50 protein-coding genes, 6 tRNA genes and 3 rRNA genes (2 of these 59 only partly in view) are annotated in these 57,671 nt (G+C 38.3%); 5 read left to right on the top strand and 54 right to left on the bottom strand.

Annotated elements, in window-relative coordinates; all coding sequences use genetic code 11:
- The 3 genes in view from AC3B5D_RS01150 to AC3B5D_RS01140 are tightly spaced (at most 33 nt apart) and all read right to left on the bottom strand, a layout consistent with a single transcriptional unit that may run on beyond the window.
- Window positions 1-226 carry the 5' end (the start) of an aspartate kinase gene (locus AC3B5D_RS01150; protein ID WP_489840598.1) on the bottom strand. It extends 1,133 nt beyond the left edge of the window, so 226 of the gene's 1,359 nt are visible here — the first part of the coding sequence; its start codon is at window positions 224-226; its stop codon lies beyond the left edge, outside the window.
- Between the two features lie 33 nt (window positions 227-259).
- Window positions 260-1,138 (bottom strand): homoserine kinase, encoded by an 879-nt coding sequence (gene thrB, locus AC3B5D_RS01145; protein WP_489839928.1) that lies wholly within the window; start codon window positions 1,136-1,138, stop codon window positions 260-262.
- Window positions 1,135-2,412, bottom strand: a complete 1,278-nt coding sequence (locus AC3B5D_RS01140; protein ID WP_489839929.1) for a homoserine dehydrogenase — start codon at window positions 2,410-2,412, stop codon at window positions 1,135-1,137. Before AC3B5D_RS01140 ends, thrB begins: the two co-directional genes overlap by 4 nt.
- A 136-nt stretch (window positions 2,413-2,548) precedes the next feature.
- Here AC3B5D_RS01140 and thrC point away from each other — a divergent pair, with 136 nt between their 5' ends.
- Together thrC and AC3B5D_RS01130 are read left to right on the top strand one after the other, a co-directional pair.
- The gene (thrC, locus tag AC3B5D_RS01135; protein WP_489839930.1) at window positions 2,549-4,018 is read left to right on the top strand and encodes a threonine synthase; all 1,470 of its coding nucleotides are present in this window, start codon (window positions 2,549-2,551) and stop codon (window positions 4,016-4,018) included.
- Between the two features lie 377 nt (window positions 4,019-4,395).
- Window positions 4,396-5,001, top strand: a complete 606-nt coding sequence (locus AC3B5D_RS01130; protein ID WP_489839931.1) for an NAD(P)H-binding protein — start codon at window positions 4,396-4,398, stop codon at window positions 4,999-5,001.
- Between the two features lie 189 nt (window positions 5,002-5,190).
- Here the strand turns inward: AC3B5D_RS01130 and AC3B5D_RS01125 are convergent, their stop codons facing one another.
- The 7 genes from AC3B5D_RS01125 to AC3B5D_RS01095 all read right to left on the bottom strand — a co-directional run bounded on the left by AC3B5D_RS01125 (window position 5,191) and on the right by AC3B5D_RS01095 (window position 11,466).
- Window positions 5,191-6,426 (bottom strand): ArgE/DapE family deacylase, encoded by a 1,236-nt coding sequence (locus tag AC3B5D_RS01125; protein ID WP_489839932.1) that lies wholly within the window; start codon window positions 6,424-6,426, stop codon window positions 5,191-5,193.
- A gap of 90 nt (window positions 6,427-6,516) precedes the next feature.
- Window positions 6,517-7,386 (bottom strand): DNA/RNA non-specific endonuclease, encoded by an 870-nt coding sequence (locus AC3B5D_RS01120; RefSeq protein ID WP_489839933.1) that lies wholly within the window; start codon window positions 7,384-7,386, stop codon window positions 6,517-6,519.
- A gap of 149 nt (window positions 7,387-7,535) precedes the next feature.
- On the bottom strand, window positions 7,536-8,207 hold the full coding sequence (locus tag AC3B5D_RS01115) for a histidine phosphatase family protein (RefSeq protein ID WP_489839934.1): 672 nt from the start codon (window positions 8,205-8,207) through the stop codon (window positions 7,536-7,538).
- Between the two features lie 35 nt (window positions 8,208-8,242).
- Window positions 8,243-8,590 (bottom strand): DUF956 family protein, encoded by a 348-nt coding sequence (locus AC3B5D_RS01110; protein ID WP_489839935.1) that lies wholly within the window; start codon window positions 8,588-8,590, stop codon window positions 8,243-8,245.
- An 86-nt stretch (window positions 8,591-8,676) separates the two neighbouring features.
- Window positions 8,677-9,624 carry a PTS system mannose/fructose/sorbose family transporter subunit IID gene (locus AC3B5D_RS01105; RefSeq protein WP_489839936.1) on the bottom strand — a complete coding sequence of 316 codons (948 nt, stop codon included), beginning with the start codon at window positions 9,622-9,624 and terminating at the stop codon, window positions 8,677-8,679.
- Between the two features lie 19 nt (window positions 9,625-9,643).
- Window positions 9,644-10,444 (bottom strand): PTS mannose/fructose/sorbose transporter subunit IIC, encoded by an 801-nt coding sequence (locus tag AC3B5D_RS01100; RefSeq protein WP_489839937.1) that lies wholly within the window; start codon window positions 10,442-10,444, stop codon window positions 9,644-9,646.
- A 44-nt stretch (window positions 10,445-10,488) separates the two neighbouring features.
- Window positions 10,489-11,466, bottom strand: coding sequence for a mannose/fructose/sorbose PTS transporter subunit IIB (locus AC3B5D_RS01095; protein WP_489839938.1), 978 nt, complete (start codon window positions 11,464-11,466; stop codon window positions 10,489-10,491).
- Window positions 11,467-11,692: 226 nt separating this feature from the next.
- On the opposite strand from AC3B5D_RS01095, the gene AC3B5D_RS01090 reads away from it, so the two are divergent.
- Complete coding sequence (locus AC3B5D_RS01090; RefSeq protein WP_489839939.1) at window positions 11,693-14,506, top strand: YfhO family protein; 2,814 nt, start codon at window positions 11,693-11,695, stop codon at window positions 14,504-14,506.
- A 143-nt stretch (window positions 14,507-14,649) separates the two neighbouring features.
- On the opposite strand, the gene AC3B5D_RS01085 is transcribed toward AC3B5D_RS01090, so the two are convergent.
- The 27 genes from AC3B5D_RS01085 to AC3B5D_RS00955 form a co-directional block, all read right to left on the bottom strand.
- The gene (locus AC3B5D_RS01085) at window positions 14,650-14,952 is read right to left on the bottom strand and encodes a hypothetical protein (protein ID WP_489839940.1); all 303 of its coding nucleotides are present in this window, start codon (window positions 14,950-14,952) and stop codon (window positions 14,650-14,652) included.
- Window positions 14,953-15,157: 205 nt separating this feature from the next.
- A tRNA-Leu gene (locus tag AC3B5D_RS01080) sits at window positions 15,158-15,241 on the bottom strand.
- Between the two features lie 27 nt (window positions 15,242-15,268).
- Window positions 15,269-15,341, bottom strand: a tRNA-His gene (locus tag AC3B5D_RS01075).
- A gap of 2 nt (window positions 15,342-15,343) precedes the next feature.
- A tRNA-Trp gene (locus AC3B5D_RS01070) sits at window positions 15,344-15,417 on the bottom strand.
- A gap of 27 nt (window positions 15,418-15,444) precedes the next feature.
- Window positions 15,445-15,518: transfer RNA gene (locus AC3B5D_RS01065), tRNA-Asp, on the bottom strand.
- Between the two features lie 2 nt (window positions 15,519-15,520).
- Window positions 15,521-15,593: transfer RNA gene (locus tag AC3B5D_RS01060), tRNA-Val, on the bottom strand.
- Window positions 15,594-15,597: 4 nt separating this feature from the next.
- A 5S ribosomal RNA gene (gene rrf, locus AC3B5D_RS01055) occupies window positions 15,598-15,714 on the bottom strand.
- Window positions 15,715-15,788: 74 nt separating this feature from the next.
- Window positions 15,789-18,704, bottom strand: a 23S ribosomal RNA gene (locus AC3B5D_RS01050).
- A gap of 202 nt (window positions 18,705-18,906) precedes the next feature.
- Window positions 18,907-18,979 (bottom strand) — tRNA-Ala (locus AC3B5D_RS01045).
- Between the two features lie 70 nt (window positions 18,980-19,049).
- Window positions 19,050-20,624: ribosomal RNA gene (locus tag AC3B5D_RS01040) — 16S ribosomal RNA — on the bottom strand.
- The 16S, 23S and 5S rRNA genes sit together here with 6 tRNA genes alongside, the layout of an rRNA operon.
- A 445-nt stretch (window positions 20,625-21,069) precedes the next feature.
- Window positions 21,070-23,247 (bottom strand): LTA synthase family protein, encoded by a 2,178-nt coding sequence (locus AC3B5D_RS01035; protein WP_489839941.1) that lies wholly within the window; start codon window positions 23,245-23,247, stop codon window positions 21,070-21,072.
- Window positions 23,248-23,364: 117 nt separating this feature from the next.
- Window positions 23,365-23,619, bottom strand: a complete 255-nt coding sequence (locus tag AC3B5D_RS01030) for a DUF1797 family protein (protein WP_489839942.1) — start codon at window positions 23,617-23,619, stop codon at window positions 23,365-23,367.
- A 9-nt stretch (window positions 23,620-23,628) separates the two neighbouring features.
- Entirely contained in the window at window positions 23,629-24,630 is a 1,002-nt protein-coding gene (locus tag AC3B5D_RS01025; RefSeq protein ID WP_489839943.1) for a lysylphosphatidylglycerol synthase transmembrane domain-containing protein, read from the bottom strand.
- A complete protein-coding gene (locus AC3B5D_RS01020) occupies window positions 24,630-25,667 on the bottom strand; it encodes a glycosyltransferase family 4 protein (RefSeq protein WP_489839944.1) in 1,038 nt (345 codons plus the stop codon). The genes AC3B5D_RS01025 and AC3B5D_RS01020 overlap by 1 nt, the downstream gene beginning before the upstream one ends.
- Entirely contained in the window at window positions 25,664-26,911 is a 1,248-nt protein-coding gene (locus tag AC3B5D_RS01015) for a glycosyltransferase family 4 protein (protein WP_489839945.1), read from the bottom strand. The genes AC3B5D_RS01020 and AC3B5D_RS01015 overlap by 4 nt, the downstream gene beginning before the upstream one ends.
- Window positions 26,912-27,062: 151 nt before the next feature.
- Window positions 27,063-27,377: a hypothetical protein gene (locus tag AC3B5D_RS01010; protein WP_489839946.1), complete on the bottom strand. Its 315-nt coding sequence runs from the start codon at window positions 27,375-27,377 to the stop codon at window positions 27,063-27,065.
- Window positions 27,377-28,735 carry a phosphoglucosamine mutase gene (gene glmM / locus AC3B5D_RS01005; protein WP_489839947.1) on the bottom strand — a complete coding sequence of 453 codons (1,359 nt, stop codon included), beginning with the start codon at window positions 28,733-28,735 and terminating at the stop codon, window positions 27,377-27,379. Before glmM ends, AC3B5D_RS01010 begins: the two co-directional genes overlap by 1 nt.
- 10 nt (window positions 28,736-28,745) lie before the next feature.
- The gene (locus tag AC3B5D_RS01000) at window positions 28,746-29,714 is read right to left on the bottom strand and encodes a CdaR family protein (RefSeq protein ID WP_489839948.1); all 969 of its coding nucleotides are present in this window, start codon (window positions 29,712-29,714) and stop codon (window positions 28,746-28,748) included.
- A gap of 1 nt (window position 29,715) precedes the next feature.
- Window positions 29,716-30,549 carry a diadenylate cyclase CdaA gene (cdaA, locus tag AC3B5D_RS00995; RefSeq protein ID WP_489839949.1) on the bottom strand — a complete coding sequence of 278 codons (834 nt, stop codon included), beginning with the start codon at window positions 30,547-30,549 and terminating at the stop codon, window positions 29,716-29,718.
- A gap of 8 nt (window positions 30,550-30,557) precedes the next feature.
- On the bottom strand, window positions 30,558-32,615 hold the full coding sequence (locus AC3B5D_RS00990; RefSeq protein WP_489839950.1) for a Na+/H+ antiporter: 2,058 nt from the start codon (window positions 32,613-32,615) through the stop codon (window positions 30,558-30,560).
- Between the two features lie 21 nt (window positions 32,616-32,636).
- Window positions 32,637-33,530 (bottom strand): UDP-N-acetylmuramate dehydrogenase, encoded by an 894-nt coding sequence (gene murB / locus AC3B5D_RS00985; RefSeq protein WP_489839951.1) that lies wholly within the window; start codon window positions 33,528-33,530, stop codon window positions 32,637-32,639.
- A 15-nt stretch (window positions 33,531-33,545) separates the two neighbouring features.
- Window positions 33,546-34,079, bottom strand: a complete 534-nt coding sequence (locus AC3B5D_RS00980; protein WP_489839952.1) for a 3'-5' exonuclease — start codon at window positions 34,077-34,079, stop codon at window positions 33,546-33,548.
- A gap of 9 nt (window positions 34,080-34,088) precedes the next feature.
- Window positions 34,089-34,601 carry a GNAT family N-acetyltransferase gene (locus tag AC3B5D_RS00975; protein WP_489839953.1) on the bottom strand — a complete coding sequence of 171 codons (513 nt, stop codon included), beginning with the start codon at window positions 34,599-34,601 and terminating at the stop codon, window positions 34,089-34,091.
- Complete coding sequence (tsaE, locus tag AC3B5D_RS00970; protein WP_489839954.1) at window positions 34,601-35,062, bottom strand: tRNA (adenosine(37)-N6)-threonylcarbamoyltransferase complex ATPase subunit type 1 TsaE; 462 nt, start codon at window positions 35,060-35,062, stop codon at window positions 34,601-34,603. Before tsaE ends, AC3B5D_RS00975 begins: the two co-directional genes overlap by 1 nt.
- A gap of 137 nt (window positions 35,063-35,199) precedes the next feature.
- The gene (locus AC3B5D_RS00965) at window positions 35,200-36,177 is read right to left on the bottom strand and encodes a linear amide C-N hydrolase (RefSeq protein ID WP_489839955.1); all 978 of its coding nucleotides are present in this window, start codon (window positions 36,175-36,177) and stop codon (window positions 35,200-35,202) included.
- A gap of 116 nt (window positions 36,178-36,293) precedes the next feature.
- Window positions 36,294-37,274, bottom strand: coding sequence for a phosphate acetyltransferase (gene pta, locus AC3B5D_RS00960; RefSeq protein WP_489839956.1), 981 nt, complete (start codon window positions 37,272-37,274; stop codon window positions 36,294-36,296).
- A 155-nt stretch (window positions 37,275-37,429) separates the two neighbouring features.
- Window positions 37,430-38,095: a uracil-DNA glycosylase gene (locus AC3B5D_RS00955; RefSeq protein ID WP_489839957.1), complete on the bottom strand. Its 666-nt coding sequence runs from the start codon at window positions 38,093-38,095 to the stop codon at window positions 37,430-37,432.
- 129 nt (window positions 38,096-38,224) lie between these two features.
- Here AC3B5D_RS00955 and AC3B5D_RS00950 point away from each other — a divergent pair, with 129 nt between their 5' ends.
- On the top strand, window positions 38,225-38,782 hold the full coding sequence (locus AC3B5D_RS00950) for an LURP-one-related/scramblase family protein (RefSeq protein WP_489878286.1): 558 nt from the start codon (window positions 38,225-38,227) through the stop codon (window positions 38,780-38,782).
- A gap of 70 nt (window positions 38,783-38,852) precedes the next feature.
- On the opposite strand, the gene AC3B5D_RS00945 is transcribed toward AC3B5D_RS00950, so the two are convergent.
- From AC3B5D_RS00945 to eno, 6 genes are all read right to left on the bottom strand, one after another.
- Window positions 38,853-39,590 (bottom strand): amino acid ABC transporter ATP-binding protein, encoded by a 738-nt coding sequence (locus AC3B5D_RS00945; protein ID WP_489839959.1) that lies wholly within the window; start codon window positions 39,588-39,590, stop codon window positions 38,853-38,855.
- A complete protein-coding gene (locus tag AC3B5D_RS00940) occupies window positions 39,590-41,035 on the bottom strand; it encodes an amino acid ABC transporter substrate-binding protein/permease (protein ID WP_489839960.1) in 1,446 nt (481 codons plus the stop codon). Before AC3B5D_RS00940 ends, AC3B5D_RS00945 begins: the two co-directional genes overlap by 1 nt.
- A gap of 210 nt (window positions 41,036-41,245) precedes the next feature.
- Window positions 41,246-41,716, bottom strand: a complete 471-nt coding sequence (gene smpB / locus AC3B5D_RS00935) for an SsrA-binding protein SmpB (protein ID WP_489839961.1) — start codon at window positions 41,714-41,716, stop codon at window positions 41,246-41,248.
- 18 nt (window positions 41,717-41,734) lie between these two features.
- Window positions 41,735-44,089: a ribonuclease R gene (rnr, locus tag AC3B5D_RS00930; protein WP_489839962.1), complete on the bottom strand. Its 2,355-nt coding sequence runs from the start codon at window positions 44,087-44,089 to the stop codon at window positions 41,735-41,737.
- 75 nt (window positions 44,090-44,164) lie between these two features.
- Window positions 44,165-44,404, bottom strand: coding sequence for a preprotein translocase subunit SecG (gene secG, locus AC3B5D_RS00925; RefSeq protein WP_092462720.1), 240 nt, complete (start codon window positions 44,402-44,404; stop codon window positions 44,165-44,167).
- Window positions 44,405-44,537: 133 nt separating this feature from the next.
- Window positions 44,538-45,896 (bottom strand): phosphopyruvate hydratase, encoded by a 1,359-nt coding sequence (gene eno, locus AC3B5D_RS00920; RefSeq protein WP_489839963.1) that lies wholly within the window; start codon window positions 45,894-45,896, stop codon window positions 44,538-44,540.
- Between the two features lie 300 nt (window positions 45,897-46,196).
- Here eno and AC3B5D_RS00915 point away from each other — a divergent pair, with 300 nt between their 5' ends.
- Window positions 46,197-46,886 carry a hypothetical protein gene (locus tag AC3B5D_RS00915; protein WP_489839964.1) on the top strand — a complete coding sequence of 230 codons (690 nt, stop codon included), beginning with the start codon at window positions 46,197-46,199 and terminating at the stop codon, window positions 46,884-46,886.
- A 186-nt stretch (window positions 46,887-47,072) separates the two neighbouring features.
- Here AC3B5D_RS00915 and tpiA read toward each other — a convergent pair whose 3' ends face one another.
- The 11 genes from tpiA to hprK form a co-directional block, all read right to left on the bottom strand.
- Window positions 47,073-47,852 carry a triose-phosphate isomerase gene (tpiA, locus tag AC3B5D_RS00910; RefSeq protein WP_489839965.1) on the bottom strand — a complete coding sequence of 260 codons (780 nt, stop codon included), beginning with the start codon at window positions 47,850-47,852 and terminating at the stop codon, window positions 47,073-47,075.
- A gap of 207 nt (window positions 47,853-48,059) precedes the next feature.
- Complete coding sequence (locus AC3B5D_RS00905) at window positions 48,060-49,739, bottom strand: alpha-glucosidase (protein ID WP_489839966.1); 1,680 nt, start codon at window positions 49,737-49,739, stop codon at window positions 48,060-48,062.
- Between the two features lie 380 nt (window positions 49,740-50,119).
- Window positions 50,120-51,847, bottom strand: coding sequence for a phosphoenolpyruvate--protein phosphotransferase (gene ptsP / locus AC3B5D_RS00900; RefSeq protein ID WP_489839967.1), 1,728 nt, complete (start codon window positions 51,845-51,847; stop codon window positions 50,120-50,122).
- Between the two features lie 39 nt (window positions 51,848-51,886).
- Window positions 51,887-52,153: a phosphocarrier protein HPr gene (locus tag AC3B5D_RS00895; RefSeq protein ID WP_489839968.1), complete on the bottom strand. Its 267-nt coding sequence runs from the start codon at window positions 52,151-52,153 to the stop codon at window positions 51,887-51,889.
- Window positions 52,154-52,338: 185 nt separating this feature from the next.
- Window positions 52,339-52,524, bottom strand: coding sequence for a hypothetical protein (locus tag AC3B5D_RS00890; protein WP_489839969.1), 186 nt, complete (start codon window positions 52,522-52,524; stop codon window positions 52,339-52,341).
- Between the two features lie 33 nt (window positions 52,525-52,557).
- Window positions 52,558-53,529, bottom strand: coding sequence for a beta-ketoacyl-ACP synthase III (locus tag AC3B5D_RS00885; RefSeq protein ID WP_489839970.1), 972 nt, complete (start codon window positions 53,527-53,529; stop codon window positions 52,558-52,560).
- A gap of 92 nt (window positions 53,530-53,621) precedes the next feature.
- Window positions 53,622-54,236 carry a histidine phosphatase family protein gene (locus tag AC3B5D_RS00880; protein ID WP_489839971.1) on the bottom strand — a complete coding sequence of 205 codons (615 nt, stop codon included), beginning with the start codon at window positions 54,234-54,236 and terminating at the stop codon, window positions 53,622-53,624.
- A 108-nt stretch (window positions 54,237-54,344) separates the two neighbouring features.
- Window positions 54,345-55,301: a thioredoxin-disulfide reductase gene (gene trxB / locus AC3B5D_RS00875; protein ID WP_489839972.1), complete on the bottom strand. Its 957-nt coding sequence runs from the start codon at window positions 55,299-55,301 to the stop codon at window positions 54,345-54,347.
- 240 nt (window positions 55,302-55,541) lie between these two features.
- Window positions 55,542-56,417 carry a UTP--glucose-1-phosphate uridylyltransferase GalU gene (gene galU, locus AC3B5D_RS00870; protein WP_489839973.1) on the bottom strand — a complete coding sequence of 292 codons (876 nt, stop codon included), beginning with the start codon at window positions 56,415-56,417 and terminating at the stop codon, window positions 55,542-55,544.
- A 7-nt stretch (window positions 56,418-56,424) separates the two neighbouring features.
- The gene (locus AC3B5D_RS00865) at window positions 56,425-57,444 is read right to left on the bottom strand and encodes an NAD(P)H-dependent glycerol-3-phosphate dehydrogenase (protein WP_489839974.1); all 1,020 of its coding nucleotides are present in this window, start codon (window positions 57,442-57,444) and stop codon (window positions 56,425-56,427) included.
- 108 nt (window positions 57,445-57,552) lie between these two features.
- Window positions 57,553-57,671: the 3' end of an HPr(Ser) kinase/phosphatase gene (hprK, locus tag AC3B5D_RS00860; protein ID WP_489839975.1), read on the bottom strand. It continues 811 nt past the right edge of the window; the window shows 119 of its 930 coding nt (coding positions 812-930); its start codon lies beyond the right edge, outside the window; it ends in the stop codon at window positions 57,553-57,555.

Raw genomic sequence — 57,671 nt, 5'->3', positions numbered from 1 at the left:
AACGTTTTTTGATAGATTCAATTATGTCAGTTGCGTCTGTGTCTTCAATTGTTGCTTTAGCGTAACTGAGAAGCAAATCAGTCACCTTCGTATCATCTTTAAACCGTTTCCCAGGCGCAGATACCACAACTACTTTACGTTCTGAATCATCTCGGATAATATCAAAAACTCTTTTTAGTTGTTGACCATCAGCTAAAGATGATCCACCAAATTTTGAAACTTTCATAATGAAATAGCGCACTAATTGACACGCATCCTCCTAATCCTTTATTTGAACTATCCTACCGGTTAAATCAGTATGTAAATGATATGTTTTCCCAGGCAACTTAGCCAAATTAATGGCCGTTATTAACTGATTAGCCTCCGTTTCGTCAACAACAGAAATGACAGTTGGACCAGCACCTGACAAATAAGTACCAATTATGTTTTGCTGATGGGCAATATGACGAATAATTGTCAGTTCTGGCACAAGATATGCTCGCGCCTCTTCATGAAATTGATCTTGTTCAATTAAGTGTCGTGCAGTGCTAATATCATTACCAGCTAATGCAGCAACCAGGGTATTGCTAATTGCACTTGCAGCAACAGCCTGTTTAAAGGATAAAGTCTCTGGTAAGGCCGCACGTGCTTTTTTTGTTAATAGTTGATAATCTGGTATGAAAGTGACAAAACTTAGTGACTTTGGAAAATGCAATGGTGTGTGAAAGACAGATGTACCATCATAATAAGCGGCGACAGCACCACCAAATATAGCCGGCGCAACGTTATCCGGATGTCCTTCTAATTTGGTGGCAATTTGAAGTAAATCTTCTTTAGTATATTGCTTATTGTCTAGGATACTAACCATTGTTAAAGCTGCAATCAAAGCTGATGAGGAAGATCCAAGACCACGAGCTAGTGGAATATCTGATTTTACAACTAAGCGATGTGGTTTTAGCAAAGGCGCAATCCGTAATGCCGTTGAGACAATAAAATTATTTTGATCAGTGGGCATGCTATCGCCATAATCATGAAAAACTTCCCAAGTGGCTGTCTGTTCGTGAATTTCAAGTGTTAAATATAGGTTTAAAGCCACGCCCAAAGAATCGAATCCCGGACCAATATTGGCACTAGTGGCTGGTACTTTTATCGTAATCATGAAAAAATTTTGTACTCCGAAACTAAATTGATACCATCTGCATTGCGGATAGTTGTTTTAATAACATTTAATTGTGCATCCGATGCAGGATATGTGAGCGCAACAAGTCGGGCATAGCCATTTTGGGCAGGTGTTTGTTTTAAATCAGTGAAACTAATTTTTGCTGAAGTGAACATACCTGTTACGGAATACATTGCACCAGGTGTATCAGCCACATCAATGATTATAAATCGGCGTGCCACACGTTGAGATGGCTTAGCTAAATCAAGATTTTGATTAAATGTGTTAAATGGTTTCCCTGGCATGTAGTTTGTGGCAATATTTGTCAAATCACTTAAAACCGAGTTAGCTGTTGGCATTTCACCGGCACCTGGCCCATAAAGCATGACTTCACCTACGGATTCACCATTAACCAAAACGGCATTGTTTTCATTATTAACGGTTGCTAATGGATGATCAAAAGGCACTAGGTAAGGTGCAACTTCAATACTAATAGCGTCATTTGAGTCGCCAACGCGTTGCGCAACACCAAGCAATTTGATGCCATAACCAAAGCTCTTAGCATCTTCAATATCTAAATCTGTTAAGTTTGTGATGCCACTGATACTGACATCCCCCAGAACTGGTTGAATACCAAATGCAAAATTTGAAAGAATAATCAGCTTATAAGCGGCATCAAAACCAGCGACATCGTTAGTAGGATCAGCTTCAGCAAATCCTTTTTCTTGTGCCAAAGTCAGAGCATCCTCGTATGTCAAACCATTTGATGCCATTTGTGTCAAAATAAAATTACTTGTGCCATTAATAATACCAGCGACACGAGTAATCTCATCAGCAGTAAAACTCGTTGCAAGTGTTCGCAAAATTGGAATGCCGCCAGCCACAGCCGCTTCATAATAGAGGTCTACACCATTTTCATTCGCTAAATTAGCAAGCTCTTGACCATGACTAGCAATAAGGTCTTTGTTAGCAGTCACAACATGCTTTTTAGCAGTAATCGCCTGCTTGATAATATCATAGGCTTCTGTGATACCACCCATGACTTCTACAACGATATGAATATCAGGATTATTTAAAACGTCGGATGGCTGATCAGTAATTGGAAAATCTTGAGCAAAGCCGGTTCGCTGTTTATTTAAATTGTGCACAACAGCATGACGAACGACCAATTTCGCACCAGTTCGTTCAGTAATTTGTTGTGCATTTTGTTGTAAAATTTTAACGACACCTGTGCCGACTGTACCGAGTCCAAAGAGGCCAATTCCAATTTCCATATTTCTTCCCTTTTATAATTAATGTTCGATAAATTAATGTATTGTAATTAACGTCTTATAATTTTATCATTTTTAAAGTCACAAATAAATGGATTTGTTATAATAAACTAAACTAATGATAAAGGAACTAAATGAAATGCAGTATATATCGACACGTGGTGAAGCACCCGCAGTTTCTGCTAGTCAAGCTATATTGAATGGTATTGCGCCAGATGGTGGTCTTTATATACCCGAATCATGGCCTGAAATATCAGTCGATTGGGACACACTTAGTCATCAAACGTATGCGGAAATTGCAACGCAAATTTTTGATGCCTTTTTTGACGACTTCAGCGCATCAGAAATAGATTATATTATTTGTCAAGCTTATGGTGATCAATGGGATAATGAGAAAATTATCACTTTACATCGGGAAAAGAACCTGCACTATATCGAATTGTTTCACGGACCGACATTAGCTTTTAAAGATGTGGCACTTCAAGCGTTGCCTTATTTGCTAACAACTTCAGCGAAAAAGCAAGCAAGCACTGACAAGGTGGTTATTTTGACTGCAACTTCTGGTGACACTGGAACAGCTGCTATGAGTGGCTTTGCAGATGTACCAAATACAGAAATTGTGGTGTTTTATCCAGAAATTGGTGTCAGTGATATTCAACGTCAACAAATGATCAGTGAAACGGGTAAAAATGCTCATGTCACAGCAATCACTGGCAATTTTGATGACGCACAAAAAGCAGTTAAAACCCTTTTGAGTGATCAAAAACTCATTCAAGAACTAGCTGATCATCACATGCGTTTTTCGTCAGCAAATTCAATTAACATTGGTCGACTGGTGCCACAAATCGTTTACTATTTTTACAGCTATGCACAACTAATTAAACAAAATGACATCAAAGTTGGGGATAAAATCAATATCGTCGTGCCAACCGGTAATTTTGGCAATGTTTTAGCAGCCTATTATGCGAGTCAGATAGGCTTGCCTGTCAATGATTTTGTGGTTGCTTCAAATGAAAACAATGTTTTAACAGATTTTTTTAATACTGGTGTTTATGACAGCAGGCGCCCTTTTAAAGTCACCAATGCGCCAGCGATGGACATTTTAGTGTCAAGTAATTTGGAGCGCTTACTATATTTTGCTAGTAACCGTAACACTTCAGAAGTTAAATCATATATGAAAGCATTGGCCGATGATGGTCAATATCGATTGTTCGAAGACACACGTCGTAACTTACAGCAGTTCAAATCTCATTTCGCAACACAAGAGCAAGTACGTGATACAATCTCGTCAGTATTTGATCAAACCAATTATTTGATTGATCCTCATACTGCTGTTGGACGCTATGTGTATCAGTCGATTAGTGATCAAGAAACTCCTACTCTATTAGCCGCTACTGCAAGCCCATATAAATTTCCACAAACTATTTTATCAGCGCTTGGTGAAAAGGTAGTTGAAGGTGCCGATGCATTAACGCACTTGTCGAGTAAAACAAATACAGACATTCCCAATCAGGTGTTGACTTTATTTGATAAGCCAATTTTGCATCAAAAAGTCATTACTCCAAATGATATTTTAAAATCTTTGAAAACTGAACTCTTTGATAAATAAGGCACAATCTTTCGTACCGAAAACGATTTTTAGGGGTACTCTAAAACTTTAACTTTCAGAGTACCCCTCATTTTCAAATTTGTCGTCGTACTTTTTGTTTTTAACCATTTTATTTATAACACAAAGCGATTAGCTATACTTAAGAAGCCTTGTTTTAACAATTATCTATGACAACCAATCAGAATATTAGTAACACTAACCTACCTTATATTTTGGTATTAATAATTCACGTGCATAGACATGACCAAAATACAAATAATACGCATGTTTCTTGAATAAAATTTTCAATTAAATTAACTTGTGTTGGCGTTCACTCTAAGGTGTATATTAAGCATATTCTTTATGCAAACAAATAACTAGAAAGAAAGGTTTATGTTATGAAAAATGTTCTGATTATCGGCGCCACGGGCACTATCGGTCAAGCTACTCGTCAACAATTATTAACAAAAACAAATGATCATCTCACTTTATTTGCTAGAACCGCTAACCAACTAACAATTAATAGTGATAGAGAAACCAAAATTAGTGGTGATGTTAGCCATAAAGAATCACTACTAAAAGCCATGCAAAACCAAGACATCGTTTTTATCGCATTAAGTGGTGATTTACCAACATATCTTAAAAACATTATATCCGTCATGAAAGAAGCACAAGTTTCACGCATTATTTTTATTGCATCAATGGGTATTTATAATGAAATACCTGCTAATATTGGCAAAAGTGGCAATCTTGATCAGAATCCGTTTTTAAAAAAATATCGTCAAGCTGCCGACCTCATTGAAAATTCATCACTAAACTACACCATTATTCGCCCGGGATGGTTTGATCATGGTTCGGAAATATATGAATTGACAACTAAGGGTGAGCCTTTTGGCGGTCATGACATTGCCATTAATAGTATTGCTGACTTTGTTGTAAAATTAATGACAAATGACGACTTAGGTATTAATCAGAATTACGGTATCAATCGTCCAAATTCCTAGAAAAAGTTCAAATACAATCGCTAGATATTAAACAAAAAAAATGCCAACGTTTTAAACGCTGACATTTCACATTATAACTGTTAGTCAATTATCGTCTGTAAGATTTTTCAAATCTTGCGGACTTTTTTATATTTTAATGATATGAAGAAATTACTATTTTACAGATTTCTACGTCCAATTTTATTTTGATTACGAACGAGCCCCATACTCTTTAAATAGTTGCTTATAAATTTCAATAAAATCAAAATACTGAGATTCAGGGACAAACTCGTTATCCTGATGTGGCGTATTATTACCCGGACCATACATAACGTAATCAAAACCAACAGGTTGGTCAACTAAAAATTGGCTAGCATCTGTTCCCCCAGGAACACCTAATGTCATTATTTTTCCAACTTGATAATCATCGATACCAATACTCTTAGCATCTGACATCATTTGTAACATTTCTTCTTTGGACATCTTATCTTCAGAAATAAATGGTTCTGCAATTCGTTGAATATCAGAAATTAATTTAGAAGTTGCATTACCTACGATTGGCACCACATCCATATCAGCACTCACTGAAATTTGTCCTGTACTCTCTGTATTATACTTTGTGACAATTTGCTGAATTTTTCCCCAAATTTTTTTATTGTCAAACTCAGGAATTGTACGAATATTAATTTCTGCCGTAGCCAATGCAGGAATTGCATTAACCTGATCGCCACCATGAATTGTATCAATGTTGATAACAGTATCACCTAAGACATCATTCTTAATATTGGCTATCTGGTCAGCTAATTTTGTCTTAATTATTTGCAATACATCAATCAAATGCTCAACAGCATTATTTCCTAAATAAGGCATAGAACTATGAGCTGCTTTACCGACAGATTTCACAGTCACATTTAGTTCACCTTTATTAGCAAATATGGCGCGATATTCACTTGATGGTTCAGCAATTAGTAAGGCATCAACATCATCCATATAATGTTGTGCTTTTAGTGCTGTGGCACCGGGCATGCCAACTTCTTCTCCGGCCGTTGCTAACAAACGAATCGTCCCAGGAATTTTGTCACCACTTTGCTTTAATTCAATCATTGCAATAACTAAAGCTGCCAACCCAGCTTTCATATCCGTTGTGCCGCGCCCATAAATATTACCATCCTTAATAGTCATCTCAAATGGATCAGTTGCCCAATTATCTGGATCAACGGATACAACATCCATATGCCCTGAAACAGCTAATACTGGTTTCCCCGAACCAATTTCTGCAACCAAATTTGCTCGCGATTGAGAATTTTCAAGCGGTAAAACAGTACTAGTAATCCCCACAGAATCAAATAATTGTTTCAGATAATCAGCAACCTGTCGCTCATTATTATTGACTGATGTAATCGCAACTAGATCTTTTAAAATTGATAATTGTTGTTCTTTTTCCATAACTATACCCTCCAAATATATTAGTTACACATCATCTTTTACAATATAAATATTAAAGTAACCATAATCTATATGAAAATTTACATCTCTCTAATTTATCGTTGTGCTAGCCCCAGTCGCATAATTAATTTCAACTCCTGGTTGTACATTAGGAATAAAGACATTGAATTGTAGCTTCCCATCACTTGACTTTGCTTCCAAATGATTACCAGAAGGTACTAAGTTGTTATCACTATAAAGTGGCGTCACTCGATAACGAACATTTTGATGACGATCTAATGCTCTACGTATAAGTGTTTCATAATAATTTTGACCTGTATTTTTTGAATTCCCATTTGAAGATTGATTGGCCCATGCTGTTTGCGTCGCAATATTTTGTTTATTCGCTTCAGAAGAATCGAATGAGCGAATATTACCAGCTAATGCATAACCAATTAAATGCCCACGATTATACAATGTGTGGTATCGTCCACCAATTGTTACTTGTTGCCAGCCCACTGGATTAACGGTTTGTGAATTACCTGTTTCTGAACGAGATTGGTATTGACGTGAACTTTTACTTAAAAATGCATTGGCCATACCTGGACGTTCATGACTATCCAATTGTGATAATTGCACATAAGGTGCGACCTTAACTAACGCATCTAAATTTGTCTGATTGTTATTAACAATAAACGCACCTGATTGATTATATGAAACTTGACTACTTTTTAGTTGTTTCTTAATTTCTGGTGTTAAAACTGTTTTTGCTAATGATTCACTTGGATGTTCATCAGCTACTGTCCCATAATTAACGCCATCTTTACTATGTATCTTTGTTGTAACGCTGGATGACGGTGCTGACTGACTTTGTTGCGAACTTGATAAATCATCAAATTTAATGAAGCCGGTCTGTTGTAAAATTAATAACCCTGCAACAACGATTGCAGTCCCTATTGGTAATTTTTTCTTACGGGTCACAATGCTGCCCTCCTTTTATAAACGTGAATAAGTATAGCACGTCATAAAAAGATATGCCGAATTGCATAACAAATACAATAATGCAGGACACCATATTTCAAATAGTGTCCTGCATTATGTTAATAAAATCAAAAACAATTATCACTAATTTAGTCCTGTACAGGTTGGTTATTATAGGATAGGATCGTTAACCCTGCCTTATTTAACGCCATTTGTGAAATTGATCCATTAGCTGGCCGTTCATGTACCTGGATTTTCCCCTCACCAAAACGATCTGCTAATGAAATTAATGTATTACCATGACTAACTAATAAAACATTGTCACCATCATCTAACACTGGATTGATCAAAATACGCTTTAATCCTGCCATAACGCGTTCCCAATATTCATCACTATTCTCTGCATCGTGCCATGGATCAGCATCTTTTAATAAATCTTTCGTCTTATCAACACCATAATGATCAACAATTTCTGAATACGTTCTTAAACCCACTGGTGCACCTGCATTTGTCCAAGCGACGTCCATATTTGAACCTTCAAAACTACCATAAAATTCTTCTCGAAATTTTGCATCTGTAATTAATCGAATATCACGACTATTTTTATTTTCGTCTAAAATAATTTTAGCTGTATCCATTGCCCTAGTTGTATCCGAACTATAAGCTGCTTTAAATTTTACCTGCGCTAATTTTTGACCTGCAGTATGGGCATCTTGAATCCCCGAATCAACCAATGGTGAATTACCCCAACCTTGTAACTTGTTATAACGATTAAAATACGTCTTCCCATGGCGTACAACATACAAATTCAATGTTTTCATTAACCAATCCCCCTATTTGCTCATTTTAACACAAATCATTTGCGTTTTCGTTCCAAAACACCCTTACGTCGTAAAACTTGCTCAGGTTTTAAATATTCTCTAAAAATCTCAAGTGCTTGTTTTGCTTTACCACCAACAAATTCAAAAGTTTTACCATTTGTTGTTTTGATGAAATAACCACGGTAATAAAATTTCATCATAATTTCAATACTGATACTTTCAACATTTTGCCATGGAATTTGAATAAAACCACCACCTATGTTTGCTCGAAATTCTATCCCACGATCACCATAATATATTTTGCCTTGTTGAATATTAACTGGTGACATCAATGCATTTGCATTACCTGATAAGTTTATTTTTGTATTTAATGCCTGAACCATTTTTTTCTCCTAGATTATATAAAAAAGATGGGGCAGTTATGATAACGACCTCATCTTTTATTTTAGCAAATTTATTGAAAATTGGTTTATGACATAATGCCAAAGGCGTATGCCAAGATACCAACAATGAACAATCCGAAGATAATTGTAATTGCTGATACACGCTTACGTAGTAACCAAAGTACAATAAACATCAACAATAATGGTGCCAAACCTGGCAACAATTGATCCAATGTATCTTGTAATGTCGTCACTTTGTAAGCTGTTAATGATTGACCACCTTGAATCTTTGTTACAACATCAGCAATTTGTGAAGCTGAAACATCACCATTGTTGATTGCCTTAGCCAATCCTGGTACACCAGCTGTCGCATCACTTTGGACCTTAACCTTAGACATCACCATTGGGAAGTTCATAGTTGTCCAACGAGGAACCAACACACCCATGATAAACATACCTAAGATTGAAGCACCCGTGGTGATCTTTTGCATAGCACCACCAGCCAAATCTTGTGTAATATTTGTTCCTTCTTTGTAACCCAATTGTTGGGTATACCATAGGAACAACATACGAATCAAATTCCATACCACAAAGAAGATAATTGGTCCCAAAATTGACCCTGTTTGGGCCATACCAGCAGCGAAAGCGCCTAAGACAGGACGCATCGTTCCCCAGAAAATAGGATCTCCAACACCAGCCAAAGGCCCCATCATTCCAACCTTAACACCGTTGATACCTTCATCATTGATTTCGGCACCATTTGCACGTTGCTCTTCCATGGCAAGCTCAACACCTAAAATAGGTGAGGCGACATATGGATGCGTATTAAAGAATTCCAAGTGACGCTTCAATGCTGCTGCACGATCTTCTTTTGATTTGTACAAACGACGGATACCGGGAATCATTGAAAATGCCCAACCGACGTTTTGCATACGTTCATAATTCCAAGAAGCTTGCAAGAAAGTTGAACGCCACCAAGTATTAACTAGATCACCTTTAGTCAAGTGAACTTCATTTTTTTCATTTTCACTCATGATGTACTATCCTCCAAGCCTAATAGTTATTTAAAATGGTATCAATTGGATCACCATTTGAACTGTTTGAACCACCCTTGCCTGAACCGCCACCATTAAACTTTGGTGATAGTTGTAGATAGATCAAGGCCAGTACAAGACCAATCATACCCATTGCAATCAAATTCAATTCTGTAACTGCTGACAATGCAAATCCTAAGAAGAAGAATGGCCATAGTTCAGCAGTTGCCATCATGTTGATAACCATGGCATATCCAACAACCACGATAAAGCCACCAGCAACAGCCAATCCCTTTGTGATAACATCAGGAATTGCGTTCAAAGCAGTATTAACAGGACCAGCACCCACGGCCATCACGATAATAACAGGAATTGCAATACGCAAACCTTGTAATGCTAAGGCTGACCAGTGAACAGTTTCAACACCGCGTAAACTACCCTTTTCAGCCTGCTTATCAGCAATATGAGCTAAAGCAACTGTAATTGTACGAACACCAATTGTCAAAACTTGTCCAGCAACAGCCAATGGAATAGCAATCGCCATACCAGTATCAACACTAACTTGTGCTGGACCAGTAACAAGGTAAGCTGATACAGCCGATGCTAATGCCGCATCTGGTGCAACAGCTGCTCCAATGTTCATCCATCCTAAGGCAAGCATTTGTAATGTTCCACCAAGAATAATACCCTCAGTTACATGACCATTTGCCAACCCAATCAATGTGGCGGCAACTAGTGGTTGATGAAACTGGAATTGATCTAGAATTCCATCCATTCCAGCAAGGAATGCAAATAGAACTACGAAAAACGCTGAAATCATGCGTTATCCTCCCGAATAATTTCTCTAATAAATTAAAAAACAAATTATGACTTCTTCAACAAGTCAAAGACATCTTTACCTTGATCAGCTGGTACTTTACGAACATCGAAAGTCACACCATTATCGCGTAGGTATTCCAATGTCTTAATATCCTCATCATCAACAGCAACAGCATTTGTTAGCATCCGCTTGCCTTCTGAATGAGACATTGATCCAATGTTAACTTCATTTAACTTTACGCCACCTTCAACCGCTTTTGCGACATCTTGTGGTGTTTCAAATAATAATAGTGCCTTAACAGATGCAAAACGTGGATCATCCCAAACATCAACCAACTTTTGAATGGGCACAACGTTTACTTTGACACCAACCGGTGCCGCTTGCGTCAACAAAGTCTTACGTAATTCATCTTTTGCAACACTATCTGAAACAACAATGATTCGGTTTGGTGCTACCGTCTTAGTCCATGCCGTTGCAACTTGTCCGTGCAACAAACGTGAATCAATACGTGCCAAACGAACATCCATCGTTGCCGTGCCCGTGTGAATGACTTCGTTCACATCACCAGCCTCAACAACAGGTTGTGCATCTTCTGAAGTATTTTCAGTCGTTGCTGTTGTTTCCTCCGTCTCAGGCAGGGTTTTAACACCATCTCTTGCAACTGGCATCAAGTAACTTGCTATCTCAGCAGCCGTTTCCATTGTAAAACGTGCCCCATAAGCTTCTACTAACATTGGCAAGTTCAAGCCTGTAATAATCGCCATACGATCTTCATGCAAAGCTTGAATACGAGATGCAGCGTTAAATGGTGATCCACCCCACAAATCAACGAGGAACAAGACCTGTCCCTCAGGTTCAAATGTTGCAAGTGCATCCTCAAACTTTTTCATCAAATCTTCTGGACCTTCGTTGGGCATAAATGTTACAACTTGCACATTTTCTTGCTCCCCAAAAATCATTTGACCTGACTGTCGGATACCCGCAGCAAATTCACCATGACTAGCAATAATGAAATTTACCATAATTGCCACGCTCCTTATTTATATAATAGTGACACAAGTACGATCCATACTTGTACTTGTGTCATTATAGACTAAGTTATGCAATCTGTAAACGGTTACACACTTACTCTTAATTATTTATTATATTTTTTAAAAACTACTTTGTCTCTTATTTTTGTGTATTTTTTTCATAAGCTATTCTTGGAAATGATATAATATTTTGGATAGTCTTTTGGAGGTATCAAACATGCAATTGCATCTTAAATGGTCTTATCGATCACTTATTACCTATACAATTTATTTTTTTATTATCGCATTATTTATTTTTATGCCCTATTATTTGACTGATACTTCATTAGTTTGGCAATCTGATGGTATTGCCCAACATGTGCCAGCCTTAGTACACTGGCAAAATGATTTAAAAGATATTATTCATAACCATTATTTACCGACAAGTTGGCAATGGCAACTCGGTTTAGGGGCAGATTATTATCAAACTTTTTCCTACTATACGCTAGGTGATATTTTTAGCTATGGCGTTGCCTTTATTTCTAAATCACATCTATTAAACTATTACAACTTCATGATTATTGTCAGGTTATATCTTGCTGGTGTGGCCTTCTTAGTAGCTGCCCATCATTGGTTCAAAAAAAGACCTATTTGGCAGTATCAATTAGCCGCTTTTAGTTATGTGTTCTCTGGTTATACAGCCTTTGCCGTTTTTGAACATCCCTTTTTCATTAATCCATTAATCATTTTCCCATTGCTTATTTTAGCAATGGATTATGCACTATCAAAACAAAATTATATTTTCTTAATTGTCATGATTTTTTGGACACTTTGGAACAATTTTTATTTCGCATTTATGATGGTCATTGGCTTAGGGATATTCTGGGTCGGCTATCAATTTTATCATCATACATGGACGAAGTGGACAACACATTTTAAGGTATTACTCGCTAGCATAATCGGTAGTTTACTAGCAAGTCCATTGTTCATTCCTAGTGTGAATGCAGTCTTTAGTTCTGCACGTTCAAATAATGAACTGGCTAATGGTCTCACCCTTTATCCCTTATACTATTATTTTGCGTTACCGGGAAATTTAATTGCTAACCTGACAACACCATCATTTTGGTTAACTGGTGGTTTTAGCGCACTAAGTATCATGGCAATTATTTTTAGTTTACGTCGTTGGCATCAATATCGTTATTTTAATTATCTATGGCTTATTTGTTCAATAGGTGTCTGTCTACCAGCTTTTGCTGCTATTTTAAATGGTGGTTCTTCACCTTCTAATCGCTGGTTATTCCTAATTTTATTACCAGCAAGCTTTATATTGTTGCAAATGCTTAATGATTTAGCCAATCTTTCAAAGCGTGACTATCTCTACTTTTTCATTGTTGGTTTAATTGCTAGTTTTTCATTACTTATTATTAGTAATTTTAATTTAAATAATCGCTATGGCGTCATGATTGCTATTTATTTTGTGACGATCATTGTTTTATGGTTAACCCAGTCAACACCACATTTTAAACCAATTTGGTTAGTTGTACTCGTTCTGTCAAATGTTTTCTTGTTAACTATTCGTAATCACACAAATAATACTAATCCAGATACGACTGATTCACTGTCTAATCAAGTTGTTCAAACACTAATCAAACAACAACATCAATATTTAAAACCACAAACAAAAGCGCTCACAAGAGCTTATGTTGACAATCAATTAAATAATGCAACCGGTATTGCACCGGCAACCAACTTACCTATTATTGGACCGTTGAATAATATCGAAAGTTATTGGTCCTTGCAAAATGGTGCTGTAGGTTCCGGACTCGCAAAACTTGCGATTAATACTGCCAATCCTAATGATATTACTGGTAATCTTGACTCTCGTGATGTTCTTAGTAATGTATTGGGCGTTTCGGATCGCTATGAGAATCCAAATTCTCTGACCCCTTATTCATATCAGGTCGTGGCAAATCAAGTTGTTAATGGTCAATCACTTGTACATTCTAAAAATGCTTACCCATTATTATATTTTCCAAAGTATAAAATCAGTCAAACTGACTATGATAAGCTATCACCAACAACTAAGGAGGCTAGTTTAGCAGACAGTATTGTCGTCAAGAATAGTCGCACCAAACAACATTCACGATTTGCAAAATCAGTTAAAACAGCACCAATTCGGACAAATCTAACTAAGTCACCGACTAAAAAATTACATATGACTTATAAAACGAATTCCGATTGGTTACCAGCTGGTTTTTATCTCAGTCCTTCTAAAGATTTAGCTGGTACTGAGCTACATTTGGAACTTTCTAACATTCATTTCCATCCGTATAATATCAAACAACAACAACAGATTGCTTTAACAAAATACCGTTATGATCATCAACAAAATGGTCAAAATGAACAAAACCTTATTGATCGTCGCTATAATGAGAAAGCTTTTACGTGGAATTGGTATAAGCATCACTTTAGTAGTATTGGCAAAGAAATAACGGGTTATACGTTAACTGCAACTTATAATAATATAACGAATACATTCACTCAAACAGGGCAATCAAACTTATCATTTTATAATCCACAAAAGCAAGTAACGCTCAATCTTGGACAAGCAAGTGATACAACGAAAGAAACATTCATCCCATTAACATTTAGCAAGGTTGGTGAATATAGTTTTGATGTACAAGTTAAGGCTATCCCTACTGATTATCGATTCAATAAAGTGGCTAAAACAATCCAAAAAACTGCACCTAAATACACATTAACAAATAATCAATTATCAACAACAATTAAAGTGAAAAAGGCAAGTATATTAGCAACAACCATTCCATATAGTAAAGGTTGGACTGCAGTTGATCATTCATCTCGATTAGTGGCATTAGGTACAGGTTTTATTGGTATACCTTTAAAAACTGGCACGAATCACATTGTCCTGCGCTATCAAACACCAGGTCATCAAATTGCGAAATACGGCTTTCTAATTGGTACCGTTCTGTTAGTCATCATCTTATGTCAACGCTTGATTAAATTCATTTATAATCATAAAACTGACTGAGCGATTAGTGTGTTATATCTGAAAAGGGGACGTTAATCTACCTCATCATTTGGTAGATTGACGTCCCCTTTTTACATGTTAAAATACTGCAATATAATTATGTCAACAAAATAAATGTTGTTTAATACTTTTCTTATTTATTATCAAAATTTATCAGCAGAAAACCATTCAGCAATAGTTAGCCACTGATTCGTCTCTTTACTTTTAATTTTGTACGCCGTGATGTCATATAGCGTTTTGCGATCACCATCTAAAGGTGACCAATAAGTTTCATCAGCTCGACGAATAACATCCCAATGAAAATAATTCTTTTCCTCATTATTTTCATCACGTACTAAAAATCCATCCGATAAAGAAATATTTTTTTCACCAACTTGAGGACCAGCTACACTAAAATCTACCATTAACTGTTGATGCGTCTCACTAGTGATTGGTTTATTTGTCATTTATTCTGTTCCTTTCTAAAAAAAATATATTCTAATTAATTATAACTAATCTAACATATGTCAAAAATAAATTAATCATCAATGCTATCTTTAAAAATTCGTTTGTTTTAATACTTCACTTGATTTCCTTATATTAGTAACAACGGTTCTTTATAAAACAAAAATCCCTAAGAGCCTATAAAAAGACTATCAGGGACCATACTAATGCCGTCGATGGGGGTCGAACCCATACTCCCTTGCGGGAACTGGATTTTGAGTCCAGCGCGTCTGCCAATTCCGCCACAACGGCATCATATTAAATACTACATCATTAAAGGGCGGTAGATGGGGATCGAACCCACGCGTGCCGGAACCACAAACCGGTGTGTTAACCACTTCACCACTACCGCCATGGCAGGGGTAGAGGGAATCGAACCCCCGCCGACGGTTTTGGAGACCGTTGTTCTACCGCTAAACTATACCCCTATGATATGATGTAATACTTAATTGAAACGGTCACAACGGGACTCGAACCCGTGATCTTTCGCGTGACAGGCGAACGTCATAACCAGCTAGACCATGCGACCAATGGACGTTACAGGGTTCGAACCTGTGACCCCCTGCTTGTAAGGCAGGTGCTCTCCCAGCTGAGCTAAACGTCCATATGCATCGCAATGTCCTATCCTCGCAGGAGGCGATCCTCCAACTACTTTCGGCGTAACTGAGCTTAACTACTGTGTTCGGTATGGGAACAGGTGTGACCTCAGTGCCATCATCACGACACGTTTCTAATTGAGTGAACTTAGTTCCCTCAAAACTGAATCATAATTGCTTTTTTGCCTTACACCACTTGCTACTTGGTTAAGTCCTCGAACCATTAGTACTAGTCCGCTCCATGCGTCACCGCACGTCCACTTCTAGCCTATCTACCTCATCATCTTTGAGGGGTCTTACTTCATTACTGAATGGGAAATCTCATCTCGAGGCGAGTTTCACACTTAGATGCTTTCAGCGTTTATCTCATCCGTACATAGCTACTCAGCGGTGCTCCTGGCGGAACAACTGATACACCAGTGGTACGTCCACCCCGGTCCTCTCGTACTAAGGGCAGCTCCTCTCAAATTTCCTACGCCCGCGACGGATAGGGACCGAACTGTCTCACGACGTTCTGAACCCAGCTCGCGTACCGCTTTAATGGGCGAACAGCCCAACCCTTGGGACCGACTACAGCCCCAGGATGCGATGAGCCGACATCGAGGTGCCAAACCTCCCCGTCGATGTGGACTCTTGGGGGAGATAAGCCTGTTATCCCCAGGGTAGCTTTTGTCCGTTGAGCGATGGCCCTTCCATGCGGAACCACCGGATCACTAAGCCCTACTTTCGTACCTGCTCGACTGGTAAGTCTCACAGTCAAGCTCCCTTGTGCCTTTACACTCTGCGAATGATTTCCAACCATTCTGAGGGAACCTTTGGGCGCCTCCGTTACCTTTTAGGAGGCGACCGCCCCAGTCAAACTGCCTGCCAGACACTGTCTTCCACCACGCTTAGTGGTGTGAGTTAGAGTGTTCATACAACGAGGGTAGTATCCCACGTTTGCCTCCATCGAAACTAGCGTCCCGATTTCTACGGCTCCTACCTATGCTGTACAAGCTGCACAAACACTCAATATCAAGCTACAGTAAAGCTCCATGGGGTCTTTCCGTCCTGTCGCGGGTAACCCGCATCTTCACGGGTCTTTAAATTTCACCGAGTCTCTCGTTGAGACAGCGCCCAGATCGTTACGCCTTTCGTGCGGGTCGGAACTTACCCGACAAGGAATTTCGCTACCTTAGGACCGTTATAGTTACGGCCGCCGTTTACTGGGGCTTCAATTCGTACCTTCGCCGAAGCTAAGCACTCCTTTTAACCTTCCAGCACCGGGCAGGCGTCAGCCCCTATACGTCATCTTACGATTTTGCAGAAACCTGTGTTTTTGATAAACAGTCGCCTGGGCCTATTCACTGCGGCTCAGCTTGCGCTGAGCACCCCTTCTCCCGAAGTTACGGGGTCATTTTGCCGAGTTCCTTAACGAGAGTTCACTCGCTCACCTTAGGATGCTCTCCTCGACTACCTGTGTCGGTTTGCGGTACGGGCAGGTAAACACTAACTAGAAGCTTTTCTCGGCAGCGTGACATCACAGACTTCCCTACTTGATTTCGGTCCTCATCACAACTTGTCCTTATGACAGCAAGCATTTGACTCACTCTCAGACTCATTGCTTGACCCAGCTTTTCCAACTGCTGGGTTCTGTTAGCCTTCTGCGTCCCTCCATTGTTCAAACATGTTCACCTGGTACAGGAATCTCAACCTGTTAGCCATCGACTACGCCTTTCGGCCTCACCTTAGGTCCCGACTAACCCTGGGAGGACGAGCCTTCCCCAGGAAACCTTAGTCATACGGTGGACAGGATTCTCACCTGTCTTTCGCTACTCATACCGGCATTCTCACTTCTAAGCGCTCCACCAGTCCTCACGGTCTGACTTCATCGCCCTTAGAACGCTCTCCTATCGCGCCACTAATGTGGCACCCGTAGTTTCGGTGGTGTGTTTAGCCCCGGTACATTTTCGGCGCAGAATCACTCGACTAGTGAGCTATTACGCACTCTTTAAATGGTGGCTGCTTCTGAGCCAACATCCTAGTTGTCTATGCAACTTCACATCCTTTTCCACTTAACACACACTTAGGGACCTTAACTGACGATCTGGGCTGTTCCCCTTTCGACAATGGATCTTATCACTCACTGTCTGACTCCCGGACATACGTGATTGGCATTCGGAGTTTATCTTAATTTAGTAACCCGAGATGGGCCCCGCACCAAAACAGTGCTCTACCTCCAACACGCTATCTTCCGAGGCTAGCCCTAAAGCTATTTCGGAGAGAACCAGCTATCTCCAAGTTCGATTGGAATTTCACCGCTACCCACACCTCATCCCAACATTTTTCAACATGTACGGGTTCGGGCCTCCAGTGCGTTTTACCGCACCTTCACCCTGGACATGGGTAGGTCACCTGGTTTCGGGTCTACAACAACATACTCGAACGCCCATTTCAGACTCGCTTTCGCTACGGCTCCGGTCTTTCCACCTTAACCTTGCATGTTATCGTAACTCGCCGGTTCATTCTACAAAAGGCACGCTATCACCCATTAACGGGCTCTAACTTGTTGTAGGCACATGGTTTCAGGAACTTTTTCACTCCCCTTCCAGGGTGCTTTTCACCTTTCCCTCACGGTACTGGTTCACTATCGGTCACTAGGGAGTATTTAGCCTTACGAGATGGTCCTCGCAGTTTCCGACCGGATTTCACGTGTCCGGCCGTACTCAGGATCCTACACGGGAGTTTGCTTACTTTCGCATACGGGGCTATCACCCTGTTTCGCTCAGCTTCCCAGCTGCTTCTGCTAATAAACAAATTTGTAACTCCACAACGGTAGTCCTACAACCCCAGTGTGCAAGCACACTGGTTTGGGCTCCTCCGCGTTCGCTCGCCGCTACTGACGGAATCGATTTTTCTTTCTTCTCCTGTTGCTAATGAGATGTTTCAGTTCACAACGTCTACCTTCGTTCAACTATGTATTCATTGAACGATAACTTGCATCACAAGTTGGGTTCCCCCATTCGGAAATCCCCGGATCATAGCTTACTTACAGCTCCCCGAGGCATATCGGTGTTAGTCCCGTCCTTCATCGGCTCCTAGTGCCAAGGCATTCACCATGCGCCCTTAATAACTTAACCGATCAACTCTCGTTGATGATTTCGTTTGAGTATTGTGACTCAATGGTCACAAGCGATTTTAAACTGATTTAAAAAACTCAAAAAATTACGCGGTGTATTTTTTCGGCTCAATTTAATTGATTAATATCAATTGAAATGAATTTAAAAATTTACAATTATGATTCAGTTTTCAAAGAACTAATAAGCAACCGTTTGGTTGCGATGGAGAATATCGGGATCGAACCGATGACCTCCTGCTTGCAAAGCAGGCGCTCTCCCAGCTGAGCTAATTCCCCATATTTGAATGTTAACCACTCAAAACTAAATATCGTTTCGTTGACTGTGTAGGTTTCCGATTTTCCTTAGAAAGGAGGTGATCCAGCCGCAGGTTCTCCTACGGCTACCTTGTTACGACTTCACCCTAATCATCTGTCCCACCTTAGACGGCTGGCTCCTAAAAGGTTACCCCACCGGCTTTGGGTGTTACAAACTCTCATGGTGTGACGGGCGGTGTGTACAAGACCCGGGAACGTATTCACCGCGGCGTGCTGATCCGCGATTACTAGCGATTCCGACTTCATGTAGGCGAGTTGCAGCCTACAATCCGAACTGAGACATACTTTAAGAGATTAGCGCACCCTCGCGGGTTGGCGACTCGTTGTATATGCCATTGTAGCACGTGTGTAGCCCAGGTCATAAGGGGCATGATGATTTGACGTCATCCCCACCTTCCTCCGGTTTGTCACCGGCAGTCTCACTAGAGTGCCCAACTGAATGCTGGCAACTAATAATAAGGGTTGCGCTCGTTGCGGGACTTAACCCAACATCTCACGACACGAGCTGACGACAACCATGCACCACCTGTCACCTTGTCCCCGAAGGGAACGTCCTATTTCTAGGATTAGCAAGGGATGTCAAGACCTGGTAAGGTTCTTCGCGTTGCTTCGAATTAAACCACATGCTCCACCGCTTGTGCGGGTCCCCGTCAATTCCTTTGAGTTTCAACCTTGCGGTCGTACTCCCCAGGCGGAGTGCTTAATGCGTTAGCTGCGACACTCAAGGGCGGAAACCCTCGAACATCTAGCACTCATCGTTTACGGTGTGGACTACCAGGGTATCTAATCCTGTTTGCTACCCACACTTTCGAGCCTCAACGTCAGTTACAGTCCAGAAAGCCGCCTTCGCCACTGGTGTTCTTCCATATATCTACGCATTTCACCGCTACACATGGAGTTCCACTTTCCTCTACTGCACTCAAGTCATCCAGTTTCCAAAGCCATTCCTCAGTTGAGCTGAGGGCTTTCACTTCAGACTTAAATAACCGTCTGCGCTCGCTTTACGCCCAATAAATCCGGATAACGCTTGGAACATACGTATTACCGCGGCTGCTGGCACGTATTTAGCCGTTCCTTTCTGGTAAGATACCGTCACACACTGAACAGTTACTCTCAGTGCCGTTCTTCTCTTATAACAGTGTTTTACGAGCCGAAACCCTTCATCACACACGCGGCGTTGCTCCATCAGGCTTGCGCCCATTGTGGAAGATTCCCTACTGCTGCCTCCCGTAGGAGTATGGGCCGTGTCTCAGTCCCATTGTGGCCGATCAGTCTCTCAACTCGGCTATGCATCATGGCCTTGGTAAGCCTTTACCTTACCAACTAGCTAATGCACCGCGGGTCCATCTCTTAGTGATAGCAGAACCATCTTTCAACCAACAACCATGCGGTTGTTGGTATTATACGGTATTAGCACTTGTTTCCAAATGTTATCCCCTGCTAAGAGGTAGGTTACCCACGTGTTACTCACCCGTTCGCCACTCTTTGTCAGATAAAATCAAATCTGAGCAAGCTCGTCATTTCATTTAAAGACAAAGCGTTCGACTTGCATGTATTAGGCACGCCGCCAGCGTTCATCCTGAGCCAGGATCAAACTCTCATTTTAAAAGCTTGAGTATAACTCATTGTTTTTTGTTGTTTAACAGAAGTTAAACGAATTTATTAGCGAATTGACTTCGCAAATGTTTTTGTATCAAGCAAATTGCTTGATGACCCTACACATTTGTTTCATCGAAACGATATTCAGTTTTCAATGATCAACATTTTGCTGCCACGTCGACAACTTAATTAATTATACAGATATTAACTTAAAAAGTCAACATTTTTTTACACGCCATACTACTCTGTGAGTACATTTATGACCGCTCATATAATATACCTTAGAAATGAACGTTCGTCAACGGCAACTTTTATTTTTATTTTCACGAACAATCCAAGAATTCTCTGATTATATGCAAAACATTTATTTAATAAATAAAGAGCTCGTAATCAGTTTACTAACAAACTGATTACGAACTCTTAAATGTGTTTCAAAGGATCAATCCCTTTATTTATTGATTTTCACTAGAAGAATTACTTTCACTACTACTCTTATTATCATCCGAATTGTCGCCAGATGAAGTTGCTTCTTGAATAGTCTGTGGTGTACCACCTAATTCTGGTGCATCTGTAATATAATCTTTCAAAGTTGATTGATTATTATGCTTAGCCTTAACAGAAGTATTTTCCTTTTTATTCATCTTCTTTAACAATTGTAAGCCATTTGCTTTTTGATAAGAATAATCTTTCTTATTGACCTTTTTAAAGCCTTCAGGTGTGTAAAAACGTAGTAGATCACCTGTTTGAACATCATCAGAATATGTCAACATCTTATCAACGTATTTCTGAGTGTCATCAATAATTTCTTTCGCACGTGGATCTTCTTTCGGATTAATCTTTGTACCCGTAGTTGTGACATAATAATTACCACCGTACTTCATATATTCTGCCGATACCCAGTCACCATTTCTAAATGGTACAATCTGGCGACGATTGGTACCAAGCAAGTCTTGACCAAATTGAATATTATTTTGTGTTGACACACCTAATAGATGAAGCAATGTTGGCATCACATCAATTTCACCACCATAAGTATGATTAATACCACCTGTTAAACCAGGCGCATGAATCATAAATGGTACCTTTTGCCAATTAGCCAAATCATAATTCGAAATACTGCTCTTACCAGTTAACTTGGCAATAGCTGCCTTGTGGTTTTCAGAAATGCCATAATGATCACCATACAGTACAATCATTGAATTATCATATAATCCTGACTTCTTCAACCAACTCAAGAATTCACCAAATGATTGATCTAAGTAACGTGCTGTTTGTACATAACCGTCAACCGTTTTGTCATTTGTCTTCGTTTTGGCAATCGACGCATTTTGACTATCTAAATCATAAGGATAGTGATTCGTGACTGTAATAATTTTCGAATAAAATGGCTGTGGTAATTGTTCCAAATACTTTGCCGAATCTTTCAAGAAAATTTTATCCTTCATACCATATCCTATATTATAGTCAGCATTGTTTGCGTTCTTATAATATGGTTTGCTAAAGAAATAATCATATCCCCAAGATTTATAAGTATTATCACGATTCCAAAATGAGGCGACATCTCCATGAAAGGCTGCTGTCGTATAACCTTGCTGATCTAGGATAGCTGGTACAGCTTGATAAGTATTAGAAGTCCCATAATTCACCATTGCTGACCCTGAAGCTGTCCCAAACAAACCAGTTTCCAACATCATCTCAGCATCAGCTGTTTTTCCTTGACCAACTTGATTATAAAAATTATCAAATGATAATGTATTTTGATCATGGTAGAACTTATTTAAATTAGGTGTGACTTCCACACCATTTGACTTGTAATCGATTAGAAATTGTTGAAATGATTCCAAATGGAAAACAATCACATTCTTTCCTTTTTCCTTACCAAAATAAGTTGCATTTTGTAAAGTCTGATTACCCTTTAAATAATTTTTAATTTTATTCAAATCATCTGCTTTGGCGTCTTTCTTTATATCTGCCGTTTGCTTTGTTTTAAAAATATTATAAGCAGCGTACTCGTTTAATCCCAAATATTTAACGATATAGTTATTATCAAAAGTTCTTGTTAACAAACCCGATCTATCTTTACTTGATAGACCATAACCTACCAACATCAAAACAACACCGAATAGGGTTGTTAATGCAGCAAAACGTTTCTGAACAACGACTTTATCATACTTAATTCGTTTAAATACCAAAAGTAAAACCAAGATGATGATATCGAGAAATACTAAAAAGTCGGCTGGACTAATGATACCAGCAATGGATTTTCCCAAATTATTATCAACCGAGCCACCTGAATTAATAATATTCAGTGACAAAAAATCTGAAAACTCACGATAGTACAGCATATTTGCAAATAGCCAAAGTGATTGAATCAGATTAATCAAAACCATTAACCAATAAGCAACTCTTCCTCTAAAGTAAAGTGCAATACTGAGTAAAATAATCGCAGTTGGTAATGGATTAATTACTAAGATGAATTCTTGCAGCGTTCCTTTAACACCTAAAGAAAAGCTCGTCTGATAAGCCCAGTATGTTTTCAACCATACTAAAAATACAGACAACAAGAAGAAACCAACGGTATCGTTGAAATCCGGCCATTTTTTCTTAATGGCTAATAAAACTCGTTGCATTTTATTTTCTCCAAATATTATTTGACTAAATTTAGCCATTAATTTAAAAACTTCGTACACAAATTATTCATCAAACAAATATCTTATGAAATTCACCATAAATATTCCTTATATTTACTAAAATGATTCTTTAAACTCTACTAATGTTTCATAGATGTCGATTGCAAGTAAATCAACATCATCAAACGCAAAACGTCTATGCTCTTTTTGATTTATTTCTAATGCAAATATTCCTGATGCTGCATCATAAAACACTGTTATAACTGGTACACCAAAGACACTAAAATCGCGTTGCTGTATTGTTGCCCGGGTGTCTTTCACCATCGCATTAATACGTCGGACAATTTTACTTAAATCATTTTCCATCAACATTCGTCACCCTCATTGCTTTGGTTTCATATTAAACGCAACAATCCCGGCAAACATTCCGAGGTAGTAAGTAATAATTCGCCATAATGCCATTGCACAAATCAACAATGATGCACTCGGTAGAAACTCCGAGAAAAGCATTGAAAAGCCAATTTCAGCACCACCCGTACCACCTGGTATTGGAAATAATGAAATAACCATGACAATTAAAACATGTAGTGACATGACAAGAATAACATTAATATGTGATGCCCCTAGCGCTAATAAAATAAAATAGGGAATTAAGTAAAATACCATCAATTGGATCAACGTTAAAATAACTGCCCGTATTAAAACACTCCAATCATGACTCATACGGATGCTTTCTGCATGAAAATTACGTATTTTCTCATCCACAGTTTGCTGCCATGCAGCAGCTTTCGTTGGTTTAATCCATTTAATTGGCTTAAAAACTATTTTTACAAGAACTTTCGTTAACCCTGGCCAATACATTATTAATAATAACGCAATAATAACAATAAAATGAATTAAAAAGCCTAAAACAACAAATAAGGACCACGCTTTCAATTTATCAGCAATAAAATGGTAGCCCACAATCATTGCAATAAAAAAATTCACAACAATCATCGCTTGATAGACAACAAATTTCATCAACAATATTGATCCTGCTCTACCAGGGTCAACCCCTGCTTGGACTAAAGTAATCAGTTGCATTGGTTGCCCACCAGCTGAAAATGGCGTAATACCATTACCAAATTGTTCAACTAATGGTACCCGAATGGCATCGGACCAAGCTAATTTTTCATGTGAATCATCTACAAAGACTTTGACAACAATCGCTTCAACTAATAAATAAACAACCATGGCCAATAAAGCAACCAATAACCACCACCAATTAGCTTTTCGTAAATCATGTGTTAGTTGGACCACACCAACATTACGAAATGACCAGTAGAATATGGCTCCACCAGCTAGCATCATCAAAACAAATACAATACCATTTCGCCGCGTCATTAATGTACCTCATTGTCTGTGTCATCGACTTGACTTGTGTAATATTGCTCCCAAATTTTAGCAACTCTTGTGGCAGAATAATAATTTGATGCTGCTAAAGATTGCTCTGCCACCTGATTTTTCAAATTCGGATCTGTGAACAATTTATCTAATTGCTTCTGCATTTCCGATCGATCACCTGCTGGTAAATAGTACCCATCGATAATCGCCCGATATAAGTCCAAATCTCGTAATACTGTAGGTGTTCCTGTACTAAACGCTTCCAATGCTGACATTGGAAATAATTCTGTATAACTTGGCAACAAAAAAACATCTGCTGCATTATAGTAATCATTCATTAATTGACGATCAACAATGCCTGGAAAAATCAGATTTTTAGGAGGATTATCAACAACTTTTTTTAACTGATCATAACCTGCCGTAATCGCACCAAATGAAAAACCGCCCACCCAGACAAACAACCATTGCGGATTATCTTTAGCAAGCTGAATAAAATCAAGTACGCCCTTACGAACCTGAACTTGACCAACACCCAAAATAATAAATGAATTTTCTGGTAATGATAATTTTTGTCGAATATGTTTGCTTTGTTCAGCTGGCATTGGATAAAATTCTTCTTTTGATACGAAGTTCGGAATAAAAGTTATCTTTTCTCGCTTAACACCCAACGCAACTAACTTATCGATAAACACAGGATTAACGACAACAATCTGATCCATACGCTTATAAAATAACATCACGTACCAGTAAAAAATTTTTTTAATCGGTTGCCATAAGTTAATTGAATCCTCTAATGTTTCAGGTAAAAAGTGTACATAACCCACTTTTTTACCTCGACCAGGCAAAAAAGTATTCAGAAAAAAGCTGAAATTAATCGTATGATAATGACTAATATCTGTTTTAGCTAAACTATTAAATTTTAACGCAAATTTATCAGGAAATTTTTCAGTCAATAAATTAACTAATTCCCGATAAGCTGAACCAACCCCTTGTCCTGGTACCGTCTCAGCTGCAGAGAACATTGTAATTCGAATCATTTTTCGTCTTTATGGACCGGGTTTCTAGATAGAAACGACTTTGCATATTCAAAATCAATACTATCCGCCTCTTCCATATCCTCCTCTTCATGATACACAACCAGTGCTTCAGAGTAGAAATCTAACACTCGTTGACCAAAAGTGACTTCATCTATATTATGAAGCACTTGTTTTCTAACACTTGGATCACCAATGATTTGCCCCGCTTTTTTAGCACGCAAGTATCTTACTAAGGGTGCTAGTAAATCATAATTCTCATCAGCTAATGCCCCAATATTACTATCGATAACCACTGTTTCTAGATACGGGCTACGCATAGCAACCACTGGTGTATCAGCGGTCATTGCTTCAATAAATGTTAATCCTTGAGTTTCAGAAATTGATGCAGATAAGAAAACATCTGCTAATTTATAATAACCATAAACTTCTTGATGCTCTACCTCACCAGTAAAAATAACATGATCTGCAATTTCAAGTGAACGCACATGATCCTTTAATGCTGACATTGCTGGCCCATCCCCAACAATCAAAAACATGGCATCAGGCACTTCTAGTAGCACCTCCGCAAAAATAGATAATGCTGTATCGATATTTTTTTCAAAGGCCACTCGTCCGAGAGATAAAACAACTGGCGTTTCTGACTTTAGTCCTAATTTTTCTCTTAATTGTGCACTTGTATCTTCATCTGCTTGGTGTTTTACATTAACCCCAGTTGGAATAATTTCAATTGGTGCAGAAACCTTATATTTGTTTAATGTATCATAAGTTTGCTTTGAAGGTGCAATCACCCCTGTCATCCCAGACATATAACTACGAGCAATAACTGCAACACTTGCCGGACGAATAATTTTACCATTAGCAACATAATGCAAATAATCCTCATAATTTGTATGGAAAGTATGGACAACGGGAATTTTCAATTGCCTAGCAACTAGTTTACCCATCAATCCCAATGAAAACTCCGTTTGTGTGTGGACAATATCTAACTCTAATTTTTTTGCTAATTGTATGGCCTGGATTGCACCACGATATGATAAACGTCGATCCTTAAAACCAATAAATGGAAAACTTGGAAAACGATAGACATCTGGTTCCAAAACTTCTTTGGGGACATTTGGATCAGTTGAAGTAAAAATATATACACGGTGGCCATGTGCAATGAGTTGTTGCCGTAACGTTTGAATTGACGAAACAACTCCTGACACTTGTGGCGCATATGTGTCTGTAAATAATCCAATATTCATAACTGACAGACCTTTCACAAAATTACTTATTACTAATAATACCAAATTTCCATTTATAACGGGTAAAAAGCATTAAAAAAGAGTCAGAAAATACTGTTCTACAACTTGCATTAGTCAAGTGGTAACAATGTTTCTGACTCTTTCATTAAAGTTAACTAACTTTATTTTCTGCTAAAATTTTTTCAACAACTTCATCCATTTCTGGTGTTCGCTGCCATTCAACATATTCTGAAATGGCAATTTTTGCTGGTATATCAAAATGTTCATTCACAAAATTTTCATACCGCATCACATTTTTTGAATGCGGAATATTAATCTTTAAAATACGAACCTTCTTTATCATCCCCTCTTCAACAGCATACTCCGCTTGTCCGTTATGCAATAAATTACCAATTTCTTTATACACTGAACCATCATTACGTGTAATTTCCTCAATAATATCTAACGTTTGAAAATCTGCTGACATTAATCAACACCAACCTCTTGTTCAACAATCGTCACAATACGACCAACATAGTCATCAACAGCTGTTTGCGTTGGTGCTTCAGCCATCACGCGCAATAAATCTTGTGTACCAGAAGGTCGTACTAAAACACGTCCTTCATCGCCCATTTCAACTTCAACATCAGCAATAATCTGTTTAATTGCTGGATTTGATAATGCTGCTTTCTTATCTTGTACCTTAACATTAACTAACTTTTGTGGATAAATCGTCATTTCAGATGCTAACTCCGATAAAGGCTTACCTGTATCTTGCATCACATGCAATAATTGTAAGGCAGTTAACATCCCATCACCTGTTGTTGCCCAATCAAGAAAGACCACATGGCCTGATTGTTCACCACCAAGGTTATAACCTGATTTCAACATTTCTTCAACAACATAACGATCGCCAACTGCCGTTTTAACGGAATTTAACCCATTTGCTGACATGGCTTTATACATACCAATATTTGACATAACAGTCGTCACGATCGTATCTTGCTTTAAGCGACCATGTGATGACATATATTTACCTACGATAAACATAATTTGATCACCATCAACAATTTGACCTTTTTCATCAACTGCAATCAAACGATCACCATCACCGTCAAATGCCAAACCAACTTGTGCCTCATTTTCAACAACAAACTCGGCCAATGCTTCTGGATGAGTTGAACCAACATTTTGGTTAATATTAACACCATTTGGTGATGTACCCATTGTCACAAAATCAGCGCCCATATCCGCAAACAAATTAGCAACCAAACCAGAAGTTGCACCATTTGCAGCATCTATCGCTAGTTTCATACCGTCTAAACTACTTGGAATTGTTGTCTGTAAATATTCCAGATACTTAGCCGTGCCTTCCTTAAAATCAGAAACTGAACCAAGTCCTTCAGCTGCTGGTCGTGGTAATGTATCTTCTGGCGCATCAAGTAACGCTTCAATCTCAGCTTCTAATTCATCTGATAATTTCATACCATCTGATCCAAAAAATTTAATACCATTATCTTCAGCTGGATTATGTGATGCCGTAATTTGGGCACCAGCATCTGCCTTTTGCGCTCGAACAAGATAGGCAACGCCTGGTGTTGAAATAACATCCAAACGTTGAATTTCAATGCCAACAGACAATAATCCTGAAATTAATGCATGCTCCAGCAATGGTCCAGACATACGCGTATCACGTCCAACTAAAACACGTGGTCGATGATCATCTGCATGCCGTGTTAACACTGCACCACCCATTCGACCTAAACGAAACGCCAATTCAGGTGTTAATTCCTTATTGGCAATGCCTCGCACGCCATCAGTTCCAAAATAATGTAATTCAACCATATCTTTAATTCTACTCCTTAGGTGTTATAACCACCGATACTGTCTTAGGATCAACGCTCTCAGCACCATTTGGTACGCTAATTGTAACACTTTGTTCTGTCGCTGTCGTAATACCTGATAAATCAACAACAGCTTGCACATTCTTCAATTTATTTAGTACGTCAATATTACCTTGCACTGCAACTTCATTGACTGAACCGGATAATGTAAACTCAGATGCATTACCATTTTTTGTTTTTAAATCTAATGGTACCTGACGTGTGCCATTACCTTTTTTAACTGGTATTTTTACTGTTGTATCTTGTGGCGATACTGCAACATCAACTGGATTACCATTAACATCAACAGCCTGTAAGGTCACCTTTTGTCGTGTTGTTTTCTTAGTATCCCGCTTTAATTGAACATTTGCAACAACACTATCAACCGCATTAATTGATGACTGGCGACCCATAATTTGAACATTGTTGACTGAACTCGTAACCGTACCAACCGTGTACCCATCCGCAATCGCTGCTTTATTATACTTTGTCTTAACAGAATAAGATGATGTACTCCGCTTATACATTGTTAACGTCACTTTGGGCTTTTTTAGATTGTAAGTTAGATCTTTATTAAGACCTGTTACTTTCAAACTAACCGTATGCGTACCATCTGATAAATTTTTTAAATTAGCCGATACTTGAAAATTCTTTGTATTTTTTGCTGCTGTTACCAGTGCCGCCGGTCCACTGACTGTAATAGCAACATTTTCTGGTGCACCACTAATGTAGTAATCGTCTGTATTGATCCCTGAAAATTGGATGGGTACACTAATCGTTTCTGTTTTGGCAGAGGTTATTTTACCAATTGTTGTTAAGCCATTACCATTATTTGCGCGATGATTAGAGGTTGTTGTTTGTGCGTCAGTATATGCAGACATAAAAATAGCAACGATCAATGTCAATAAACCATAAACAATTTTATCAGTATGTCGTTTCATATTACTTATCACCTCTCTTCAAGGTCGATCGTAATTGAGACCACCAAGATTGATTAGTCACATCATCTGATGTTACTAACTGACGTGTCAGATATTTTAAATAATCTTCCCGCGATAATGATTGCATTAATTCTGAATTTCTTGTAATTGACACGGCACCAGTTTCTTCAGAAACAACAATAGTCAACGCATCCGTTACTTCTGAAATACCTACGGATGCACGATGTCGTGTGCCTAACTCCTTTGGAATCGTTGCGCTATCAGATAACGGTAAATAAGCAGCAGCTGTTGCTAAACGATTATCTTTCAAAATGACTGCACCATCATGTAAAGGCGTATTTGGAATAAACGTGTTAATTAATAATTGACTAGAAATTTCTGCATCGATTGGAATACCTGTTTCAATATACTCCTCCAACCCTGTTTCCATTTCGATCGAAATAAGAGCGCCTATACGCCGCTTGGACATATATTGAATTGCATCATCTAGCTCATTAACCAATCTTTTTTCTGATTGGTAAGCTTGTTTTTGCCTAAAAATACCTGAACGACCAAGGTGTTCTAGTCCACGACGAATTTCAGGTTGAAACACGATAACTAGGGCAATGACACCCCAATTGATAATTTGGTCAGTTAGCCACGAAATCGTTGCTAAACCAAAATACCAACTCACAACTTTCACCACAATAACAATGCCAACGCCTCGAAGTAAAGTAACTGCCTTCGTGCCTCGAATGAGCATCATTAATCGATAAAGCACCCACCAAACAATGAGAACATCAATGATACGTACAATACTTATATTCTTTAATAGTGTATCAATATCAAAATTCATACTAGCTCCTATTCTTCCAAATTAGTTAGTAACCCCGCTTCTGTAAAGTTAATATTTTGACGAATATTCAAACTTGTCGCATTTGAAATAAAATGTGAATCAGTTAAATGTTGTACTGCTTCACGTTGCGCATTTAACCCTGTTAGTTCTAACGTCAGCCGTAATTCTTCTACATTTTGTGTACCTTTACTGCCATGACGTTCTCGCTCTAATCGTGAGCGATACATGATGATTAAATTATACGCTGCTGTTTGATCAAGTTGTGAATTTTGTGCCTCATCAGTACTGATATACTTTGAGATAGCTGCAATGGCTTCTTTTGCTGACTCGTGATGAGCTAGTTCATATTCCGATAATAAAATGTCAGAAGAGTCATCACTTAGCCAAACTCGGATCATTCGTCCAAAACCTGTAAAAAATCGCCGAATTTGACGCCATGTCCGCTTCCCCTTATCATGAGTGACCAAATCATCTAATTCTGACTCCGCCCGATCAATCCGTCGACCCTCACTCGCATAAACAAGTGGTGTAATTCGCTCATCAACTAACAATCTTTGAATCGTATTACGCTCTGCTTCAAGCGCAATTTGACGTAATGTCATTTCCGCATCTAAAATTGGGCTCATTTTATCCGCCTTCATAAACTGTAATTGTAATTGACGAATTTGAATTTGGTAACGACGAATAATTTCATAGACCACACTTTGATTTGATTCTCTACGTTGTGCTTCAATCTCACGGACAGCAGATTGTAAAACGTACACACGTGCTCTTGGCTCAGACATATGTTGGGCAACCCGTGCCTTCGCCTTATTAGAACCAGGTGGTACTTGCATTTTTTTCTGACCACCGATAATTGGTAAAAAGATGATTGCCATAACCAATGACAAGATAATCGTAATTGCGGCAATAAACAACATTAACGCTCGTTGGGGAAATGGTACGCCACTATCTGTTACAAGTGGCACGGACAAAACACCAGCCATGGTAACGGCACCACGTACACCCGTTAAACCAGATGTAATGGCAACTCGCCAAGAAGCTGTTTCATTTTTATGATTTTTTAGACGAACCCATTGGCTAACATACGTCCAAATAACGCGAATTCCAAAAATAATAAACCATGTAATGACTGAATAGATAATCGCCATTGGTAATGAAATAACTTTTCCTAAATGTGTTGCTAACGGAAATTCAATGCCTAGAATAACAAATATGTACCCATTTAACAAATAACCAAAGACATTCCAGGTGTTGATACCAACAACGTGTAATTCACCGGTATAGTCAACGTCATGTTTTGTATGGATATTCAAAATAATTGCTGCAACAACAACTGCGATGACACCTGAAGCATGAATTTCTTCAGCTAGGATGTAAACTAAAAATGGCGTAAATAATTGCAATACCACCCGCAATGACACGTCATTATTACCATGAGATGATAACCAATCACCAAAAAGATTAATAACAAACCCCATCAATGCACCAACTAGGGTTCCCATGATCGAAACATAAAGGAACTCACCTGTCGCTTGCAGCAATGAAAAAGTCCCTGCTGTTGCTGCTGCAACAGCAAATTTAAATCCAACCAAACCGCTGGCATCATTAATTAAACTCTCACCAGCCACTAAATGCATAATTGAAGGTGGTAGCTTTGCTTCAGATGCAATTGCTGAAACGGCGACTGGATCAGTCGGTGACAAAATCGCCGCAATGGCTAATGCAACTGGCAACGGTAATTGTGGAATCATCCAATAAATTAAAAAGCCACCGACAATTGTTGTAATAAAAACTAATAAAATAGCATTCCCAAAAATTGGTCCTCTCAATTCCCAAAGTTCCTTCTTGGGAAATCGCCAAGCATCTGAGTAAAGTAACGGCGCAATAAATAAAAGTAAAAACCATTCTGTATCAAGTTTAATCTGTATATTAAAAAAGACAGCGACAATCAACCCTAGTCCAATTTGAATCAAGCTAACTGGGACCTTTTTCAAGAAATAACCTAACACATTGCCTAACACTACTAAGAATGTTAATCCGACAATGGTTTGCAATAAGCCCATGCACATACTCCCTTTCTTTGTTTATTTTCTACCTAATATTCTAACCTCAGTTTCTAAGTTCACTGAAAACTTGTCATATACAACTGATTGCACATACTTGATTAAATTGACATAATCACTACCAGTGGCATGCCCACGATTAACAATAAAGCCAGCATGCTTTGTTGAAACTTGTGCATCACCTACCTGATATCCTTGTAAACCTGAATCCATAATTAGTTTACCAGCAAAATAACCTGTTGGTCTCTTAAAAACAGACCCACACGATGGAAATTCTAAAGGTTGCTTTTGTGCACGTCGTTCATTATAGTCGGCCATCGCTGCACCAATTACGGCACGCTTTCCTGGTTGCAGACATAATGTCGCACTCACAATGATATCGCCTGTATCTTGTAATAGGCTATGACGATAACCAAAGGCCAACTCATCAAGATAATATGTTTTCATTTCACCAGTAACTGTAATCACATCAGTACTATACAACATTTGGTCAATTTGCCCACCATATGCACCAGCATTCATAAAAACAGCACCACCGACGGAACCAGGTATACCAGCGGCCCATTCCATCCCAGTTAACGAGTAATCATAAGCCGTATGTGCCACGTCAATAATCCATGCACCCGCATCAGCTTTAATTTGACTTTTTGTAACTGTAATCTGACGCATTTCGGTTAAGAAGATAACTAATCCTTGCAAGCCATCATCTGTAATAACTAAATTCGAGGCATTACCTAACACAGTCATTGGTATCTGATGTTCATGGGCAAAACGAACAACTTGTTGTAATTCATTTTGTGCTTTTGGCCAGAAACACCAATCTGCTGGGCCGCCTACACGTGTATTTGTATACTTACTTAAATCAACATTTGCCTGAATATTATAACTGGGAAACACTTCATTTAACATCTTCATTTTTCAATTCCTTAATTAAATTACTTTAACTAACTGTTTTAACGGTTCAACACCAAAATCATTTGCCTGTTTAACTAATATTTGTGCAGCCGCCACAGTATCATTTAACGCATTATGATGATGCTCTAAATCAATTCCTAAAGCTGCAGCAACAGTATTTAATTTATGATTTGGTAATTGTGGATAAAGTTTACGTGACGTCCGTACTGTGTCTAATGATAGATAATGCGGTGTGCTGATACCATAATGAATCAATGTTTCTCGCAATACACCATTATCAAATGAGGCATTATGTGCAATAACCAATTGATTTGGTGTATAAAATTGCTTAATTTGATCCCAAACTTCTGGAAAAACAGGTGCGTCAATCACATCTGTCGCTGTAATGCCGTGAATACGCGTATTTCGTCTATCAAAAATAGTATCTGGTTTAATTAATGTATAGAATTCATCAACCAATTGATTATCACGCACTACCGCTAAACCTAATGACACAGCACTATATCGTTGTGCACTGGCTGTTTCAAAATCCATTGCAATAAAATTCATGTCTACACCTCAATCATTAACTGATAATATCATGTCAAAAGCCGCTACCTGTTCATGATCACTATTCATCATCTGTGTTTCTGACCCAGCAATTTTTTTGAACCCCAGCTTTTGATAAATATGAATGGCATTTTTATTAACTGTTTGTACAGTTAGAAACAATCGATCAACCGAGCTATAGGTTCTTGCCCATGTTAATAATTCTGCCATTAACGCTTGTGCTAAGCCGTTCCCTTGAAAATCTGCTAACACAGCAACACCAACCTCAGCAAGTCTAGGTTGTCTTGGCTTGGCAGCTGCTGAGGCAAGACCAACTAATTGACCTGTTTCTGTTGTTGCAACTAACATAATATTATTTGTTGTTGTTTGCAAAATATCGATATTATCGGCTTCTTCATTTATTTCGATGTTTTCTGGATCCTGTACAATCATAAATGTATTTGACTCATCTTGTAATGCAAATAACAGTCCCATTAATTTCATCGCATCTTGTCTATCTGCAGGGCGAATAAAAATTTCCATTATGCCTCCATTGCAGCTAATAACTTGGCCGAACGTTCACCCGTTGCAACAACTGTGATGGTTCGAGCAGTCTCTTGTTCAGGCACTCTTTCAAATGAAATGCGTAAGACATCATCTGGTAATTCCGGTTTGATGTACTGCGACCATTCAACTAACGCAACACCGTCACCACCAAAATATTCCGATAAGCCTAAATCTTCTGCATTTCCTTCTTCACCAAGTCGATACACATCTAGATGGTAGATTGGAAAGTTTACTGTTTGATATTCTCTAACCAACGTAAACGTTGGACTTTTGACGGGTCGCTTAATGCCTAACTCTTTCGCAAATCCTTGTGTAAACGTCGTCTTACCCGCACCTAAATCCCCTGATAATAAAATTGTATCGCCCGCCTGTACACTTTGTGCCAGTTTAGCAGCTAATTTTTGTGTTTCATTCACTGTATTCACTAATATTCTCATAGTACAAAGTATACCATTTTTCAACGCTTGATTACAGGGTCATGGCAGCAAGACCCTTTCAGTCACTGCACTTTTGAAGAATTCATTTCAGACCATTAACCTACTCATTTGTAGCTCAATGGCCGTTTAAAAGATTGTTAATTTAACTGATTAACCGTTAATTTATCTGGTACACGATAAACAATTGGTTTTGTTAACTTGAGCATGTCATCAGTTAATTGTAATTTTGTAATGCTTCCTTGATGGTACGACTGAAAATAATAACTACGACTTTCAGCAACTGTTGCCGCACGATAGACTGAAAAAGTTTTTTGATGCGCGAGATTACGTGGCACTGTCACACTATCTAATAGATGCCAGCTTGTGATGATTGCTTCATCTTCGTTAGCTGGTTGATCTGCTCGTTCTTTTAGATAGGCTGCTCGCAAAAAACGAGCACCTGGTGAATAAGAACCCGGTGGTGTCGCTTTACCCGACAGTTTACCGGTTGTTACTTTTGGCACATTAATGCCAATTTCCCCAGTTTTAAATTCAGGTTTAAAATCAACATACTTTTCTAGTTGCGCAATTTGACGTTCAAAATGCGGACTATTCGTTACAACACCAAGTGGATTAGGGACAATTTTCATTGGCCATGTTGTTGGTTCAATGACGACGACTGCACCAGTTGGGTCTGTTACAGCAAAGTGCAATTCCGGATTACCATATTTTACAACACTTTGTTTTTCGGACATTAATTGAATGTCTGAAATATGTGCTGAAATATCAGCGACTGATTTAAAATTTCCTAATAACCAAAAAATAAATTCAAATGGTGCAATCTGAACTTTATCATGATTAATATCGTCCATATATTGCGCACCATTGCCAAAGGTGAGCTTCTGAGCACATAAACCATATTCATTTACGCCATCTGCTACGTCTGTTCGTTTATGACTTAATTCACCTCCACCTATAAAGGCAAATTTATTTTGAATGAAGTGCTGATTAAATGAGGATTGCCACTGATAGTTTCTGGGTACAAACATTGGTGAATTTTCTAACCTTGGCCAATCCATTGTCCGTGATAACACATGCACACCATCCTGGGCAATTTGTAAAATACTCGTACACATGTTGCTCATCTCCTTTCAAATCAATCTGTCATAATATAATCAAAAAGTGCCGCTTTAAACACATGACGCCTTTAATAAATGAATACATCAAACGTGTTAAGCAGCACTTTTATTTTTTAATTGTTAAACGCTTGTGCGGCCGTGATAATGGCCACCTTGTAAACATCTTCTTCATTCGCACCACGTGAAAGATCCGAAACCGGCTTTGCCAATCCTTGTAGAATTGGACCAACGGCTTCAAAGCCACCTAAACGTTGTGCAATTTTGTAGCCAATATTACCAGATTGCAAATCAGGGAAAATAAAGACATTTGCATGACCTGCAATGTCTGAATCAGGTGCTTTCGACTTAGCAACTTCGGGAACAAAGGCTGCATCAAATTGCAACTCACCATCAAGTGCTAAGGTTGGATCCATTTGCTTCGCAATTTTTGTTGCTTCAGCAACCTTATCTACTTGCGGTGCTTTTGCAGAACCCTTGGTTGAAAAACTTAATAGCGCAACCTTAGGATCAATACCAAAGACATGGGCCGTTTTCGCAGATTGCACCGCAATTTCTGCCATCGTTTGCGCTTCAATATCAATATTGATTGCCGCATCCGCAAAAATATACCTCTCATCACCACGTTGCATCACAAAAGCTCCTGAAATACGTGAAGAACCTGGTGCTGTCTTAATGATTTGTAATGCTGGTCGTACAGTATCACCCGTTGGATGAGTTGCACCAGAAACCATACCATCAGCCAAATTCATGTAAACCAACATCGTACCAAAATAATTAACATCAGCAACCCACTTCTTAGCAGTTGCTGTATCAGTCTTACCATGACGACGCTCAACTAATTCATGAATCATCACATTCATTCTATCTTCTGGATAACTCGCTGGATCGATAATTGTCACACCTGACAAGTCAAAATGATTTGTCTCGGCTGTTTCTTGAATGGCTGCCGTTTTCCCCAACAAAATCGGCACTACTAACCCGTCTGCGGCTAACCTAATCGCCGCTCCTTGCACACGCTTATCTTCCCCCTCTGGAAATACAAGTGTCTTGTTTTGCCCTTTAATTTTATTTGCTAATTGCTCAAACAACTCCATGATGGACAAACCCCCGTCTCTCTTAAAATAATTTTTTTACTACACATTCATTATAGCATATCGCTTTCAGTGACAATGTGCATCATTCTGCTTAAGATGTTCCATTCAAGCAACAAATCATGCACTTCTTTTGCCATCATTCACAACAATACATATTATGCCCAATTAATGGGTTGACAATGATATTTTTTTAAAAATGCATTCGTCTTACTAAACGGTTTTGAGCCAAAAAAACCACGATATGCTGATAATGGACTAGGGTGCGGTGACATCAATACAAGATTTTGATCACCATTAATTAATGGTCGTTTTGCTTGTGCCTGTTTCCCCCATAAAATAAAGACCGTTGGTTGTTCACGCTGGGCCACTAATTTAATGATTTCATCTGTTAGTGGTTCCCAAACTTCGCCAGCATGGCCACCAGCTTGATGAGCTGGTACTGTTAAAACAGTATTCAATAGTAGCACGCCTTGCTTCGCCCAATAATGTAAATCTCCCGTTTTGGGGGCTTGTATCTGTAAATCATCTGCTAATTCTTTATAAATATTAATCAACGATTTTGGTAAAGCCATTGTTGTCGGTACAGAAAAACTTAATCCTTGTGCTTGACCTGGATTAGGATAAGGATCTTGACCTAAGATGACAACTTTGACTTCATCTAACGGCGTCGCCTCCAACGCTGCAAATACATTCTGACGCTTGGGAAAAACTGTATCAACTAAATAAACCGTATCTAAAAATTCTTGCATACGTCCAACATAATTAGGTTGTAAAACTGGTTGTAATGCTTCTGCCCAGTCTTCGGGTAATAGTTCTGGCATAATGCGACTCCTATTCACTTCAATTGCAATTTGTTTATCCTTATTATAACGACTAAACCTTTGTTACGCTGGATTATGATAAAATAAAAATAAAATTATTTTTCTTTCATGTCATAAAGAGGTATTTTCATGCATGATTTATTAATGTCTAAAGTTCACAAACAACTTGATGGTATCACCACTGTTACGACATCTACCAATCGTATAAAATACACTATTTCAGGACAAATTGGTCAGCGTAATGATAAACTGACCATTTTTAATAAGTCCTCTGAACCTTTGGCAGAGATAACCCAAATTTCTGGTGGCTTATTGCCAAGATTTATCCTCACTAACCAACAACAACAGGTTGGTTCAATTGGCTTGTCATTAAAATTGCATGAACTATTATTTGTCAGCACTTTAAATTGGTTTGTCCTCGGTAGTCTAGAAAAAAGATATTTTCAGATAAAAACAGTTAGTCAACAACTAGCAACTGCAAAACCAATTAGAGATCAACGTTTATCAATTAAAATTTTAAAAACAAACCAAGAGCCTTTACTACTACTCATTATTGCTTTCTTGGACCGTTGGGAATTCATTGCTCATGGTCACCCGCTTGATTGGCCTAGTATTTTTAACAATCCCAAGCCAATCATGGTAACTTTTACTAATGACGATATGTCAAATATAATTTCAAAAAAATAACCATATAAAAAATGCTGACAACTGCCACACTTAATTGTATGACTAGTTTTCAGCATTTTTATTTCATTTATTAGACGTTTAACACTTTATCTAAGAAATCACGGGTTCGTTCATCTTGAGGATGATCAAAAATATCTGCTGGCGTACCTTCTTCACGAATATAACCATCAGCAAAGAAAACCACACGGTCAGCAACCTGTTTTGCAAAGCCCATTTCATGAGTCACAACTATCATTGTCATCCCTTCTTCAGCAAGTTCCTTCATAACTGAAAGAACATCACCGACCATTTCAGGATCCAGTGCCGAGGTTGGTTCATCGAATAACATGATTTCAGGATTCATAGCCAATGCACGTGCAATGGCTACCCGTTGCTTTTGACCACCTGAAAGTGTATCTGGTTTAACATCAGCTTTATCAGCAAGTCCAACCCGATTTAATAACTTTTCAGCATTTGCAACGGCCTCATCCTTCGTCATCTTGCCCAATTGTACTGGCGCTAAAATCATATTTTCCATAACTGTTAAATGAGGAAATAGATTAAAATGTTGGAAAACCATACCAACTTTCTCACGAATTTTATCAATATTGACCTTTGGTTGATTAATATTTTGACCATCAATCGTAATTTCACCACTATTAATCGCTTCAAGTTTATTTAAAGAGCGTAAAAAGGTGGATTTTCCAGAACCTGAAGGGCCAATCATCACAACAACTTCACCTTCCTCAACGGCCAAACTCAAACCTTTTAGCACTTCATTTTTACCAAAACTCTTATGAACATTGCGTGCTTCAACAATCGTCGCCATTATTTGATCCTCTTTTCTACCCAGTTTGATAACCAAGTTAATAGTGTAATAACAATAAGATACAGTATTGCAATCATTAACCAAACTCGGAATCCTTGCAAATTGCGGGCAATAATTAACGTACCGGTTTGTGTTAATTCAATAATACCAATTGCTGATAAGATTGAAGTATCCTTTAACGTAATAATAAATTGATTAATAAAACTTGGTACCATCAAACGAATACCTTGTGGCATAACGACTTTACGCATTGCTTTACCATATGGTAACCCTAATGAACGAGCTGCTTCAAGTTGCCCAGAATCAACCGACTTAAAACCACCACTAACAAATGCGCCAATATAGGCACCCTCATTAAGAATCAATGTTATCACACCTGCTGTAAAGGCTGGAATTTTTTGACCTGTTAGATTTGGTATCCCAATGTAAATAAAGAAGGCCAAAACTAGCATTGGCAAACCACGAAAAATATAAATAATGGTTGTTGAAAATCCACGTGCCAACTTACTTGGCATCACACCAAGAATTCCCAAGAAAATGCCCCAAATAGCTGCTAGAATAATACCAACTAAGGTCAATTCTAAAGTTTTCACTAAACCAGTAAACAACGCACTTTTATTTTCATTAAACAAGTCCCAAATAGTCGTCGTCTCATGTTGGTTATTCGCATTTTTCTTATAATTATAACCGCCCTTACCAAGATAACGATTGACTATCTTATCATAAGTACCATCTTTAACAATAGCGGCATATCCTTTATTGAATTTCTTCAATAAAGTTGTATTAGCACCCTTTTTTACACCAAAACCATACCAGTTACCATTTGCTGGCTTCGTCACAATTTTTAATTTAGTTCCTTGTTGAATGGCATATGCCATAACAGGTTGATCTTCAAAAGCAGCAACAGTGTTACCAATCAAAACATCATTATACATTGTGTTTGAATCATTAAAGAAAGTAATTTTAAACCCATATTTCTTAGCCATTGAGCGCGCATAATCGGCACCTGCACTACCGGTCTTTGCAGCAACCGTTTTACCTTTTAAGTCAGATAAACCTTTGATTTTTGATTTATCCGAGACAGCCATCACAATACCACTTTTGTAATAAGGTGTCCCAAAGTCAAATGTTTTTTTACGTTCATCAGTAATTGACATTCCTGCAACAATACCATCCACTTGACCAGCTTGCACAGCCTGTACACCAGCATTAAAACTCATTGGCTTGAGTGTATAAGTGAAATTTTCACGTTTAGAAATTTCTTTTAGCATATCCATGTCAATACCACGATACTTGCCACCATCAGCTTGAAATTCAAACGGTGGAAAAGTCGTATCTGTTGTAATGGTGTAATGAGGTGTCGCTGCATGTACAGCTGGCGAACTAACCATTATGCCAACTGTTAGCCCAATTAATGCCACTAAACTGATTAACCACTTGCGCATTGTCTATTCCTCCAAGACTCTTCTCTGTATACTCATACCAACTTATTGTACGCTATTCAAACTGAATGAGGATAATTCATGTTAGCTTTTCTAACATTTTTGGAACATGTTTTTTAAAAAAATAAAAAAAATTGATAGAAACTTATGGCATTATCTGTCAAGAAAACATTCATTCATAAGAATCTTATCAATATTTTTTTTGATGATATTTTAGTATCGTTTTTTTAACATCCGATGTAAATCACGATCTTGATCACGTTTCTTTATCGTTTCTCGTTTATCATAATGATGTTTACCAGTTGCTACCCCAATTAAAACCTTGGCAAAGCCATGTTTCAAATAAACACGTAACGGTACAATCGTTTTCCCTTGCTGTGAAACAGCCGCCTGCAATGATCGAATTTCTTTTTTGTGTAAAAGTAACCGACGACTACGTAATGGCTCATGGTTAAAACGATTCCCTTGTTCAAAAGGACTAATATGAACATTATCTAACCAGGCTTGCCCGTCTCGAATTTGCACAAAACCATCCCCAATTGTGATTTTACTAGCTCGTACTGATTTAATTTCAGTACCTGTTAATTCAATACCAGCCTCGTAGGTTTCTGCAATTGCATAATTGTAACGTGCTTTATTATTAGTTGCCAACGCATCATTCACACGGCGCTTTTTTTTTGCCATGACAACCTCCTAAATGAATTACTTATGACGACCCTTACGATTAACATTTTGATGTTTTGCTTCTGGTGTCCGTTTATTTTGATAAGCACCAAATGACTTACCATCATTATGCGTTTTATTTCCTTTTGACGATCGATTTCTCTTATCGTTATGACGACGTTCACCACGATTACGACCAAATGCACCGCGATGCTCTTCTGGTACCTTAATATCTGTTACAGGTGCATCATCAGGATCAACTAGGACAAAATCAATCGATGCCTGCTCTTTATCAACTCGAACAACCCGAACTTTAACTGGTTGACCAATTTGATAAATATGATGTAAACGACGACCAATCAATGCCATATGCGCTTCATCATAAACATACTGATCGTCTGTAAAATTCGAGATATGAATCAGTCCTTCAACTGTGTTCTCTAATGAGACAAACATACCAAATTTCAACACACCGTTGACAACACCATCAAATTCTTCGCCTACCTTATCCATCATGAATTCGGCTTTCTTCATGGCATCTGTGTCACGTTCAGTATCTACTGCACGACGTTCTTTCGTTGATGTATCTTCACCAATTTGGGCTAGTTTATCCGCATATTTGGCTTGTGCTTCCTCGTTAAGACCATTCTTCTCATACCATTTAATCAAACGGTGGACTGTCAAATCAGGGTACCGTCTAATTGGTGAAGTAAAGTGTGTATAATATTGTGCACCAATACCAAAATGTCCTAATGGTTCATTAGAATATTTTGCTTGTTTCATGGTGCGCAACATCATCGTAGAAACCATTTGTTCTTCCGGTCGGTCAACAAAGAAATTATGAATGGCTTGCAAATCAGTAGATTTCACCTTTTCAGGATCAATCTTAACTGGCGCACCTAAAGCTTTCACAAACTCAATAAAGTTTTGGACACGATCTGCATCTGGCGTCTCATGAACACGATACAAAAATGGCACTTTCGCTAAATCGAAATGCATCGCCACAGTTTCATTAGCAGCTAACATAAATGATTCAATCATTCGTTCAGATAAACCACGTTCACGCAGCTCGATATCCGTTGGTTTGCCTTGCTCATCCACAATAATTTTTGCTTCAGGTGCATCAAACTCAATAGCTCCCCGTGCCGTACGCTTTGCAGCTAAAATTTCATGCAATTCAGCCATATCTTCAAACATTGGCACTAATTCAGAATATTCTGAGCGTGTTTCCTCATCACCATCCAAGATAGCATTAACTGCTTTGTAAGTCATGCGTGCATGTGAACGCATCACTGAAGTATGTAAACGATGATTAACTAGATTCCCTTTTGGCGTAAATTCCATCTCTGCAGACATTGCAAGACGATCAACACCTGGATTCAAAGAAGCAATGCCATTTGATATTTTACGAGGTAACATTGGAATCACACGATCAGTCAAGTAAACAGACGTGCCTCGGTTATACGCTTCCTCATCTAGTGGCGTACCTTCAACTGCATAATGTGACACATCTGCGATATGCACGCCTAAATGGAAATTACCATTTGGTAGCTTCCAAACAACGACCGCATCATCTAAATCCTTTGATTCAATCGCATCAATTGTCACTAGGGATTGATCCGTAATATCTTCGCGACCTTCACGTTCACTATCTAAAACTTCGTCAGGAATTTTTTCTGCTTGTGCTAGCGCTGCTTTTGGAAAAACATGTGGGACATCATGATTATAGACAATTTCCAAAATATCTACACCCGGATCATCTTTATAACCCACTTTATCTGTTACAACTCCCGTAAAATGTTTTGGCATTTCTGCAGAAGGATATGTTGCAATGGCAGCCACAACAACTTCACCGTCAGTAGCAACCAAGCCCCCCTCTTTTACCAAAAATTCAAAAGAAGCTAATTTCTTATCGGTTAAGTGAATGCTCCCAACATAACCCTTATAAGCACTTCCTAAAGAAAATTCACCAACAACTTGTTCACGACCTCGACTGACAATTTCGACAACTTTTCCTTCAGGACCACGTTTATCATCACCCTTATTTAAGAGTTTCACACGTACTTCATCACCTTGCGTTGCAAAAGCTGTATTATCAGGATTAACAAATACATCAGGCGCTGTTTCATCATAATGAACAAAGCCAAAGCCTTTGTCGTTAGCTTTAAAAATACCAATGATACCTTCATGAATGGCATTATATTGAAATGCACCCTGATCATTTACTTTCACTTTGCCATCACGCTCTAATGCAGCTAGAGCCTGGACCACTAACTTAAAAGCGTTTGTATCATCTAATCGCAACCCATCTGTCAACGTTTGTGCTGGATAAGCTTGGGTTGGATTACCTTTCAAAAAAACAAATAATTGATTTTGTAAATTTTGTAAATCCATTTATTTCTCACTATTCTTAAAATGAAAGACCTCTCGTCATATCTGTCACGAGAGGTCTTGCGCACTGGTAATTTTTTAATGTGAAGAAAGGTAAACTAGCGCCAATCCCAAAATAAACCAGATTGCTGCAAGGACTGCTGTAATTCGTTGCATAACCGCAACAAATCCTCGGGCCTTTTGGGTTGCAAACAAATCACCACCGCCACCACCTGACAATGCTGACAACGCATCTTGTTGTTTAGATGGCTGCATCATAACCGCAATAATAATTAATGCACCAACGATAATCATTGCTGTTAATAATATGTCGTACATTTTTGGTGCCTCCTCTTTCTTCGATTTTTAATCTCAATCATATATACCTATTTAGCATAACATAGGTACTTAATTGTCTCAATAAAAAAATGGAACTAGCTGAAAAACAGCCAGTTCCATTAATTTAAATCAATTATTTTGCTTCGTAATTAACAATTGCATCACGTGCAGACTTGTCAATATTGTAAAAGCTGTTAATACCCTTGTACTCAGCAACCTTATCAGTCAACAAATCTTCGATACGCATCAATTGGTTATACTTAGCAATACGGTCAGTACGTGACATTGAACCTGTCTTAATTTGACCAGCATTTGTTGCCACAACCAAGTCAGCAATCGTTGTATCTTCAGTTTCACCTGAACGGTGTGAAACAATCGCAGTATAACCAGCTTCCTTAGCCATTTCGATTGCTTCAACTGTTTCAGTCAAAGTTCCGATTTGGTTAACCTTGATCAAAATTGCATTTGCAGCACCCTTAGCAATTCCCTTTGCCAAAAAGTCTGTGTTTGTCACAAAGAAATCATCACCAACGATTTGTACTTTGTTACCTAGACGAGTAGTTAGCTTAGCCCAGTTATCCCATTGCTCTTCATCGTTCAAGTCTTCAGCTTCAGCCAAAGGATCCTCAACAGAAACAACAGGGTACTTCTCAATCAAGTTTTCTAGATAATCAATAAACTCATCAGTTGTGTATTCCTTCTTATCAGGCTCACCAGCTAATGTGTAAATCTTCTTATCATGATCGTAAAACTCTGATGAAGCAACGTCAAAAGCAATAGCAACATCTTTACCTGGCTTGTAACCAGCACGTTCAATGGCCTTCAACAAGTATTGGAATGGTTCTTCGTTTGAAGTGAAGTTAGGTGCAAATCCACCTTCATCACCAACAGCAGTTGAGTGACCTGATTCCTTCAACAGCGCTTGCAATGCATGGAATGTTTCTGAACCCATACGAATAGCTTCAGCAACCGACTTTGCACCAACTGGCATAATCATAAATTCTTGGAAATCTACAGAATTGTCAGCGTGAGCGCCACCATTAACAACATTCATCATTGGTGTTGGCAAAACCTTTGAGTTAAAACCACCAAGGTAGTTATACAATGGTGTTCCTAATTCATCGGCAGCGGCACGTGCAGCAGCGATTGATACACCTAGGATTGCGTTAGCACCTAACTTACCCTTATTTGGTGTACCGTCTAAGTCAATCATTGTACGATCCAACAAAACTTGATCAGTCACATCCATACCAATCAATTTGTCCTTGATTACTTTGTTAACATTCTCAACAGCCTTCAAAGTTCCCTTACCAAGGAAACGGCTCTTGTCACCATCGCGTAGCTCAACAGCTTCGTTAACACCAGTTGAAGCACCAGATGGCACGATACCACGACCAAAGCCACCTAATTCAGTGTAAACTTCAACTTCAACAGTAGGGTTACCACGTGAGTCTAAAACTTCGCGTGCATAAATATCAGTAATTGCAGACATGTTGTCTTCTCCTTACTTATTCTTGAAAGTATAGTTATATGGGAATATCCCTCGAAACTTATTGTAACATAATTCACAGTATATGCTAACAACGACGTCTGTAAGTTTAATAAGCGCTACTAAAAAATCATATTTTTTTCATATTTCACGATCAAAGTCATTAATATCAATCATTATTTGGCACAAGTCATTATTTTGCAAGTTATTTGTTGCTATTTTGTCATACGATTGACTATCATGTAATTGTTAAGCACGTTAAACTATATTAATCATACTATTTTATTTTGGAAGGGAGGATTTATGAAGCGCGCATTTTTCACCATTTCATTATTAATCATTTTATCAATTATTATTCCAATTGGCTTTCTTAGCACTTCACAAGCTTTTTCGGGTTGGTTAACCAATCCTATCGAACAAGCAGCTCATCTACAATCACAAAAACAAGCGGCTGTTGACTCATCATCAAATTTGAAACGCTTTAGTTCTCGATTGGCTGCTAATGGTATTTCAACATTTTCTAGTAGTAATCAGGTTGGTGCCAGTGCTGGCACTATTGCAATGACTTCTTCAAAGCCTTCACATAATTCAGCGATGCAAAGTCCAACGAATGACAGTTCACCTGCAATGAGCTCACAAAGCCAAAGCAGTGCAACATCAAGTCGCGAGACGAGCTCAATTGCCTCTCACTCATCAAATATACCTAGTTCTTCTAGTACCAACACATCGTCTACAAGTAATAACTCAAGTGGTCACTCAAGTAGTAGTTCCAGTTCTTCTAGTGATAGTTCTTCAAATAGTTCTAGTTCAGATGCTAGTTCCGAATCTGAAGATAGTTCTAGTTCATCAATGAGCAGTTCAACTAGCAATTCATCTAGTGATAGTTCTGAAAGCTCATCATCTGTCTCGAGCAACAATGACTCAGATGCCTCAGATAATGGATCTGCCGTCGTTATTCCAAATCCAGACACAGCTATCTCATCGGTTGGGTAGTATCTAATCCCTTAAAAAGAATAAAAAGAATTGGAACATCAGCTGCTATGTCCAACTAAAAAGGGCGTCAATCTATTAGTCGGTAGATTGACGCCCTTAAACGTGTTCTAAAAGACTGAAACCTCGCTGTAACAACAATTAATTTCAGAACGTCTTTTGTCTCACTCTCTTTTCAATTGATATTGATTATGCTAATTCTCGCTTTGCTTGCTCAGCGAGGCTGATTAATTCAAGAAAAGTCGTTGCATCTAATGCAGCATCCCCCACTAATACACCATCAATGTCTGGTTGCTTTAGCAAGTCATAGGCATTTGTCGGTTTCACTGAACCACCATACAAAATGCGAATATGATCAGCAATGTCTTGGTCAAACATATCAGCAACCGTTTGACGAATCACACGTAAACTTTTTTGTGCAATTTCTGGACTCATGGCTTGTCCTGAGCCAATTGCTGCCGTTGGTTCATACGCTAACATTAACCGTCCCATTTCTTCACGTGTGACTCCTTTTAAGGATTCAACAACTTGGTTAACGATCCAATGCGCATGGTCGTTTAAAGATTCTAATTGCACAGCTTCATCAATTGCAATAATTGGTGATAACCCATTACGTAATGCAGCCAATGTCTTCAAGTTAACCATCTCATCTGTTTCGCGAAAATAATTTCGACGTTCAGAATGACCAATGATAACTTTGCTGATTCCTAAATCAGCAAGTGCTGCTGGACTAGTTTCCCCCGTATAGGCTCCCTTATCCTGCCAATACATATTCTCTGCACCAATTTCAATTGATGTCCCTGCTGCAGCAGTTACCATTGCATTCAATAAAACATCCTGTCCCGCTAACACTGCATCAACGTTTGGATAATCAGCTAATTTTGGTGTCACTGCTGCAATATATTGTTTAACCTCACTTGGCAATTTATTCATTTTCCAATTTGCCATAACAATTGGTCGTCGTAACATTATCTTTTACCACCCCTCATCGTGCTTGTCTTGATTATACCACGCTTATGTACCAATTCAGATTTTACGATGAATAAAAATTATTAATCAGACAATAAATTTGGGCGAAAACCCCTATGTAAAGAAGTTAATTGCGTGTAAAAAATAATTGATTTCTTTTTTTTAAACATATAGACAATTATGATAGCGAGCCTTAAAATTTTTTAATTAAAACTGGCCTATCACGATAGCTGAATAACCAGACATCTCAATCGTATTTTCCTTTATTGTGATGTCTCCAACTTGGCTAAGTACCTTACCATATCTATCACTACCAAATTGTGTTGTTTTCGGACTTAAGTTAACAAGGACTGTTAATATTTGATTTTTGAGTTTTCTTTGATATCCAACGACTGTATCAGGTAATGATACCATCGGTTCAAAATCACCAGTCGTTATCACGGATTCCCAGTCTTGATCATGATGCAATTGTCCTAGTTGCTTATAGTAATTTAGAACCGATCGTGGTTCATCTATTTCTTCTCGGACATTGACACCCTCCCTATCAGTTCCCATCGTTAACCACGGTGTCACATCAGAAAAACCTGCAAATTTTGAATCATCCCATTGCATTGGTACTCTGGCATTATCACGAGATTTATCATTGATTGCTGCCAAAGCATCCTTTTTTGAATAACCATCTTTGAGTGCCATTTGATAATTATTAATCGATGACACATCATTAAATTCAGTAATATCATGACGCTCAAAATTTTTCATCCCAATTTCTTGTCCTTGATAAATAAATGGTATACCTGGTAAAAAGTAATACATCGTTGCTAAAGCTTTTGCTGCATCTGACGTCTGATATTTTTTGTTAGGAATTAATTTTGACAAGACACGTGGTTGATCATGATTTTCCAACACATTTGCCAAGGTACCCTTATCTTGGAACGCAACTCGTTGTGATTCAAATAATGCCTCACGTAGCTCTTTTACTGTCCACTGTCGACGACCTCGGTACCACTCATCAGAGTTTTTCACATCAATATTCATATATGAAAAATCAAAGATCATTGAAAAGTAACCATCTGGACCAATATATTTACCTAAGTCTTCTTCAGGCACACCATATGCTTCACCAACAGTGATTGCATCATACTTATCAAATGTTGTCGCCTTTAATTCATTTAAGAAAAGATCAATACCCGGGCGATTTTGCCCCTTCTTTATAACAGAAACTAAGCCATCACTACCATCAGCTGGCAGACTTGCCCAGTCTAAATCTTTTTTCAAATGCGTAATTGCATCAACTCTGAAACCAGCAACACCTAGTTCAAGCCACCAATTAATCATTTGATAAATTGCTTGTCTTAATTTCGGATTTTCCCAGTTTAAGTCTGGTTGCTGTGATGCAAATGTGTGAAAATAATAATTTCCTGGTTCTCCAGGGACGGGTTCCCAAGTTGAACCACCGAAAATACTGCGCCAATTATTTGGCGCTTTACCGTTATCACTTTGCTTAAAAATATAGTAATCACGATACTCACTATCAGGATTCTCCAACGCATCAATAAACCATTGATGCTGATCAGAAGTATGGTTTACCACTAAGTCCATGATAACCTTGATCCCTCTTTTTTTTGCTTCGTATAGGAATCGTTTAAAATCAGCCAACGTACCAAATTGTGGATCAATATCTCGGTAATCAGAAATGTCATACCCCATATCAACCATCGGTGATTTGTAGATTGGCGATACCCAAATCATTGTGACCCCTAATTCTTGGATATAATCTAAATGATCAATCATCCCTTGAATATCACCAATCCCATCATGATTTGTATCCTGAAAAGATCGTGGATAAATTTGATAAACAACCTCGTTTTGCCACCATTTTGTAGACATCTACATGTTCCCCCAAATATTTATTAATGGTTTTAGCATATCGGAGTTTGACTGAACATTCAATACTCTGCTACCCACCAAAGAAAACGCTTCCAAATAAAGATAAAACTCGTTTATTATTAATGAATTGTATATTAAATTTTTTATAAATACAATTTAATTTTAAATATATTTATAAAGTTTAATTAACCATCATTTCAAAGAATTTCATGTTACCGATAACATTTTGCAACGTGTTAATCATGTGCCTCATTAAAAATGATTAAATGTCATTAAGCCTTAATAAGGATCCCCTGATATGATTATTTCCTAATTAATTTTACAGATAGCAAAAAACTGTCTCAGTTACTTAACCAAGACAGTCTTATTAATCAGCATAATTATTCGGCTGTTACAGTACTTTTTACTAAAGCAATGACTTCATCATTTGTTTCAGCATCAACTGCCTTTGCGGCCAGTTCAGCCATATCCTTTGTATCCAACTTCTTCATCAAAGAACGTGCCTGTAGAATAGACGTTGCTGACATTGAGAATTCATCCAATCCCATACCAACAAGAATTGGCAAGGCAATTGGATCCCCCGCCATCTCACCACACATTGCAGCAAACTTGCCGTACTTATGTGCAGAATCAATCACATTCTTAACCAATCGCAAAATTGATGGATTGTATGGCTGATACAAATATGACACACGATCATTGCCACGATCAGCAGCCATTGAATAACCAATTAAATCATTTGTTCCAATTGAGAAAAAGTCTACTTCTTGCGCAAACTTATCAGCTAAAACTGCTGCTGCAGGAATTTCAATCATGATACCCAACTTGATATCATCTGAAACGGCAATACCTTCTTCGACTAATTTTGCTTTTTCTTCTTTAAAGATATTACGAGCAGCCCGGAATTCTGGTAATGTTGCGACCATTGGGAACATAATCCACAATTGACCATAGACAGAAGCTCGCAATAACGCACGCAACTGCGTCCGGAAAATGTCATCACGATCTAATGAAATACGGATAGCACGATAACCCATAAATGGATTGTCTTCTTCTGGCAATGGCAAGTATGGCAGATGCTTATCTCCACCAATATCCATTGTACGAACAGTAACTGGCTTACCATCCATGCTTTCTAGAACTTTCTTGTATGATTCAAATTGATCTTCTTCAGTTGGTAGTTCTGACGAATCCATATATAAGAACTCTGTACGATAAAGGCCAACACCCTCAGCACCATTTTCATTGACACCATCAAGATCTTTTGGCGTACCAATATTAGCACCAATCACAAAATTCTTGCCATCAGCAGAAACAGACTGTTCATTCTTTAACTTCGCCCACTCTGCCTTCTTAGCTATATATTGGTCTCCTTTTTCTTGGTAAACTTTGATTTCTTCCGTCGTTGGATTTACCAAAGCAACCCCATCCAAACCATCTAAGACGACTGTATCGCCTTCAGCAATTTCTGCCGTTGCAACATCAGAACCGACAATAGCAGGAATCTCCAATGTACGAGCCATAATGGCAGCATGCGCTGTTCGCCCACCAACATTAGTAATAAAGCCCTTCACAAAACGACGATCTAATTGAGCCGTATCAGATGGTGTCATATCTTGTGCAACGATAATGACTTCTTCATCAATTAATGCTGGATTTGGTAAGTTCTTTCCTAACAGATGACTCATGACACGCTTTGTCACGTCACGAATATCGGCTGCACGTTCGGCCATGTATGGATTATCATCTGCCATACCTTCAAACATACTAATATACATATCAGTCACTGATTTAACAGCAGCTTCCGCATTTATCTTATCACTATCAATTTTATCATTAATACCACTGAGTAGTTCTGGATCTTCCAGTACCATAATATGGGCAGTGAAAACTTCTGCTTCATCAGCACCCATTGATTTTTCAGCTTTTGTACGAATTGTTTCCAAATCTGCCTTAGAAGACAAAAAGGCCGCTTGAACGCGGTCTTTTTCATTTTGAGAATCGTCAACTTTACGAGTCTCAAAAGACAGATCTGGGTCAACTAACTTATATGCTTTCGCAATTGCAACACCGTTTGAAGCCGCAATTCCTGTAATTTTATTAGTCATTTTATTTTCCCTTAAAATCTGTTTAATTCAGTTACAAAATTATTCTGTCAAACCTTCAGCTGACATCGTTTCTGCAATAGCTGCTAAGGCATCTGCCTCATCATCACCTTCAGCAGAAATCTTAACATCAGCATTTTGACCAACACCTAATGACATAACACCCATAATTGACTTCAAGTTAACATCCTTGCCTTGGTATGACAAAGTAACGTTTGATGAAAATTTTGAAGCTGCTTGAACCAACAAAGTTGCTGGGCGAGCGTGAATACCAGTTTCGGCTACAATGTGAAATTCGCGTGATTCCATGGTGATAATCTCCTCTAAATTTAAATATTATTCTTTTACTTTGGGTTAAGTTAAGTCATGCTTTCAACAATCTTTTTTAACCAACCTTCATAGGTACATTTTATCAGGTCTAAGATATAATCGCAAGCGCTTACATATTTTTTTCATAAAATATAATTTGGAATAGCTAACCTCTAAATTTTATTCTATGATGCTTCGTCATTTTTTGCTGTATAAGTAATTGTACCACCACGCTCGGCAATGCCCCTAATCGCATTTTGGTACGGATAATCTCGCCATACCACATAAAAATCGGAAAACTCTTTTGAAGTGACGATAAATTGATCTAATTCGCCTGATCTTAGTTGATCTAACATTTGACTATAATCCATTTTGCCTCCTCAATATACATTATACAGCGATTATTAAAACTGACACAAGAGACTACCGTAAGTAAATCCAGCGCCAAAACCTGTTAGTAAGACTTTCTTACCGCTTAATGATACTTGATGTCTTAATTCATCTAACCCCATCGCAATTCCCGCCGAAGAAGTATTACCATACTTTGTCACATTCGTTGTAAATTTGGTCATGGGTTGTCGCAATTGATTAGCAATCATTTCAATAATTCTAAGATTAGCCTGATGTGGAATATAGTAGTCAATATCATCTGGCGTTAGCCCATTTTCTGTTAAAAAGTGTCTCATGTGATTTGGAATTAACCGTTCGACTTCACTAAATACCTGACGACCTTCTTGGTGAAATGCTTCTGTTTTTGGATAATTTTCCGCCGATAATTCACGTAATGGCGAAATGCGACCTGAATGAACAACTTCATCATTACCAATCGTATGCATCTCTTCTGCAACCAACAATGATTGATTACTTGCTTCTAAAATAAATGCGCCAGCGCCGTCCCCGAAAAAGACAGATGATGCGCGATCTTTAAAATCCATCATTTTAGAATTTACTTCTGCTGAAATAACTAATGCATGTTTTGCCACACCAGATCGTAAAAATTTATCTGCTGTACTTAAACCAAAAATAAAACCAGCACAAGCAGTAGAAATATCATAAGCCCATGCATTTTCTGCTTGTAAATTTTTTTGTACCAAAGCCGCTGTTGAAGGTGCCAAGCCATCTGGTGTAAATGTCGTGACGATAATTAAATCAATATCTGCTGGCGTTAGTTCAGTTTGAGCAAGTGCCTGTTTAGCTGCCTTAGTCGCTAAATCCGACGTATTTTCTCCTTGCAACGAAACATGCCTCGTTTTGATACCGGTATGTGTTTGTATCCATTCATCATTCGTATCCATAATTGTGGCTAAGTCATCATTAGTCACAATATCTTGCGGGACATAATGCGATGAAGCAACTACTCTTACGCCTTGCGTCATGCTCTGCTTTCCTCCTAAGTACTATTAAAACAATTATACTCATGCAAACCACAAAAAAACATTAATATTTTAATAAAAAAAATATTTAGCCACTATGCACGGTTGTAATAATACAAATAACGATCACCAGCTAACGTTTGTGTTAATTTTGTCACACTCGCATTATCTGGTTCAGGTAATTTTTCTGTCGCGCTTGTGATGCCAAAAATTGTCATCACAACAGCTTTGATTGTAAAGCCATGTGTCACTACTACAATTTGATCGTTTGGCCACTGCTTTGTCATGTCATCCAAAAATGCTTTTACACGACGGACAACTTGTTCAAAGGTCTCGCCATCACCAGCATATTTTACATAATCAGGGGTGACATCATGTATGACTTGATCAAATACATCAGAATATTGATTTTGTAGTAAGCCATTCGACTGCCCATCCCATTGCCCGTATGAAATTTCTAATAGCCGATCATCAATTGTCAGTGGCAATTGTTTACGATGATTAAGAATTTTGGCTGTTTGGATCGTTCTATCTAACGGACTTGCTATTAACTGGTCAGCAAAGGAAAAATCAAATTTATCTGCCAAGCGTTTTACCTGTGCAACACCAAAATCGTTTAACTGCGTTATTAACGTATTAATTTGTCCCTGTTTTAGATTCTCAGCGTTAGCATTAGTTTGTCCATGACGTACAAAATAAAAAGTTGTCATTTACACATCCTTTATGAAATAAAAAGGTTGGAACAAACCAGATGTCCCAACCTTACAAAAAGTCTACAAATATTGGTACGTGATACCAAATATTCACCTCTAAGACTTTTAACTATGTTCTGTCATTTTATGTTGTTGCATTTTAAAGTTTTCATTATATGAAAAGACATTTTGACCAGCAATCGCAGCATCACCTACTGCAGTTGTTATTTGACGTAGTTCTTTTTCACGAACGTCACCTAACGCAAAAATACCTGGTTGTGCCGTCTCCATACGTTCATTTGTTTGAATCCAGCCTTGTTCATTTGTAATACCTAAATCAGTGACAACACTTGAAACTGGTAAAACACCAACATAAATAAACACACCGGCTGCATCAACCGTATAAACTTCATCAGTGACATTATTGTGCACTCGAACACCAGTAACTTTTTTATCATCACCTAGAATTTCTTCAACTTCTGTATTCCAAACAAATTCAATCTTGTCGTTTGCAAAGGCACGATCCTGCAAAATTTGTTGTGCACGTAATTTGTCACGACGATGGAAAACTGTCACCTTATCGGCTAAGCCAGCAAGATATGTTGCTTCTTCAACGGCTGAATCACCACCACCAACAACAATGACATGTTGGCCACGGAAAAAGGCACCATCACAGACTGCACAATATGAGACACCTCGTCCTGTATATTGATCTTCACCTGGAACTGCTAGCTTCTTATAATCTGAGCCTGTCGCTACAATCACTGTGTTGGTTGTGTACTCGTCCATATCAGTCACAACACGCCATGAACCATCAGCTTCAGCCTGCACATGTAAAACAGTGCCAAATGCATACTCAGCACCAAACTGAGTTGATGACTGATACATTTTTTCGGCAAGATCTGGTCCTAAAATACTGCTAAAGCCTGGATAATTTTCCACCTCAGCCGTATTATTCATCTGACCACCATAAATACCGCGATCAATCATTAATACAGATAAATTTGCGCGTGAAGCATAAGTTGCTGCCGTCATGCCACCAGGACCAGCACCTAAAATTATTGTGTCATAGTGTTGGGTCATAACAACACCTCCCCCTTCAAGTACTTCTAATAGAAGTCTTCTTAACTATCTACTATATTTTACATGCTTTTATCAAGAAAGCAAGAACTTTAACTTACTTTTTGTAATCAATATAAAATGATAACCAATCTACCACTTAATCACATTAGAAAAGGCTAACAGCGTAACCACCTAATATGGTCAGTTGTTAACCTTTGACTGTGTTGCACAAGATTGTCGTCATCTTAATAACTAATAACACTAATCCAATTTTTTAGCTAAAGCTTTAATATATGCTTTCAAAGCTTCACCAGTTTGTGGGTGTTGTAGCCCAAATTCAATATTAGTTGTCAAGAAACCAATCTTTGACCCAATATCATAACGGTCACCTTTAAATTCATGCGCATAAACATGTTGACGCTTATTTAATGAATCAATGGCATCAGTTAATTGAATTTCATTTCCCTTACCTGGCTTTGTTTTCTCTAATTCTTCGAAAATCTCAGGTGTTAATAGGTAACGACCAATAATCGCTAAATCAGAAGGTGCATCTTCTGGCTTTGGCTTTTCAACAAAAGTATTCACTTGGTGCAAACCAGGTTCAACTTCTTTTTCAGGAGCAATCACACCATATTCTGACACTTGATCATGTGGTACTCGCATGACAGCCAAAGTTGACTCACCAGTTGTATTGTAACGATCAATCAATTGCTTAGTCAATGGTTCTTGATCACTCATCAAATCATCTCCAAGCATAACAACAAATGGTTCGTCACCAATAAATGACTTAGCTGTCAAAACAGCATCACCTAACCCGCGTGGGTGTGATTGACGAATAAAGTATAAATTGATATCCGTTGTCTCTTGAACGATTTTTAACAATTCATCTTTGCCTTTTTCACGTAAGTTATTCTCTAATTCCGGATTTGAATCAAAATGATCTTCAATAGAACGCTTTGACTTACCATCAACAATAACAATATCTTCAATGCCTGAAGCTAATGCTTCTTCAATAATAAACTGAATTGTTGGCTTATCAACAATTGGTAGCATTTCTTTTGCTAATGCCTTTGTTGCTGGCAAGAAACGTGTTCCTAATCCGGCAGCTGGAATAATTGCTTTACGTACTGGTTTCATGATAATTCTACTTCCCTTCTTGTGAGACTGGTCGTCCCATTAATAATTGAATTGCTTCTTTAACATCTTGATTTTCATATAACACATGATAAATAGCTGATGTAATTGGCATTTCAACGTGCTTTTGCTGTGCTAATTCATGAGCAACTTTGGTTGTTGAAATACCTTCAATAACCATCCCCATATTGTCAATAATTTCGTCTAATCGCTTACCCTCGCCTAATTGCACACCCGCTCGATAATTACGAGAATGAACCGATGTTGCGGTTGCAAATAGGTCACCAACCCCTGATAATCCCATAAAGGTTATTGGGTTAGCACCAAAGGCTTGGCCTAAACGACTAATTTCAGCTAGTCCACGAGTGAACAATGCCGCTTTGGCATTTGCATCATAACCCAAACTTTCAAGTGCACCAGCACCAATAGCAATCACATTCTTTAGTGCAGCACCATATTCAGAACCAATAATATCTGTATTTGTATAAACACGGAAAACTTGATTACTTAGTGCTAATTGCACACGCTCAGCAGTTGCTAAATCGGTGCTAACTGCTGTAACTAGTGTTGGATCATGAACCATAACCCCTTCTGCATGTGATGGTCCTGAAATAACACCCAGGCCTTGTAGATAGGCTACTGGTACTTCTTCAGTCAACATTTCTGACACACGTTTGTATGTTTCTGGTTCCAGTCCCTTAGTTGCAGCCATCAAAATAATCGGTTGCTCTAATTGTTTAAGAACCGTTACCAACTGCTTTGCAACTTCACGTGTTGCTTTGGTTGGCACGACACTCAATACAATGTCCGCATCTTGAATAGCAAATTTCATATCTGCTGTCGCAACAACGCCTTTATTAATTAGACTGTCACCAAGATACTTACTATTACGATGCTTCTGATTGATTTCATCAACTTGTGATGCGCGATGGCTCCAGAGACGAACATCGTGTCCATTTTCAGCAGCAACATTTGCCAATGCCGTTCCCCACGATCCAGCACCTAAAACTGCAATAATTTCGTTACTCACGAGATTCCTCCTTCTTATTGCATGAATGGCAATATCATAATAATACCATATTCTAATATCTTCGCAATTTTATCATTAATCAACTGCCATAAATCAACAATATTCTACTTACTTTGAATTTTCAGCAATAAGATTATTCAAATTATTATTAAAAGTTTCAGTGGCATCAAAGCCCATTTTCTTAGCTCGGAAGTTTTTTGCTGCCGTTTCAATCAACACCGCTAGAT

This window comes from Weissella sp. ESL1177 (assembly GCF_058107185.1).
This window is presented reverse-complemented; position numbering and strand designations above follow the sequence as displayed.

Bases quoted from the DNA above. Each gene is read 5' to 3' on its own strand.
- AC3B5D_RS01090 (WP_489839939.1), top strand. From the start codon at position 11,693: ATGCAATTGCATCTTAAATGGTCTTATCGATCACTTATTACCTATACA.
- trxB (WP_489839972.1), bottom strand. From the start codon at position 55,301: ATGACCCAACACTATGACACAATAATTTTAGGTGCTGGTCCTGGTGGC.
- AC3B5D_RS00905 (WP_489839966.1), bottom strand. From the start codon at position 49,739: ATGTCTACAAAATGGTGGCAAAACGAGGTTGTTTATCAAATTTATCCA.
- AC3B5D_RS01000 (WP_489839948.1), bottom strand. From the start codon at position 29,714: ATGAAACGACATACTGATAAAATTGTTTATGGTTTATTGACATTGATC.
- tpiA (WP_489839965.1), bottom strand. From the start codon at position 47,852: ATGTTACGACGACCAATTGTTATGGCAAATTGGAAAATGAATAAATTG.
- AC3B5D_RS01030 (WP_489839942.1), bottom strand. From the start codon at position 23,619: ATGTTGATGGAAAATGATTTAAGTAAAATTGTCCGACGTATTAATGCG.
- tsaE (WP_489839954.1), bottom strand. From the start codon at position 35,062: ATGAGAATATTAGTGAATACAGTGAATGAAACACAAAAATTAGCTGCT.
- AC3B5D_RS00965 (WP_489839955.1), bottom strand. From the start codon at position 36,177: ATGTGTACGAGTATTTTACAAATTGCCCAGGATGGTGTGCATGTGTTA.
- AC3B5D_RS01130 (WP_489839931.1), top strand. From the start codon at position 4,396: ATGAAAAATGTTCTGATTATCGGCGCCACGGGCACTATCGGTCAAGCT.
- AC3B5D_RS01100 (WP_489839937.1), bottom strand. From the start codon at position 10,444: ATGATTTCAGCGTTTTTCGTAGTTCTATTTGCATTCCTTGCTGGAATG.
- AC3B5D_RS01035 (WP_489839941.1), bottom strand. From the start codon at position 23,247: ATGCAACGAGTTTTATTAGCCATTAAGAAAAAATGGCCGGATTTCAAC.
- AC3B5D_RS01140 (WP_489839929.1), bottom strand. From the start codon at position 2,412: ATGGAAATTGGAATTGGCCTCTTTGGACTCGGTACAGTCGGCACAGGT.
- AC3B5D_RS00880 (WP_489839971.1), bottom strand. From the start codon at position 54,236: ATGACAACTTTTTATTTTGTACGTCATGGACAAACTAATGCTAACGCT.
- AC3B5D_RS01085 (WP_489839940.1), bottom strand. From the start codon at position 14,952: ATGACAAATAAACCAATCACTAGTGAGACGCATCAACAGTTAATGGTA.
- secG (WP_092462720.1), bottom strand. From the start codon at position 44,404: ATGTACGACATATTATTAACAGCAATGATTATCGTTGGTGCATTAATT.
- AC3B5D_RS00975 (WP_489839953.1), bottom strand. From the start codon at position 34,601: ATGGAAATTTTTATTCGCCCTGCAGATAGACAAGATGCGATGAAATTA.
- AC3B5D_RS00885 (WP_489839970.1), bottom strand. From the start codon at position 53,529: ATGACGCAAGGCGTAAGAGTAGTTGCTTCATCGCATTATGTCCCGCAA.
- AC3B5D_RS01110 (WP_489839935.1), bottom strand. From the start codon at position 8,590: ATGGTTCAGGCATTAAATACAAAAATAAACTTATCAGGTAATGCAAAT.
- cdaA (WP_489839949.1), bottom strand. From the start codon at position 30,549: ATGAATTTTGATATTGATACACTATTAAAGAATATAAGTATTGTACGT.
- AC3B5D_RS01020 (WP_489839944.1), bottom strand. From the start codon at position 25,667: ATGATTCGAATTACAATGTTCTCTGCAGCTGAGACGGTACCAGGACAA.
- AC3B5D_RS00915 (WP_489839964.1), top strand. From the start codon at position 46,197: ATGAAGCGCGCATTTTTCACCATTTCATTATTAATCATTTTATCAATT.
- smpB (WP_489839961.1), bottom strand. From the start codon at position 41,716: ATGGCAAAAAAAAAGCGCCGTGTGAATGATGCGTTGGCAACTAATAAT.
- AC3B5D_RS00980 (WP_489839952.1), bottom strand. From the start codon at position 34,079: ATGAATTTTATTGCAATGGATTTTGAAACAGCCAGTGCACAACGATAT.
- glmM (WP_489839947.1), bottom strand. From the start codon at position 28,735: ATGGTTGAATTACATTATTTTGGAACTGATGGCGTGCGAGGCATTGCC.
- AC3B5D_RS01095 (WP_489839938.1), bottom strand. From the start codon at position 11,466: ATGGTAAATTTCATTATTGCTAGTCATGGTGAATTTGCTGCGGGTATC.
- AC3B5D_RS00990 (WP_489839950.1), bottom strand. From the start codon at position 32,615: ATGGGCTTATTGCAAACCATTGTCGGATTAACATTCTTAGTAGTGTTA.
- ptsP (WP_489839967.1), bottom strand. From the start codon at position 51,847: ATGACTAATAAAATTACAGGAATTGCGGCTTCAAACGGTGTTGCAATT.
- rnr (WP_489839962.1), bottom strand. From the start codon at position 44,089: ATGGATTTACAAAATTTACAAAATCAATTATTTGTTTTTTTGAAAGGT.
- pta (WP_489839956.1), bottom strand. From the start codon at position 37,274: ATGGAGTTGTTTGAGCAATTAGCAAATAAAATTAAAGGGCAAAACAAG.
- murB (WP_489839951.1), bottom strand. From the start codon at position 33,530: ATGAAGATGTTAAATGAAGTGTTTCCCAGTTATAATATTCAGGCAAAT.
- AC3B5D_RS01125 (WP_489839932.1), bottom strand. From the start codon at position 6,426: ATGGAAAAAGAACAACAATTATCAATTTTAAAAGATCTAGTTGCGATT.
- AC3B5D_RS01105 (WP_489839936.1), bottom strand. From the start codon at position 9,624: ATGAGTGAAAATGAAAAAAATGAAGTTCACTTGACTAAAGGTGATCTA.
- AC3B5D_RS00955 (WP_489839957.1), bottom strand. From the start codon at position 38,095: ATGCCAGAACTATTACCCGAAGACTGGGCAGAAGCATTACAACCAGTT.
- galU (WP_489839973.1), bottom strand. From the start codon at position 56,417: ATGAAACCAGTACGTAAAGCAATTATTCCAGCTGCCGGATTAGGAACA.
- AC3B5D_RS01010 (WP_489839946.1), bottom strand. From the start codon at position 27,377: ATGTCAGCAGATTTTCAAACGTTAGATATTATTGAGGAAATTACACGT.
- AC3B5D_RS00940 (WP_489839960.1), bottom strand. From the start codon at position 41,035: ATGCGCAAGTGGTTAATCAGTTTAGTGGCATTAATTGGGCTAACAGTT.
- thrB (WP_489839928.1), bottom strand. From the start codon at position 1,138: ATGATTACGATAAAAGTACCAGCCACTAGTGCCAATATTGGTCCGGGA.
- thrC (WP_489839930.1), top strand. From the start codon at position 2,549: ATGCAGTATATATCGACACGTGGTGAAGCACCCGCAGTTTCTGCTAGT.
- AC3B5D_RS01025 (WP_489839943.1), bottom strand. From the start codon at position 24,630: ATGACGCGGCGAAATGGTATTGTATTTGTTTTGATGATGCTAGCTGGT.
- AC3B5D_RS00950 (WP_489878286.1), top strand. From the start codon at position 38,225: ATGCATGATTTATTAATGTCTAAAGTTCACAAACAACTTGATGGTATC.
- AC3B5D_RS00945 (WP_489839959.1), bottom strand. From the start codon at position 39,590: ATGGCGACGATTGTTGAAGCACGCAATGTTCATAAGAGTTTTGGTAAA.
- AC3B5D_RS00890 (WP_489839969.1), bottom strand. From the start codon at position 52,524: ATGGATTATAGTCAAATGTTAGATCAACTAAGATCAGGCGAATTAGAT.
- eno (WP_489839963.1), bottom strand. From the start codon at position 45,896: ATGTCTGCAATTACTGATATTTATGCACGCGAAGTTTTAGACTCACGT.
- AC3B5D_RS00895 (WP_489839968.1), bottom strand. From the start codon at position 52,153: ATGGAATCACGCGAATTTCACATTGTAGCCGAAACTGGTATTCACGCT.
- AC3B5D_RS01015 (WP_489839945.1), bottom strand. From the start codon at position 26,911: ATGAATATTGGATTATTTACAGACACATATGCGCCACAAGTGTCAGGA.
- AC3B5D_RS01115 (WP_489839934.1), bottom strand. From the start codon at position 8,207: ATGAAAACATTGAATTTGTATGTTGTACGCCATGGGAAGACGTATTTT.